We start from the raw sequence: 56,248 nt of genomic DNA, 5'->3' as shown, positions 1-56,248 counted from the left end.
GATAGATCAGGACTGTAGATGTGACAATCAATAAGAGAGAAAAGAGATATCCGTATTTCCAATTCAGTTCCGGCATCACTGAAAAGTTCATCCCCCATAAGGCACCCAGAGCTGTAATCGGCGTAAAAAGCGTCGTGAAAATGGTCAGTGCTTTTACAATTTCATTCCCCCTGTGTGAGGTAATGACTTCCTCTGAATGCAGCAGATTGTTAAGCTCCCCTTCAAATTCGCTGATGTATGTAAATCCCCTGTCAATTTTCAGTTGTGTCCGCTGATAATCCTTTTTCCCTTCATTTTGAGGTAAAAAGGTTTCTTTCAACGCCATTTCAATTTTTTTGGCGCTTAATATTAAATTTTTCCAAATCATCAGTTCATGGCGCAGGAGATGGACGCGGTTTAGAATGCTTTTGCTATTGTCGTCTTTAATTTGCCATCTGAGCTTTCTCAGCTTTACTTCAAATTCATCAACACCGATTAAATACGCATTCATTAGTTCGCCGAGAAGAATTAAAAACCCCTCTATCGCATTGTCCGCTCTTTCCATTTGCCGGACAACTTCTTTGCCTTTAATCTCTCTCAAAATCGAAAAGTCAAAATTGATTGTGAAAAAATATTGTCTGGTGATATAAAAGTGAAAAACAGTATGGTCTTTTTCTTCACCAAGCCCCTGATCATAAACAATCGACCCAAATACCGCTTCATTTTCCGTTTCAGTTGTATCTACTCGCAAAAAATTAACGTGATGGTTATTTTCAAACCACTTTTCACACTGAGGCCAGTGAGAAAAATGGATTAGATCTCTTGCCTTACTTCTTTCTTGAGGCCCCATTTGGTACCAAAACCAATCCTTTCCTGTATGTGCCTTCATGTCAAGATCCTCCAAACTTTTGTTCTTTATTCTTTAATTGCCCAATAACCGCGTCACTAAACCAGTCTGCCGCTTCAACACATGTTTTATGAGCATTTTCAGGTGGTATGGAATGTAGAAAGACATCGGAAAAGGGAGGTGCATGCCTTCCTTGGAGAAGGCAGTTGTTTTGGAATTTATCAATTTACTAGCAGTCGCTATTCTCATTTTGTTAACAGGATTTTTTGTTGCCGTAGAATTTTCAATCGTAAAAGTGCGGCGATCCAAAATTGATCAGCTTGTCGCAAAAGGAAAGAAAGGTTCTAAAGCGGCAAAGCATGTCATCACTCACCTTGATGAATATTTATCAGCCTGTCAGCTGGGCATCACAGTCGCAGCTTTAGGACTGGGATGGCTTGGGGAACCGACTGTGCAAACTCTGCTTCGACCGCTTTTTCATAAAGCAGGCTTAAATGAATCGCTTACCCACCTGCTTTCACTCGTCATCGCATTTTTAGTGGTTACGTATTTAAATGTCGTTATTGGGGAGCTGGCTCCAAAGAGTTTCGCCATTCAAAAAGCAGAAAGCATTACCTTGTTGTTCGCTAAACCGCTTATTTGGTTTTATAAGATCATGTTTCCATTCATTTGGCTGTTGAACCACTCTGCCCGATTGATTACAGGAGTGTTTGGACTGAAGCCGGCATCAGAGCACGAGCTGGCATATACAGAGGAAGAACTTCGGGTCCTATTGGCTGAAAGCTATAAAAGCGGCGAGATTAGAAAAAGTGAATTAAAGTACATGAATAATATCTTCACCTTTGATAAACGAATGGCAAAGGAAATTATGGTGCCGCGAAATGAAATGGTTAGTTTATCACTAGATGAAGACTCCATTTCAAATCTTCAGGAAACAGTCAAGCAAACAAAATATACACGGTACCCAGTTGTAAGAGAGGATAAAGATAACGTTATTGGCGTGATTAATATGAAAGAAGTGCTGTTTTCCATGCTGACGAAAGATTTTTCAATCAAGAAGCATCAAATTGAACCTTTCGTACAGCCCGTTATCCATGTCATTGAGACGATTCCTATTTATAAACTACTGCTGAAAATGCAAAAGGAACGCACTCATATGGCGATCCTCATCGATGAATATGGCGGGACGTCCGGTTTGGTCACTGTCGAAGATATTATCGAGGAAATTGTAGGAGAAATCCGTGATGAATTTGATGCGGATGAAGTGCCTCATATCCGCGAACTTGGAAAGGATCATTACTTGTTAAATGCAAAATTATTAATCAGCGATGTTAACAGCCTGCTTGGAACTGATTTATCAGACGCTGAAGTAGACACCTTGGGCGGCTGGTTTTTGACACAAAACATAGACGCTGAGCCTGAAAGTACCATAGAATATGATGGCTACTCTTTTAAGGTAAAAGACATCAACAGCCATCACATTTTATTTATAGAAGTAAAAAAAGCTGAATAGCCCGTGAAAGGCTGTTCAGCTGCTATCTTTCAAGATAAACATGGCAAAGGCATCAACACTCTTTTATTTTAAACCCTTTATTGGCCAGGGCTTTAGCAAGACTTTGCTCGGTTTTCACATTCGAAAAATCCAGACCCAGCTTCACGACAGTTTGGGCAATTTCCGGCCTGATTCCTGAAATAATCGTCTCAATGCCGAGCAATTTGGTGCTGTCAATCACTTTAAAAATTTGATAGGCTACCATGGTATCAACGATAGGAACGCCCGAAATATCTAAAAATAAATACGAGAGCTTTAACGCTGAGCACTGCTCCAGCACAGACTCCAAAATCGTCCTCGCTCTGTGCGTATCAATTTCACCGACAAGCGGAAGAATCCCAATTCCATCAGTAATCGGCATAATCGGCGCACTCAATTCATTAATCATTTCTTTTTGCGCGTTTAATTGTATCATGGTCACCTGGTGATATTCTTCCGTAAACACTTCGATGATCTCATCAATGTTTTGATTCAAGATCCGGCTCCACTCATAAAATTCCTGAATGCTGATGTCTTGAGAAGAAGCTTCGCTGAATTTATGAATCCATTCAAACATGATGTGCCTGAAAGTGTTAAACTGGCCGACACTTTGTGTAACCGTCACTTCATGAACGGCACGGTCTCTGGCGCATTGAAGAGACCACCGGTTGAGCTCATCCTCTACGTCTTCTTTTCTAAGGGATTTTGCTACGATGGTCACCAATAATTCATGCTGGTCTTTTAACTTTTGTTCTAGTTTTTGCTGATCTTTCGCTGAATACAGCCAGCTGCCTGTTGATGTACAAACTTTCAGCCATTGTTGCGTGATATCTTCTTTGTGCTCTGTTAAGTGCTGATCAAGAGCTATCATCTTAATGAGCTACCTCCTGTTTTTGAAAAATGTACGCTATATATGTATAACGCGTCTGCCTTTACACATACTATGTTTAGATTCAATGGGCTATAGCCAAGCGGTAAGGCAATGGACTTTGACTCCGTGATCGTTGGTTCGAATCCAGCTAGCCCAGTTTCTGAACAGGTGAAAAACCGAAGACAAGCTGATTCGAATAAATCAGCGGATCTTCGGTTTTTCATCATGCAGATTGATGAACCGTTTTCTTCTTCGATAACTTCAACAGTTCTCCCGGGTTATAACCAATCACCAGCTTTTTGTTGTCTACTAGAATCGGGCGTCGCAAAAGCTTCGGCTTCTCGATTAAAAGTTCCAGCACCTCATTTACCGTCATTTCTTCAATGTTTAAATTTAAATTTTTGAAAGTCTGGCTTCTTGTCGCCAAAATTTCATCAATTCCTTCTGTCGTTAACGATAAAATGTACTTTAATTCTTCTCTTGTCGGGGTTTCTCTGAATAAGTGCCGTTCGTTAAATTCAATTTGATGTGCTTTAAGCCAATGTTTTGTTTTTCGGCATGACGTGCAGCTTGGATATGAGTAAAAAGTTAATTGTTGTTCCATTCGTTTTTTCCTCCTCAGTTAACCATCTCTTTGTAGAATAACTACCCGGATCATTTTTCATTTAAACCATTTACAGAACTTTTTTCGGATTATTTTTTTAAAAACATTCATACAATAGAAAACACAATCAAAGGGACAAATTCCATTTGTATATTAATAATGAAAATGTTTACATTTCTAGGTGTGATCCATTATAATAACAGTCAGAGGGACTCTCGGGAGGGGATAAAAATGAATCGCATGTTCCGGGTGTTAGGATTTTGGACGGGAATTTTTGCAGTCATGTTTTATTTAGGTGATATGAAAGATGCTTCCCTTTTATTTTTTGGACAGACGATCTTATTTGTGTTTCTATCGTATTTGAACTTAACCGAACGCATGTATATTTATATTTTTGGCGCTTATTTAACAATTTTCTTCGCCGGCTTTACATATTACTCAATTTTTATTATGGTGCCCGGCGGCGGAGGCCATTAAATGCAGAAAGAGACAAACCTTATCGGTTTGTCTCTTTTTTTACAATGAAAACCCATTTAAAAACGGATTTTGGTCCTGCTCAGTCAGTACGTCTGTTTCAGGTCCATGGCCGCTTAACACCAGCGTGTGTTCCGGAAGTGTAAGCAGTTTTTCATGAATGGACGTCAGCAGCGTCTCTTGATTGCCGCCTATTAAATCCGTACGTCCTATACCGCCTTGGAACAAGACATCTCCGGAGATAACCAAGTCTGCATCTTTCACGTAGTAAGACACACTGCCTGGTGAATGTCCCGGCGTAAATAATGTTTCCAAATGAAACGGCCCGATATTCAACTCACCGTCGCCTTCAATTAGATGATCTGCAGGCTTAGCTGTTACTTCTATCCCTCGCAGCATGCCGGAGCCGTTTAAAGAAGCGTCCGTAAGCCAATTTTTTTCATTTTGATGCAGGTAAACAGGGATATCCCATTTTTCTCTCACTTCATCAAGCGCCCCAATATGGTCAAAATGGGCATGTGTAAGCAAAATGGCTAAAGGCGTCAGCCCTTTTTCTTTTATGTATTGATTGATTTTATGTCCCTCGCCGCCCGGATCAAAAATCAGGCATTGATCATCATTGATGAGAAAATATGCGTTCGCTTGAATCGGCCCTACTGGCATTCGTCTCCATTTCACTATTATCACCTCTTTCTTTTTTATGCTCTTATTATGAGGGTTTTTTAAAAAAGATTCAAACAATCGCAATGAAAACGCTATCGACAAACCTATAAAAAACAGGTAGAATAAAACTGGAAAGAATTGCAGGTTTTTCAATGTAAAGGGGGCTGTGTTATGTTACTTGTCGTGATTTTCGGCCTTGTCGCTCTTTTCGCTTTATGGGGAGTCTTGCGTTCTGTTAGAAATAAAAATATACTCGGGTTTTTATTAGCCGGTGCCACCTTATTTGTCTTTGGATGGTTTACCGTGATGACCGTAATAAACAGCGGGTATCCAACCGCACATTAAAACCTGTATCCGATCGGATACAGGTTTATTTTTATGGCTGTAAATGTTTATTGACACTTTCTATTTTGCTCTCAAGCGTCGTTTTTTTGTCACGCCTGTCATCGATACGGATATTCGTTGCCACTCTGTGCAATCCTTTTTGAAATGGCGCTTCGTGAATTGCCTGAATGACTGCAAAAAGGTCACTGAGTTCTCCCTCGATCAGCGTATTCATCGGTGTCAGCTGATATTTGATTTTCCCTTCTGCTTGATATCCTTCTAATATCTTTTGCACATCGGCTACGTAAGCACTGACACTGGGTGTTTCCGTACCGATTGGGATAATGGTTACATCTGCGATAGCCATCGTTATTCCATCTCCTTTTGATCAATGATGAGTTGCTTCGTTTCATGTGATTTCAATAAAATAATTTGCTCAAAATGAAAGCCGTATAACGCATATTTCCCGTTCGGAGATATTTGAATCGGCTCCATTTCCCGCAGAGACACAAGATCTTTTGTCTCTCCCGATGCTACATTGATTGCTGCGAGCTTATATGCATCGCCGCTTTGTTTGAATGTATAAAACAGGCTTCCTGCTTCATCATAGTCATACTCCATTGGAGCCAAACTTGTATATTTCGCTTGGAGCGGCCATTTCGCTGTAACAGGTGATGTTGATTGCGGCGTTTTAAACTGATACGTCCCTTTTCCTCCGGAAGCTGATTTGACAGTAAAACTCATTTGATGGAAAGAATCGAAGAATAGAACGTTATCCTCAAGCTTCTGTTCCGTCTTAGAAGCTGTATCGAACGTATATAAAGGCCCTGTTTTATCGTCTCTTCCCTCTTTTACATAATCAAATGTATTTTTGGATGTCCAATGAATGAACGGAACCTGTACTGGGCTTAAGAAAGATTCGTCTTTTTTAGCATTCACCTGATATGTATGGAAATCCCAGTTTTCATTGAATTCCGTCACCATCATTTGATAAGGATCATACTGATTCCAAGCAGCTTCAAGCTCATACGTTTCGTAATCTTTTTCGTAAAGCGTCTCTCCTTCTGCATTAAGCAAAACCACTGCCGTCTTTTGGCTATGTGTGATTTGCAGCAGAATCATCTGCTCCCTCGCATTGATTTGAACATCAACGATTTGACCATCCGTTTGATAGAGCTTTTTCGCTTTGCCTGTAAAGATGCGGTACGCAAAAAGCTCTGTTTTCGTCGGATTAGACGCAGTATATAATATTGTGCTGTTATTCAGCCAGCCTTCCACCCCATCCGCTTTTTCCGCGGAAAGCGGTATGATGTCTTTTTTCTCATCTTTTGCCGCCGATGCCTGTTTTTGCTGCTGATGAGATGGTTCGCATGCCGATAAACTAAACAGCAATACCGCCAGCAGAATAAAACAAACTGATCTCATCAGCATTCCCCTCCGATCATCTTTATTCTCTCATATTTGCTTCGGCAGAAAAAAGAAAAAGTTTCAGTTACTCATGAAAAAATAACGCCCTCCACAAGATACCGCTTGTGGCGTTATATATGTGTGAAAACTGCTGAAACGGCAAAGGATTTTGGCCTTTTCCAAGTTCCACCGTATACCCTTCCTTAAAATAATGGTGAATAAACCAGTCACGAAATCCAGCATAGCTATCTATATCCCTTACTCCCTTATAAATGTTCCCGCTTAACTCCTCAAAATCCTTTATGACGGCAGCAGATTCCTCAGGCTCAAGGCCTTTATAGCCCCAATAAATTTCTTCTCCTTGAGTATGAAGAGCCAGCAGTCTGTCAGGCGGATTCTCCGTGATCAGCCGGTACATCGCAATAGATTCCGGCTCCGTAAGCGGAGAGATTCCCGGAAAATCGCGGTAGCTGGGTGCTGTCGGTTTTCGGTATTTTTCAATTTCCCATAATGATGGAAATTGTTTATTTAAATCAACCCCGTTTATATTCGCCTTCCATTCATTAAAATTTGGACGATGTTCATTTAGCCTTTCGAGTTCATCTCTTCTGGCTCCCATGACTTCTGATCCGTTTAAAACAAGATCAACGCCATCCGGATTGACAAGAGGAACGAGGGATAAGGATGTGCTGTTAAACAGCTTTATGGGAGAAAAGCCAAAGAAAGGCGAATTGCAGCATAATGACATACAGTATTCCTTAAACCATTTTAGCAGGACAGACGTTGTAATCCACTCATTCGCATGAAATGACGCGTTCATATGGACCTTTTTTACGGCATGCTCCCCACCAGCCTTCAGCTCCCAGATAGGCCTGCCGAGTACAGAACGGCCAATTTCCCGGCATGAGACAAACGGAAAAACATCAATAATCTTCTTTATTTCCTTTTCAACAGCTGAATCATCATAGATTTTCTCTTGCTCAATCCAGCTATCTGAAAGTTTCAGCTGCCGAGGCTGTAAAAAGCGCTTTATGTCCTGAATGGTTTGAAGCTCTTTGCCGCTATGCTCCTCTATCACATAACCAGGGCAATACAATTGATGTTTTTGTGCGGAGCGATTTGCACTTTTAAGCAATTCCTCGTCTATCTTCAGTTCTTTCGCCACATTGGCCAAATTGTTCTTGATCTCAGGTTTCACAGTAATAAACGCCATCATCATCCCCCTTTTTTGTTACTATATGACAGCGTATTTAAAAAAAGAAAGCCTCCCGCTCACTTCAATGCGGGAGACATTGTGATTATGATGCCTGATCAAGCATTTGTTTTTCTTTCCGCTTTGACGAATTGTCCAGCCTTTTCTGGTCATAAAATCGCAACAAATCCCCATAAATGATTTCATCAGAAAGTGATAGCTCCTGTTTTGCTTTATCAGCAAATGCTTCACATTGTTTTGTCTCTTCTAACGGTTTTCCCGTCTCTTTGTCATAACACGCACCGTCTGTATAAACAACCTGATCTGTGATAAAGCTCCCGTCCCGGAGCACCGTGAAGTCCAGTTTTTCGTCTGAAAGCAGATCGTTGCCGAATTGAATTTGATCTTTCGTATCAATCCCTAAAAGATTCATCAGCGTCGGCCTGATATCAATCTGCCCGCCTACTGTTTCAATGGTTTGCGGCTTTTTATCAGTAATACCCGGAATATGAATGACCAGCGGCACTTTTTGGAGCTGTACCTCTTCAAATGGGGTTATTTCTTTTCCTAAAAACTGCCCCATCGCTTCATTATGGTTTTCTGATATACCATAATGGTCACCATATAATACAATAACAGAGTTGTCGTATAACCCGTCTTCCTTCAGCTTTTCGATAAACCGTTTCAGCGCCTCATCCTGATAACGCACTGTCGGAAAATATTTATTTAGCGTCTGGCTGCTTGAATCATATTCATCAATCAATTGGTCCTCTTCATCAAGATCAAACGGGAAGTGGTTCGTCAGTGTAATCAGCCTCGAGTAAAACGGCTGAGGCAGATTTTTCATCAGCTCTGAAGACTGCTCAAAAAATTCTTTATCCTTAAGTCCCCAGCCGACTGAATTTTCGTCAGTTACATCATACGAGTTAATATCAAAAAACGAATCATATCCAAATGAGTCGTACATTAAATCACGATTCCAAAAGCTCTTATTATTAGCGTGGAGCACCGCTGAATAGTATCCGCTGTTTTTCAAAATTTCAGGAGCGGCCATATATTGATTGCCCGCATTCGTAAAAAATACGGCACCTCGTCCAAGCGGATACAGTGAATTGTCCACGATAAATTCAGAATCCGAGGTTTTCCCCTGGCCTGTTTGGTGGTAAACATTATTAAAGTTGTAGCTCTGTTTTATAAAGTCATTCAGAAAAGGCGTGATTTCTTCTCCATTCAATTTTTCATTAATCACGAAGCTTTGCGTCGACTCTAAGGATACGAGAATGACGTTCCTTCCTTTTGCAGCGCCGAATAAGCGTTTGTTGGCATCCTTCACATTAGCGGTTACGTAGTTTTCAATCTCCGTCAGGCTGTTGCTGTCTGCCAACGCTCTCTGTGCGGATTGCTTTGACTGAAGAACGCCATCGTAAATATGAAAATTAAACAGGCTAATGTTTTTAACAAGCATTTCTCTGTCAAATGAGCGTGTCAATAGCTGAGGTCTTTCCGCCTCAGACAAGCCCAGGTTGAAGAAATAAACAGAAGCAACGAACAAAAAATAAGCCGCCCGTTCATTTTTCGTTGAGGGAATGTCCGATTGAAAAGCTTTTTGCCGGATGTGAAGCCATATTAAAACCGCAATATCTACAGCTAATAGGAGGTCTGTCGGCTCAAGAAGTGTTCCGATGCTGCTTCCGAGATCACCCATATTGCTCGTTTGAAAAAGAACAGGGATTGTTAAGAAATCATTGTAAAAACGGTAAAAAACCATATTTGCCAGCAATACAAACGTGACAAGACAGCTCATCGCGATAATGTAGCGATTTCTGTTTTTGCCTTTTAAAAACAGGCTGAGGCCAAAAATAAGCAACAAAAAACTCAATGGGTTGATAAACAGAATAAATTCCTGTGTTAGATTGTCGATTTTAATATGAAAACTGGTTTTGTAAACAGCATACGTTTTCAGCCACATCAATAAAATGGCAATCAGCATAAATGAAATCTTCGAAAAAAACGTTTTTCGCATTTCAACCTCCTATGCAGCACGCTCAAAAAAATCAGTCTATTCCCAACATTCTCATTAACACATCAAATTAAATCTTAACCTGAGCACAACAAAAAATCAATTTCATTTACACAATTTTAACAATTTTGATGTTTCAGCCATTCATTTTTAGCGATCCAAGCGCCTCCGATAACGCCGGCATCATTTCCAAGTGCTGCGATTGAAATATCAGCAGCTTGGGCTGCCCGCGGAAACGCGCATTTGCGGAATGTTTTCTCGACTTTTGATCTCAGCAGTTCTCCGGCTCTCGATACGCCGCCGCCAAGAACGATTTTGGATGGATTAAGCGAGCTTGCCAAATTTCCGAGCACCAAACCAAGATGCTTGGCTACATAATCAACCACCTCAAGGGCAATTTCATCATTTTCACCCGCCGCTTCAAACACATCCCGCGCTGACAATTGTTCGGTTGCTTTTAAACGTGTCGTCTTTTTAGCATTTGCTATTTTTTCTTTTGCAATTCTTACAATTCCGGTTGCTGACGCAATTGTTTCGATACAGCCCGTTTTGCCGCAGTTGCAGGGCGCTCCGCCTTCAGGGATGCTGCAAATATGGCCGATTTCTCCGCCGGCGCCATTTATACCATGTACAATTTCACCATTTGCAATGATGCCGCCGCCAACTCCTGTGCCAAGCGTCACGAGAATGACGTCTTTTGCGCCATCACCCGCTCCCTTCCACATTTCCCCGAGCGCAGCAATATTCGCGTCATTTTCTATAACAGCTGGGATGCCGGTTTCTGTCTCCAGATGGTTTTTCAAAGCATAATTTTTCCACCCTAGATTTACTGTTTCATAAACCACTCCTGCCGCCATATCTACAGGGCCTGGTGCACCCATTCCGATGTATTTGATGATGTGCTTCGGTTTTTGCAGCTCATCCAGCTTGCTGTCGATTGTTTTTGCAATTGTGACAGTAATCGTGTCGCCGGTTTTATCAGTCGGAACTTCCCACTTATGCTGAATTTCGCCATATTGATTAATAAAAGCGAGTTTAATCGTCGTTCCTCCCAGGTCAATGCCCGCAAACCATATCTCGTCCATTTTTATCACCTTAGCCTTTATAAAAATCTCTTCCGTTTTTTGTTTGTTCCAATTCTTTTCGAAGGACAGCTGCCGCTCTGGCCCACTGCTCCTTTTCAATCATGTGGTTCATGTATAATTCCTTTAATTCATCCAGCATAAACTCAATTTCAAGCTCTCTGTCTCCAAAATAAACAATGTGGCCAAACGTTTTTAACAGCTGCTGCACATCATAAAATGTATTCATTTTCCTCACCATTTCTTGAACTTAACTATCATAAGCGTATTCATAAGGAAGCGGTCAGTCAAGAAGAAAACGCTGACAAAAAAGCCAGCTTCCTTTCCATATTCCACCTCTATGATTCTTTATTGTTTTCAATTTGCCGCTGCAGCTCCTTGTAGCGCTGCTCCTTCGGCTTCAGTTTCACAGCCGTCTGGATGGCCTTTTCTGCTTGTGCAAGCTCATTTTTTTCCGCATACAATAACGCTAAATTGTAATAGGAAGCATGGTCTTTAGGTTCTTTTTTCACTGCTCGTTCCAAAAGGGAAACCGCCTGATCATATTCGCCGATTTGAATATCAGAAACAGCAAGAATTTTCAAAAGATCGGCAGAGGCATCTTTTTGCGCTGCTTCTCCGTTCAGCAATTCTGTTACTTCTTCATACTTTCCTTCCTGATACAGCTCGCTTGCCTGCTGAATCAGCGCTGACTCCTGGTGTGAAGGCGAATGCAATCCGTAATATAAAAATCCAACAGCCAAAGCAATCAGCAAAACCGCTGACAACAATCTTTTTCCAAAGGCTCCGGCTTTAGGCAACCCCAGTGCTGCTGCAGCGAAAAAGCCGCCAATCAAGCCGCCGATATGTCCTGAATTATCAATATTCGAAACCGCAAAACCAAAGCCCAGATTGATGATAATAATGACAATAATATTGGTTCCTATAGTTCTTAAAAACATTTTTCGATTAGACAAAGCAACATACAGTAATGCACCTAAGCATCCGAATATGGCTCCTGATGCCCCTGCCGAAGGATACGGGCTGAACACAAAACTCGCAATCGAACCCGTAATGCCAGCAGCCAGATAAATCAGCAAAAATCTCCCCGATCCATACATCCGCTCAACCGCTGTACCAACCGACCATAAAGCCAGCGTATTAAAAGCTAAATGCGCTATGCCGATGTGAAGCACGATCGGTGTCAGAAGCCGCCACCATTCTCCTTGTGCAATCAGGCTGTTTTCTTTTGCTCCAAAAGCCACCAGTGTCTCCGTATTAGTGCTGCCTCCGTTTATTTCGAGCAAGAAAAACATCAGGATCTGAAGCGCAATAAATAAATATGTAAAAGTCGGTTTTCCGTTTTGAAAAACCGCCGCTTCAGTTTTTCTCTGTTCTTCTTGTTTCAGCACTAGCGAAAGGAAGCGTTCTCGCGCCATTTGCGCGTTTTCAAACGAAGCGTGTTCCTCTGAACAATCTTCTGTACGAAATGATGGAAAAACCGCTTGAAGATCATCTCGAAGCATCGTTCCTCTAACGATCGCCGGCTCAACTGACACAGTTCCCTTCTCAAAAGTTTTTTTTGCAATCTCTTCCCAGTCATCAACAGGGGCTTCCGTTGAAAAAAACACATTCAGCAGCTTCATCCTTCGTCTGCCCAATTGATGTCTGACTCGTTCTACTCGTTCGGCCTGCTCTTCGATGTCTCTAACCATTTCTTGACGGAAATCAAGATCGTGCTTATAAAGACGAACTAGATCATGAGAGGACTTGTCCGGCGCTTCCAGCCATATTTCATCTGACTCACCGGCTTGTATGACGCCATACCCGCTATTCACCAGGTGCGCCGCAATTTTCCAATATGTATACTCCAGCAAAAACATGTTTACCGCTCCAATAGTTTTTTTTTCATTATAACAGCTGGCGCTCCGAAACGCCTACTGAAAGCAAAAAATCCCGTTTTTCACGGGATTTTAGAAAGCTTGCTGTATAAACTTATTGCGGATAAATGGAATTCTTAAAAACAAATGGATAAAAGACCGCCTGATTCCTGGCTGGCTGAGTACAGTATTCATAAGACGGTAGCGATTTTGATAAAACATGACGGCAGAAACCGCGAAAATGGCATATATCAAAAGTTTTTTCATGATATCCCTCCTGCCAATAGGGTTTGTTATTCTGCCTTATTTATTCTCGAATAAGGGACAGGAAAGTTATGAAAAACAAGAAATAATCCGATCCTCTGTTATCAGCTTATGTACCGGGATGTCATGCGGCAAACGGGGTACGTGCGCAAACAGCTGGCACTCCAAAAGCAAAGAGACTGTCTCCCCTTCATATTCACTTAAATAGCGATCATAATAGCCGCCTCCAAAGCCGACCCTAAACCCGTTAACATCAAAACAAACACCTGGAACGATCACCAAGTCAATTTGTGATGGGTTTACTTCTTTTGTTTTTTCAATTACCGGCTCGAGCAGTCCGGCGTAAACGGTTTCGAGCTGATCATCGGTCTTATATGTCCGAAATTGCATTTTCTTCGTGTCCGGATGGCATTTTGGGATGCAAACTTGTTTCCCTTCTTCCCAAGCCTGCTCAATGACAGGACGCGTCGGTATCTCTAATCCTCTGGAGATGGTGACCGCAATGGTGCCGGCATTTTGCCACTCCGGCAGAGAAAACAAGTACTTATACATACGTTCCGTTTTTTGAAGCAGATCTTCATTTGATAAAGCAGACAGTGCCTCCAGCGTCTTTTTTCTTAATTGTGATTTCATCTCTCATCCCCCTCGGAATAGAAAAAAAGCCAGAACCTTTTTCAAAGCTCTGGCTTTTTTCTTACACCTCAAACAGCAAAGCTGTTATTTTGTTTCACGGTGTAACGTAGATTTTTTATCACGTGGGCAATATTTTTTAAATTCAACGCGGTCTGGATTGTTGCGTTTGTTCTTTTTAGAAATATAGTTACGCTCACCACATTCAGTGCAAGCCAAAGTAATATTAACGCGCATTATTTTCCCTCCAAACTAAAATCATTTACTTATTCAGACTTATATATAATACCACTATAATGGACGGAATGCTAGGCTGTTTTTCAATGAATTGCTGAATTATTGAAGATACGCTCATAAAGCTGCAAATATGATGACATAATGAGTCGGGGGTGGTGGAGCTTGAACACTTGTTGTCTGCCAGCTTCTTTTATCCGGCGGGCTTTTTCCCGGTCTTTTAAAAAACTGTCCAGCAGATCAGCCGCTTCCTGTACGAGCGTAAAATCAGCGATGATTGCCGTTTTGTCATGAACCGCATAATCACAAAAACCACCTGACCGAGAAACGACAGTCAGCACACCTTGTTCCATGCTTTCTTGCGCGGCAAGCCCAAACGGTTCATAAGAACTAGGGAAAACAGCCATTTCACAGTGAGACAGTAACGTTCTGATATCTTTCCTATTTAGAAACGGCAGAAACATGACGCGATCCTTCAGGTTATATGCCGCAGCCAATTTCTCATAGCAGGACAGAGACGGCCCCTCCCCAGCCAGCACTAGATAGAGGTCAGGCTGACGCTGCTTCAAGATGGCAAACACCTTTAACAGCTGCGATAATCCTTTTTCCGGAACAAACCTTCCATATGAAAAGAGGAATCTTCTATTCATGCTTCTCGGGATTTTCCCCTTCTCTTTCTCCATAGATGCAGGACTCGGGATAGCGGTTATTTTCTTATGTGCCGCCTTATCAAGAGACCGCTTCATAAATGTGCTTAATACGATCAATGCATCAGCGGATTCTATAAGGAGCCGTTCGGTCATGAGCCTGTATGGGTGTGGGGCTTCTCGGCACACCTTCTTCCTTTCGCTTTCAAGACCGTGGATTGTCGCAGCAAGCGGAAGGCCAAGCCGTTGTTTCAAATACTGGGCGGCAGGGGCAGTTGTGTCATCATGGGCATGAATCAGATCAAAGCGTTTATTGTGTGATAACACATGGCGAACCATTGTAAAGTTAGCATCAGCTATGTAATCTTCAAACTTCGCATACGAAAACAGCTGCCCGCTCGGAGTACAAACCGTAATGTTGATATGAGGGTTTAAATAGGAAATGAGGCGGTTTAAATGGACACCGAGCCCGCTTTTCGGCTCATCGGGATGTTCGGGTGAAAGCATGAGAATGTTCACCGTTCTTTTTCCCCTCTCCCATAACAGGTGTATGCAGAAAATTGCGCCTCCCACCTGGTGTGCGCTTCTTCAATCTGAAAACTGTTTATATGACGAATCCCATTTTCATCAAGATAGATGTCGTCTGTACCGGCAAGCTTGAGAGAGACATTCATTGAATTCACAATTCTGTATTCAGCCCGATATACAGCATCACCAGCCGCCTGTCTAATCGTCCATTCTCCTTTATCATACGTTGTGCGTTTTGTCCTGACAGCTTCAATGTCTTTTCTTTTGATGACAATGCGCAATTCTTTTATCATATCCTGCGTTTTTTCGAAAAGGACCGCTTCAGCCAGCCGCATTGTTTCTTCCGAGATTTCCCAGCTTACGGTCAAGGTGTGAGCGTTTTGAATGATTATGTCGAATGTGTCCCTAAAAAAGGAAAGCTTATGTCGTATATTATAGGGAAATGGGTGTTTATCCATGGACTCCTAACATTCTCCTTTCCAATCGTTCACTTCGTGTTCCTATTAAACCATTACATAAAGAAGAAGCAAAGAAAGATTTCTCGACAAAATCTCGTTTTTTTCGCGAATTCCTTTAGAAACTATTGGTTTTATGGTATAAAAAAGAAGGATAAAAAAAGAATAGAAGGTGATGAAACGTGGAAATTGCTATTATTGCGTTGTTTATCGTCAGTATAGCGCTAATTGCATTCTCATATTCTCAAAGAGACCCGATGAAAGATGTAGAACAGGAGCTCGAAACACTGCAGCTTTCTGCGATGCAGGAAATTTACAAGCTCAAAAAGAAAATGACAGTGCTTGAGGAAGAATTACTGGAAACAAACCTTGTCATTCGCAAATCAAAGCAGAGCGACATCAATCAAAAAATCGCTAAACAAATACTTTCTAAATATAATAACGGTATGTCAGCTGAAGCGATTGCTAAAGCTGAGCATGTATCAGTGGAAGACGTGAATACGATTATCAAAGATAATGAGAAGGTGCTCGTATGACAAAACGGGGCATTCAGGCATTTGCTGGCGGCATCATTTTAGCGACAGCCGTTCTTGCAGCTGTTTTTTATCTGACTGACGAAGATCAGGCCGCTGCTGTAAAAGATAATAAAACAGTAACTGAACAAGACGTGAACAATTACCTTGATTCTAAAAAAATGGTTTCTGTGAACCGTGATGAATATCAAAAACTTCTTGATTCAAAAGAGAAATCGTTGACCGATGACAGCAGCTCAGACACGAAAACAGACAAAGTCAAAACGTACAAGCTCAAAATTAAAGATGGCATGAGCACTGCGGATGTATCTGCTATTCTTGAAAAAGAGGGCATTATCTCTTCGGCTCAAGACTTTAATGACTATGTCATTGATGCCGGCTATCACAAAGAAATTCGTGCCGGCGAGTTTAAAGTAAAATCAGACATGAGTTTCAAAAAGATCGTAAAAACGTTAACACGATAAAAAAACAGGCTGACTCAGCCTGTTTTTTTCATCCAAACTTTCCTGAAATGTAATCGAGCGTTCTTTGGTCCTTCGGGTTAGAGAACATTTTATTCGTATTGTCGCATTCAACAAGCTCGCCCATGTAGAAAAAGGCGGTTTGATCAGAAACCCTTGCTGCCTGCTGCATGTTATGCGTGACAATGACAATTGTATATTTATTTTTCAGCTCTAGAATGAGTTCTTCAATTTTTCTCGTTGAGATTGGATCTAGTGCAGATGTCGGTTCATCCATCAGCAAAATATCAGGATTGGTCGCAAGTGCTCTGGCGATGCAAAGACGCTGCTGCTGGCCCCCTGACAGCGAAAGAGCGGACGTATGCAATCGATCCTTCACCTCATCCCATAACGCCACGTCTTTTAATGACTTTTCCACAATTTCCTGAAGCTTCTTCTTATTTTTGGTGCCGTGGACTCTCGGTCCGTAAGCCACATTATCAAAAATAGATTGCGGAAACGGGTTCCCTTTTTGGAATACCATGCCGATATTTTTCCGTAAATCCACGATGTCCACTTTATCCTTTAAAATATTGCTGCCATTATAGTTCAGCTCACCTGCAAGCTTTACATTTGGCGTCATTTGAATCATTAAATTCAATGTCTTGATAAAGGTCGATTTCCCGCATCCGGATGGACCGATAATCGCCGTAACCTCATTTTCATAAATGCTCAAATTGATATTTTTTAAAGCATGATGCTGTCCATACCATAAGTTCATTCCATTGACTTGATAGACTTCCTGTTTCATTACAGCTTCGGTAGCAATACTCATTGCCGCCCTCCTATCCGAATTTCCCGTTAATATAATCCTCTGTCTTTTGCTTTTTCGGACTCGTGAAAATCTGTTCGGTCTGTCCGTATTCTACAAGCTCGCCGTTTAAAAAGAATGCCGTCCGGTCAGAAACCCGCAGAGCCTGCTGCATATTGTGCGTGACAATAATAATTGAGTATTCTCTTTTCAATCCTGTAATTAATTCCTCTATTTTCGCATTTGAAATCGGATCAAGCGCTGAAGCTGGTTCATCAAGCAGAAGAACAGCCGGCTTCATCGCAAGCGTTCTCGCGATGCATAAACGCTGCTGCTGGCCGCCGGATAACGAGAGTGCGGATGAATGTAAACGATCCTTCACCTCAGCCCAGAGGGCCGCTTTTGTTAAACTTTCTTCCACAATTTCATCTAAAACAGCTTTATTCCGCTCTCCGGCATATTTCAATGCATGTGTGATATTCGCATAGATCGATTTCGGAAATGGATTTGGTTTTTGAAAAACCATTCCGATTTCTCTTCTCAAGCTGACAACGTTAATATTGCCGCCCAATATATTTAATCCTTCATAAAGGATTTCACCTTCCGCTCTTGCAGATGGAATTAAATCGTTCATTCGGTTAATATTTCTCAAAAAAGTAGATTTTCCGCATCCCGACGGCCCAATTAAAGCAGTCACCGCATTTTTTTCAATATCCATGTTTACATGATGAACGGCTTGTTTATTTCCGTAAAAAATAGACAGATCTTTGACCTCAAGCACGTGATTCTGCTTCGGAACAATAACAGCTCGCTCAGGTTTTTCTTTTACCATTTGTTCAGACATGTTTTTCGCCTCTTTCTGTTCTAATTTGCCGTAAGCTTTTTGTAGATCATCGTGCCAAGCCATCTCGCCGCGAGATTAAACACAAGAACAGAAATCACCAGCACGGCAGAACCACCGTTGGCAATCGCTTCAGCATCCGGAATCATTCCTTGTGTATTGACGTTCCAAATGTGGACCGCAAGTGTTTCAGCGGGCCTGAAAATATTAAGCGGTGATGTTTCCGAAAACGGGTTCCACTCCGTAAAATTAAGACGCGGTGTTGTCAGGCCTGCCGTAAATAATAATGCGGCCGCTTCCCCGAACACCCTTCCTGACGCTAAAATTGCTCCTGTGATGATAGAAGGAATCGCACTTGGAATTAAAACTGTTTTTACGGTATGCCAGCGTGATACACCTAAAGCGAGAGAGGCTTCCTTCAGATCTTTAGGGACTGAACGGATCGCGTCTTCTGTCACACGCACCATGACAGGAAGGTTAAAAACAGTTAACGCAAGCGCCCCGCCTATGATCGTATATCCCCAGCCTGTTAAGTTGACAAACATCAATAATCCAAACATCCCAATGACAATAGACGGAAGAGATGAAAGCACCTCTATACATGTTCTGATGAAGTCAGTTACTTTGTTATTAGGCGCGTATTCAGCCATGAAGACTCCGCCGCCCACACCGAGCGGGATTGTAATCAGCATTGTAATAAACAAAATATAAAAGGAGTTAAACAGCTGATCTCGTATGCCTCCTCCAGCTGCAATGGCGCTCGATTTTGTTGTAATAAATTGCAAACTGAGCTGAGAAACACCGTTTATAATAATATAGGAAAACAAACCTACTAAAATGGCAGCGATAATGGCTGCACACAAACCAAACATTCCGGTCGCCAGTTTATCTGTTATTTTGCGGTTCATTACACTTTCCTCCTAGATGACAAGTAGCGAATAAGCAGGATGAATAAGAATGACATCACCAGAAGCACAAGCCCCATTGACCACAGCGTATTGTTTTCAACACTTCCGTATGTGGTGTGGCCCATATTCAGCGTGATGATCGTTGTCAGCGTTCCCGCAGTGTCAAACAGGCTTTCCGGCAATACTCTTGTATTTCCAATGACCATCTGAACAGCCAAAGCTTCACCGAACGCCCGAGCCATGCCTAACACAACAGCTGTCATCAATGTTGGAAAAGCTGCAGGCACAAGTACTTTTCTGATTGTCTGCCATCTTGTCGCACCGAGCGCGTAAGAACCCTCTCGTAAACTCTTCGGAAGAGAAGCCATTGCATCAGCAGAAATCGATGTGATCGTCGGCAGAATCATGACGGAAAGGACAATCGTTCCCGCCAATAAACTGTGCCCTGTTCCGCTCGATTTGAACTGGGCGATAAACGGCACCAATACTGTAAGACCTATGAATCCATAAACAACAGATGGAATACCGACTAAAAGCTCAATCACCGGCTGCAGCACTTTCTTTCCCCAATTCGGGGCAATCTCTGTCATAAAAATCGCACCTGCAATGCCAAGCGGCGCAGCGATTAGAGCAGAAAGAATCGTTACTGCAAATGAGCCAAAAATAAATGGCAGCACTCCGTATTTCGGATCACTATCTGTAGGATTCCAATTTAAGCTCGTTAAGAATTCAATTGGGCTTACACCATTTACAAGAAAAGATTGCAGCCCCTTCACGCCGAGGAAAATGGTGATCGCAACAGATGCCGCAATCATAATCAGCGCACATGCTGTCACAATCATTCTTCCCCGAACTTCATCCAATTGCCGATTTTGCCTTGAGCTGATTAAACGCTCGCTCACAGACATATTTTCTCTATTGTTTATCATTGTTTTACACTCCTATGAATGTGTTAAGAGGAGAAACGGTTGTCCCCGCACTCCTCTTTTTATTAAGATCAGCTTTGCTTCCCGTTGGCATCGCGTGTCACTTTCATATCAGTAACCGGAATGTAGCCTTGGTCAGTAACAATGCTTTTTTGAATGTCTTCACTCTTTAGATAATCAAGAAATTCTTTAGCTAAACCTGTCGCTTCACCTTTTGTATAAGAATGCTGATAAGCCCAGATCGGATACTCGCCAGTTGCTACATTTTTCGCTTCAGGTTTAACACCGTCAATAGATAGAGGAGTTACTTTGTCATCTGTTAAATATGAGAATGCAAGATATCCAATCGCTCCCGGAGTATCAGCAATGATTTTTTTCACCGTGTTGGAGGAATCTTCAGTAATGCCTTCTGCAGGCTCCGCTCCGTCAAGCGCATATTTCACAAATGTAGCACGTGTGCCGGAAGAATCAGGACGGTTTACAAGTGTAATCTTTTGGTCTTTGCCGCCGAGCTCTTTCCAGTTTTTGATTTTGCCAGTGAAGATTTTTTTCAATTCATCTTTTGAAATATCCTTTACACCAGCATCAGGGTTTACAGCTGCTGCCATACCAACTACAGCGACTTGATGATCGACAAGCGCTTTTGCATCGATGCCTTCTTTTTCTTCAGCAAAAACGTCTGAATTCCCGATCTGAACAGCTCCTTCAGAGACTTGAGAAAGCCCTGTTCCAGAACCGCCAGCTTGTACCTGTATATCAGCATCAGGGTTTTCTTCCATAAATTTTTCCGCGGCTGCAAGTACTAGTGGCTGCATGGCCGATGAACCAGAAATGGTTAAAGAACCTGATGCCTTTTCTTCTCCTTTTGCAGAATCGCTATTCGATTTTTTACTTTCTCCTGCATTTCCGCATGCAGCTGCAATCATCATAAAAGCAGCCATCAGAAGCATAAGCACCAATTTGTTTTTTTTCATTTCCTGAATTCCCCCTGCGTATAATGTGTAATTTGTCCTACACGTATAGAGTAAAGGTTCTATGTAAAAAGGGTTTGAACCGAATGTTAAGGTTTTGTAAATCAGTGCGTTTTTTTGTATAAAAAAAACGCCCACATCATGTGAGCGTTTCTTTTTAGTTATCAGAAGACGTTGTGTTTTCTGCATTTTCTTCGATTTTGTTTTTATTCTTTTGCTGAGTATCTTCTTTGTCCTGCTTCGATTTCAGCTCAAAATATTTATCCATTACTTCCCTGCCGATTTCGTTTGTAATGGTATATTTAGCGCTGTAATCAATATAAGCCCAAGGGACTACTACAGAGATCGCAATCTCAGGATTATCAGCCGGTGCATAGGCAACAAGTGTCGTATTATAAGTCGATGTTCCTGTTTTTGATTTATCAGGTCCATCATAGAACGATTGTGCTGTTCCTGTTTTACCGGCAGGCTGATAGGACGCTGAAGCAAATTGACTGGCAGCTGTCCCTTTTGTCATCACCCGTCTGAATCCGGCCTGAACCTCTTTAATATATTCACTCTTCATGTCGATTTTATTCAGCACTTCCGGCTGAACGGATTGTACGACAGCACCGATCCCTCTTTTAGCATCAGGTTCTCTGACTTCCTTTACAAGCTGAGGCTTTAAGCGATATCCGCCGTTTGCAATCGTTGATACGTATTGCGCGAGTTCCAGCGGTGTATACGTGTCGTATTGGCCGATCGCATAGTCAAGCAAGAATCCCGTCAATCTGTCTGTTCCTTTATAGCCTGTCATTTCATTCGGAAGATCAATTCCAGTTTTGACACCCAGTCCAAATTGGCTGAAGTAATTACGGAACGTATCAAAGGCCGTCGTATCAATCGGTAAAGCCTGGTGCGGTTTATACTCACCTTTTCCGAGCGCGATCGCAGTTTTAAACATAAATACGTTGGAAGACTGCTCTAAGGCTCTTTGAATATTGACCGGTCCTAAGTTAGTCCATGACTTTTTACCGCGTTTATCCTGACTGCCGATATACAATGGTTCATCCTGAAAAACTGTATTCAGATTGATAGCTCCGGTTTGAAGGCCTGTCAAGACTGTTGCGCCTTTGACTGCTGAACCCATGGCGTAAGATGACGTCATTGTACCTAAAGCGTAATCATCAATTTTATATTTCCCATTTTCTTGTTTAATCTGCTTGCCCGCCATTGAAAGCACTTCACCGTTTCTTGGGTCCATCATCACAACGAATGCCCGGTCTAACAATTGCGTGCTTGGTCTTGCTTTAGCAGATTTGAGGTTCTTCTCAATGATTTTTTCCACTTCTTTTTGCAAATCAATGTCAATCGTAAGCACGAGATCTTTACCGGCTTTGCCTTCAGATACCGTTTTTGTTCCCGTGACATTGCCGTTTGAATCTGTGATATTTTCGACTTTGGCTTTTTGGCCCTGCAGAAGGCTTTCATATTGGTATTCCAAATAGCTTTTTCCGACCCTGTCATTACGGCTGTAGCCAAGCGACAGGTAATGCTCGAGCAAGTTGGAAGGCAATCCTTCATTAGAGCTGGAAACACTTCCGAGCACTGAGCGAAGAAGGTTTTTATACGGATACTCACGTTCCCAATCGGACGTGACATCAACACCTGGCAGTTCGTCTAAATGTTCACTTACCACTGCCATTTCCTTCGCTGATACATCTTCGTTTTTGATATATTGAGGGGTCAATGCATAGCCCGAATCCATCTGTCTTTTGATAGCGAGGATCTGCATATCTTTATCCGTCAATTCATTCAACTGCTTATCAGTAATCCGTTTTAGCTGAAGCTGGTATAAATCGTCATCGGATATTTTTTTGTCTTCAACCTGCTGTCTTTCTTTAGAGCTAATGAGCTTTTTTGCTTCTTTCGGTCTAGTCAAAATCCAATAATCTTTTTTATCCCGTTCTGTTACTTTTTTTGTATCGACTTTGATCATGTCAGACAGCTTTTTTGCGATCTTTAAGCGCTGTTCTTGCGTGGTCGATTTAGATCTCGTGTATGTGATTGCATTTAAAGCCTTATTTGTCACAATGGCATTAAAGTTTCGATCATAAATTTTCCCGCGTGGTACCGCTGAGCTGACTTCACTTTGTTCCTGCTTATTCGCTTGGTTTTTGTAATCATCGCCTTGCACGATCTGCTTGATGCCCAGTTCCACAATAATCCAGGTAAATATAACAAAGGCAGCTAAAAATAAAATATTCAGCCGGATCGGAAGCGACTTCTTTTTCTCTTTATGATTTTGCTTTTTTGGTTTATTTCTCCTCATAACATCACCTTTTCTATTTACAGAAAGAAAAGACACTCAAGTAAGAGTGCCAGTTTTCATTTTAAAGGTTTTTTCGACTTTTTTCTACAGATAACCCCTTTTTGGCAAAAAAATTATCTCTCGCCTTTTAACAGGGTCGGTTCTGTTACCCGTTTTTGGCCGTCTTCTTCCATGGTTTCATTTTCCCCTTCTTTCTCCTTAAAACGGATATCCTTGACAAAGTAATAAATCAAAGGATGTCCTATACCCAATATCGCAAGTGACAAAGGAATTCCCACATCCTCTTTCAGAAGGGCCACAATCAGGAGAAAGCACAAAATGGAAACAATTCTGCCGGCGTTCAAGAACATTTCTCTAAGCACGATATATTCAATTCTTGCTTTTCTGGCATGCCTCGCGCGCCCTATCACATCATATGTAAGTGATACATATGGCACAAGCAACAGAGGATAGCCGATGGCAATAAAAACGCCGTACGTTAATAATGTCGAAAAGCTCATATGGAACAGAATCAAAAACAGCGCGCCATACAAAATAAGTCCGCCCAGCAAAATCGATTTTTTTCTCGCCTTTTTCTTAATCAGCCTGGATGCAAAGTAGTAGGCAAAGAAGGAAACAGCTGAATTGACAAGACCGAATGTACCGAGAGCAAGCTCGCTGTTTGTCTCAATAAATACAAACACACTGATTAAAAAGACAAAAATCCCTTCTCTCAAACCCTGAAAAAAATGCGCATTCGTGATTCTCCGCCAATTCATATTGCTATGGCGCTCTCCAAATACTTTGCTCAGCATAAAACGGCCCTTTGATTCTCTCCGTTTTAAGAAAAAGCTCATCACGACAGCCAGGGCAAATAAACTGAGGGAGAGACTGAAAATCACTGTATAACCCGTATTATTTTCAAGCCTTGAGATCACGAATCCGGCTACAATCGGGCCGATCATTCCTGCAGAGGAAGACAGAATGCCCATAAACCCGTTGAAAAAGTCTCGTGTATCCGGCTCTGTTATTTCAAAGGTCAGCACGTTAAACGCTAGCCAATAAAAGCCATAGCCAACTCCGAGCACCGCGCCGATTAGCACGAGGCGGCTGGCCGCCGTTTCTCCGGCTAAAAGCACACTTAAATAAAAGGCAGCTAAAAAAATGACGCCGAACCTTAAAATGAATACCCTGTCTATTTTTTTGGCTAACCGTCCAGCCAAATAAAAGGTTATCGGCTGCATTGTCACAATGGATAAATTATATATCGCCAAATCAATAAATTTCCCTGACTGCTTCCAAAGATACACATTAACAAATGTATTGGACAGTGCAATTCCCAGCGAGTAAAGCCCGCCAATGGTCAGCAGAAAGAGTAACCCTTTGTTTACGTCTACATCGCCTATCACTTTTTTTAGTTTGCTCATTACTGACTCCCCTTTACTATCCCTTAGTCTGTCTCACTCAAACCGAGATATGTAAAAAGAAGACATAAAAAAACAAGGTCCCATAATGAGGACCTTGTTTGTGCCATTATTTTGCTTCGCTGTATAGACGAGCCACTTCGTCCCAGTTTACAACATTCCAGAAAGCTGAAATGTAATCAGGACGGCGGTTTTGATAGTTAAGGTAGTAAGCATGCTCCCAAACGTCAAGACCTAAGATAGGCGTTTTGCCTTCTGAAAGCGGAGAATCTTGGTTTGGCGTGCTTGTGATTTCAAGTTTACCGTTGTTCACAACAAGCCATGCCCAGCCAGAACCGAAGCGTCCAGCTGCTGCTGCTGCGAATTGCTCTTTGAATTTGTCAAAGCTTCCAAATACACTGTTAATCTCTTCAGCAAGCGCGCCAGTCGGTTCGCCTCCGCCGTTTGGAGATAAAAGTGTCCAGAATAATTTGTGGTTCGCGTGTCCGCCGCCGTTGTTGCGGACTGCAGTGCGGATGTTTTCAGGAACAGAATCAAGATCTGCAACAAGCTCTTCAACTGATTTGTTGGCAAGAGCAGTGTTTCCTTCAACCGCTTTGTTTAAATTTGTCACGTATGTGTTGTGGTGTTTCGTATGGTGAATAGTCATAGTTTCCTTGTCGATATGCGGTTCTAAAGCATCGTACGCATAAGGTAATTCTGGAAGTTCGTAAGCCATGATAATTCCTCCTTAGTATATATGTACTGAAATGCCGCTTCACAGCGAGCCTTTCTTCATTCAATGTAACAAAAGAATGCTTTGTAATCAATGAAAAAGCTCACGATTTGGCTCATTTCAGCGGACATATTTCACTTTAACCGATAATCTGCCCCATTAAACCTGCCGCCAGCATTTCTTATAGGACCGTCCATAAAAAGTATCCGATCATCAAAAGCTGTATGATGCCCTTGGCAATAACCCCTGTTAAAAAACCAATGAGTGAGCCGAGGCCAATTTTAAACGCTGACTTTAAGTCCTTCTGATGGACGATAAGTTCTGCGCAAACAGCCCCGATAAACGGACCCAATATGATCCCTGCAACCGGAATGACAAAAGGCCCGATTAATAAACCGATCGTGCTTCCCCATATGGCAGCTTTGCTTCCTCCGAACCTTTTTACTCCAAGCAGATTCGACACGTAATCTGCTGCGAATAATACTGCGGCAAAAACTGCCTCAACAAGCCAGAACATATAAGAATACGGACTGAATGAAAATAAAAATCCGTACAATACAAATCCGGCAACAATAAATACTACGCTTGGAATAACAGGATACACCAGCCCGATAAAGGCAATGATAAAAACCGCTGCAATTAACAGCCAATACAACATATCCATAGCTTCCATCCTCCCATTTTACTCTGTCTTCTTCATGTCTTCCTTGTATTCACACGCATGCAACGATACAATAAGCAACATATATTAGTTTAGCTAGGAAGTGAAGATAGTGAATGTGTTTCAGCTTTTCATTAAAAGTACATACTCTCCCCGTGATATTGCAAAAACAAGATTTCAAGGAATCGGAAAAGCGATTCTTTATGTATTTTTGCTCTCTGTCCTGTTTGCAATCCCTACCGCTTATTATGTAAGTACAGGGACCGTAAAATCAATGAACGGCTTTAAAACTGTTTTAAACAAAGATTTCCCTGATTTCACAATTTCAAACGGCAAACTTCAAACGAATGAGAAAAAAGCCACGGAATCTCAAGCAAATGGTTTCGTTATCGTGTTCGATCCGACAGACTCCTATGGCACTGAACAAATTGAAGCAAAGCAAAACGCGATCGGCATCCTTCAGAACAAATTTGTTTTGGCCATTGACGGACAGGCCCAAGAAATGTCTTACTCAATGATGCCGTCAGAGTTACAGAAAAAAGATGTCATTGCAGGGTTAAACCAAAATAAAGCGATGATTGTAACTGTTCTCTCAGCTCTTATTTTTCTCGTAACAGCAGCGGGAAAATTTATTGAAGTATCGTTTTTAGCGCTTATCGGGTTAATCATTAAGAATTCGCAGAAAAAACATTTATCCTATCATCAGCTCTGGAAGCTTTCTGCTTATTCCATCACCCTTTCAACTGTATTCTTTACAATCATGCGGGCATTAGAAGCAACCGTACCAAGTGAATTTTTGCTGAACTGGTTTGTCAATTTTGTCATCCTGTTTCTCGTTTTAAAAGAGATTCCGTCCAAAAAAGCTGCTGTATAAACCGAGGCTGCATTCGCAGTCTCTTTTCTTTTGTCATGAATCGAAATGGACAAGCATACTATGATATAAAATTTCGTATGCGGGAGGAAAAGCGATGAAGCGTCTCACCTTAGTATGCAGCATTGTTTTTATACTTTTTATTCTTTTTTATGACCTTAAAATTGGAACCCTACCCATTCAGGACCTCCCTGTCTATGAAGCATCAGCAAAAACGGCTGCACAAGAACCGGCTTATAAAACGGTGAAGGTAAAACCGGGTGATACGGTTATGTCGATAGTCGGATCAGCAGGTTCTCCGGATGACATTGTAAAGGATTTTGAAGCACTGAATCCAAATGTGAAAGCCAATGCCATTCAAGCGGGAACAGCGTATAAATTCCCGGTCTACCCTTAATTTAACGTTAATTTCTTGTCAGTTCGGCGAAGACACTGTTACAATGTAATTTGTAAAATAAATTCACATAAACCATACTAGAATTGTTATATCTAGAAGCGGCAACTACAATTAAGGAGCGATTGCAAGTGAGTGAAATCACACATCGTACAAAAACGCGTCCCGTCAAAGTGGGACCTTTAACAATAGGCGGCAACAATGAAGTTGTCATCCAAAGCATGACAACAACGAAAACACATGATGTAGAAGCAACGGTTGCGGAAATTAACCGTTTGGCTGAAGCCGGATGCCAAATCGTTCGGGTAGCATGTCCGGATGAACGGGCAGCAAACGCCATTGCGGATATTAAAAAGCGCATTTCCATTCCTCTCGTTGTTGACATACATTTCGATTATAAACTTGCGTTGAAAGCCATTGAAGGCGGCGCAGATAAAATCCGAATCAACCCCGGCAACATCGGCCGGCGCGAAAAAGTTGAAGCGGTTGTTAAAGCGGCCAAAGACAAAGGCATTCCGATCAGAATCGGAGTAAACGCCGGTTCATTGGAAAAACGCATTTTAGAAAAATACGGTTATCCGACTGCCGATGGAATGGTAGAAAGCGCACTTCATCACATTAAAATTCTTGAGGATCTTGATTTTCACGATATTATTGTCAGCATGAAGGCCTCTGACGTGAACCTTGCAATCGAGGCTTATGAAAAAGCGGCGAAAGCGTTTGACTACCCGCTTCACCTCGGGATCACCGAGTCAGGAACACTGTTTGCCGGCACAGTAAAGAGCGCAGCAGGACTCGGCGCCATTTTAAGCAAAGGCATCGGGAACACCATGCGCATTTCACTAAGCGCAGACCCTGTAGAAGAGGTAAAAGTAGCAAGGGAGCTTCTGAAATCTTTCGGCTTAGCCTCCAATGCTGCCACGCTCATCTCATGCCCGACTTGCGGCCGTATTGAAATTGATCTAATCAGCATTGCCAATGAAGTGGAAGAGTATATTTCTAAGATAAAAGCGCCGATTAAAGTTGCTGTTCTCGGCTGCGCTGTAAACGGACCTGGTGAAGCGAGAGAAGCTGATATCGGAATCGCCGGCGCACGCGGTGAAGGACTGCTGTTCCGGAAAGGGAAAATTGTCCGTAAGGTTCCAGAGGAAACGATGGTAGAAGAACTCAAAAAAGAAATTGACATTCTTGCTGAGGAACACTACGCAAAACTTGAAGCTGAAAAAGCAAAATTAAAAGAAGAAACACAAAAAGCTTGACGGGAACCCGTCAAGCTTTTTTGTGTTAGAAAAATGGAATAATAAATATTCCAAGCACTAATGAAACGACACCGATACCCATTGCCCAGGCGCCAAGGCCTTGAGCACCTCTTCTTCTTGCGATATAGCCGACAATAATACCGGCAGCTCCCAATAAAACAGGCAGTACAAACAATGAAATAATAGACAAGGCTAAAGCGATATATCCTATTCCCCGTCCTTCATTGACATTGCCGCCGCTGCGATCATTGTCTTGGTCATTGCTGCGGTCAGCAGCACGATAAGGCTCTGCGATTTCAGCAGCTGTTTCCTCAAAAAAACCGTCATTGTCACGGGTAATATTTGTCCCTTCAGATCCATGATCAACATAGTAACTGTTGTTATCACGCTTTTCGTAATCGTTTGCCACCTTCAATTCCCCCTTCTGTTTTATTAAAGGAGCTTTTATAGTTTGATCCATTTTGCCTGATTCATGTTTGCTAAACTTTTCTGTTAATGTCAATTGTTTATGTTACACTTGAAGGGATGAAACTGAAGGAGTGTGGGCATGTTACGCTTAGGAATAGATATTGACGGCACAATCACGGCTCAGGATACATTCGTCCCTTATTTGAACCGTTCGTTTAATCTTTCCATTTCATTAAACGATATGACGGATTATGATTTAACAAAGCTGTTAAACATTACCCAGGAAGAATTTTGGGATTGGATGAATCAAAATGAAGCGATCATATATAAGGAAGCATTGCTTGCACAGCATGCGAAACAGTCACTTGATCTTCTCAAAGAGGAGCACAAGCTTATTTATATTACAGCGAGACGGACTCATTTAACTGATATTACCTATGAATGGTTTGACAGACAAAACATTCATTATGACCACATCGAACTCGTTGGCGGTCATCACAAAGTTGAAGCGGTCAAGAATCATAACATCGACCTGTTTTTTGAGGATCATCACGGTAACGCCATGATGATTGCGAAAGAAGCCGGGATACCGGTGATTTTGTTCAATTCCCCTTATAATCAGCTTCCGATTGATTCAAACATCATCAGAGTAAACAACTGGCTAGAAGCCGTTCAATGGATGAACAACAACAAGCATCACTTAATACGCGTCAATAACTGAAAAAGGAGCCCAAACCGGGCCCCTTTTTCATATATACGCATTTTACGCAGTAGTGTTGTCTTGGTTTTCCGCTGTACAATCAGGGCATGTGCCGTAAATCTCAAATTTATGTCCGCTGACCTGATAGCCATCCAAATCATCACAAAGCTTGTCCATCGGACATGATTCAATTTCCTTTGTTTTGCCGCAGGCAAGACAAATAAAATGATGGTGGTGATGGGTGAATGAACACTTAAATCGGAAGAGCTTTTCACCGGACAGCTCAGTTGTTTCCAAAATCCCAAGTTCTTCATATAAAGAAAGATTTCTGTAGATTGTATCAAAGCTTAAGCCTGGATAATCATCATTCAGTGCAGACAGTACGTTTTTAGCGGTAAGATATCTGTCTGAATCAGCAAAAAGCTGCAGCATATCCTCCCGTTTGTTTGTATATTTATATCCGTTTTCTTTTAGTAGGTTCAGCGCTTCTTGTACGTTCATGAAGGGTCCCCCTTTTCGCTTTGCTTAAGAACGTATCACATGTATGAAAAAGAAAATGGCAGCTGTCTGTCCAGCAAGCCATTTTCTTTACTGCAGATAAAATTATACCCATAAAATGAATAAAAGTAAATGAAAGCCTAGTGGATTGCGTTTTTGAATTTTCCGCCTCTCGTTTCATGAGTATTCATAATTGTTATGAATGCATTTTGATCAACTTCAAACACGATCGATTTGAGCTTTGTCACTTCCAGCCTTGTGACAACCGCGTAAATTACGTCTTTTTCTTCGTCCGTATATCCGCCTTTCCCCTTCAGCTTCGTTGTGCCCCGACCGAGACGGTGCAAAATCGCGTCGGAAATCTCATCATACTGCTCAGACACAATAATGACAGCTTTTGTTTCATCAAGCCCTTGGATCACGGCATCAATCGTTTTCATCGCAATATAATAAGTCATGAATGAGTACATCGCTTGCTCAGGACCGAACACAAAAACTGCCCAAATGAAAATGAACACATTGATGAACATAACGAACTCACCTACAGAAAACGGGAGTTTTTTGGTCAGCAAAATACCGAGAATTTCTGTACCATCCATTGAACCTCCATTTCGAATAACAAGCCCGACGCCAAAGCCGAGTAAAAGACCTCCGAACACAGTAGCCAAAATAGGCTGGGTTGTAATGGCTTCTACATGGTGAAGTGAGGATTCAATAACGGCAAGCCCGACAATCCCTATAAACGTAGAGACTAGAAAGGTCTTACCGATATATTTATATCCGAAGATCATAAAAGGAATATTTAATATGACAACGAAAAAAGCGAAATTCAGAAAGGGGTTTGACATAAAGAGGTGGTCTAAAATAAGAGATACACCGATAATCCCGCCATCAATAAAATCATTGGGGATTAAAAATAATTCAATACTTACAGCCGCAGATGCAGCTCCTACCAGAATCATAAAGACCCTGAAAATAAAATGGGTAAATGTTTCTTTCTTATGTTGTTTTGTTGGGGTCATAAAATCTCCTTTCCTGCAATAACTATTTTAAATACATTATAAATCTATTTTACCATTAAACACTGACACATTTTACTGATTTGCCCATACATTAAGTCTGGAGGTGGAATGACCGATGATTTTATTTCAAAGAATTATTTTGCAGCGGCTTAATCAGGCTACTGCTGATGATTTGCTGAAGTACTCAAAACAATACGGAATCAGCTTAACAAGATCGCAGGCCGTTGAAGTAGCGAACCTGTTATACGGGAAAAATGTAAACATCTTTAATGAGAGTGAACGAATGCGGCTGCTGAAACAAGTAGAGACGATTACATCGAAAGAAACAGCTCAAACAGTTAATGAACTATTCAAACAATTTACAAGCTAAAAAATGGGGGTGTTATCCCCCATTTTTTATTGCTGTAAAATCTTTTCAAGCAATGTATCATCAAATTGTTTTTCTTTCAGCATTTCAATCTCAAAACGGTATGGCGGTTTTTTGTTCTTTTTATCTTCACCGACGTATGGTGTTTCAAGAATTTTTGGAATGTCTTTTAACTGCTCATGGTGAACAACATATTGCAGTGCGTCAAAACCTATTTCACCAAAGCCAATATTTTCATGGCGGTCTTTTCTCGCACCTTTGACATTTTTGCTGTCATTGATATGAAGCACTTTAATACGGTCAATGCCAATGATTTTATCGAACTCATTTAGCACTCCGTCAAAGTCTTCGACAATGTTATACCCGGCATCATGTGTATGGCACGTGTCAAAGCACACTGACAGCTGCTCATTGTGTGTAACGCCTTCGATAATCTGCGCAAGCTCCTCAAAGCTTCTGCCGCATTCTGATCCTTTTCCAGCCATTGTTTCTAATGCAATCTGGACATTTTGATTCGGATCAATCACTTCATTTAAGCCTTCAATAATTTTTTTGATGCCGGCTTCAGCTCCTGCCCCTACGTGAGCGCCAGGATGAAGGACAATTTGCTTCGCTCCGATGGCCGCTGTCCGTTCAATTTCTGAACGAAGAAAATCAACACCCAGCTCAAAAGTGGACGGATTTGTCGTGTTGCCAATATTAATAATATAAGGCGCGTGTACGATAATCTCGTCAATGCCGTTTTCTTGCATATGTGCCCGGCCTGCTTCTATATTTAAGTCTTCAATTTTCTTTCGGCGCGTATTTTGCGGTGCGCCTGTATAGATCATAAACGTATTCGCCCCATAAGAGACTGCTTCCTGGCTTGCAGCCAGAAGCATATGTTTTCCGCTCATAGAGACGTGTGAGCCTATTCTCAGCAACAGGTTCCCCTACTTTCTTTTCTTAGATTGGTTTCTTCTCTGTTTTTTCTTGATTTTCTCCATCTCATAGCTCATTTTCTTTTTATACCCAGGCTTAACCTTCTTCGGCTTTTTCACGAGACGATGAGCAATTTCATCCGCTTCATTCGGCGTTTTTTTACGTTTTTTGCGGCGCTGACGGTCATCGCCTTTTTTCCATTCGCCCTTTTCAAGCTCTAAGTACTCAAATTCGATGCCCATTTTTTCAAGTCTTACTAATGCATCCTCATCAGTAAGCTCATAAATGGTCATCGCTTGTCCTGATGAGCCGGCACGAGCCGTTCTGCCCACACGGTGAACATAGAAATCGAGATCATCCGGCAGCTCATAGTTGATAACATGGCTGACACCTTTAATATCAATACCTCTTGCGGCAAGGTCAGTTGCAATGATATATGTGAATTCCAAATCATTGATCTGCTTCATGACTTTTTTCCGCTCACGTGGTGTTAATCCGCCGTGCAGCAAGCCGATTTTCATGCCTTTGCCAGTCAGATACTGGGCAATATGGTCAGCCGTATTTTTCGTGTTGGCAAACACAATCCCCAGGTATGGATTCAGATGCGACATGATGTCAAAAAGGAGCTTGTCCTTGTCACGATGTTTCGAAGGAATGAGGATATGCTCGATTTTCGCAGCAGTCACCTGTTTTGGCTCCACATGGGCGTATTTCGGATTTTCCATGTATTTCTTCAAGAATGGTTTCAGCTTTTCCGGTATGGTCGCTGAGAACACAAGCATTTGCAGATCCTCAGGCATGCGGGAACCGATGTAATCTACATCTGCAAGGAATCCCATGTCCAGCATTAAATCCGCTTCATCAATAACAAGAGATTCCGCTTTATGAACACTTAACGCCTGTTCTTTGATTAAGTCAGCAATCCGTCCAGGTGTACCGACAACAAGATGCGGCTGTATTTTCAATTTATCAATTGATTTTTGTTTATCAGTGCCTCCGATAAAACATTTCGAGCGAATCTGACTTCCTTCTTCACCCTGCGTGATTTTAAGCGCTTCCTGATAAATCTGGTTGGCAAGCTCTCTTGTCGGAGCCGTAATGACTACCTGAACGACATCCTTAGCAGGATCGATTTTGTTTAATAAAGGCAGTAAATAAGCGTGAGTCTTTCCAGTACCCGTCTGAGACTGGCCGATGACGCTTTCTTTTTTTAACACTGCAGGAATCAGCCTTTTCTGGATATCAGTCGGTTCGTAAAAACCAAGGCGATGTACTGCATCTATAATAAATGGTTTCAATTCATAAAGTTCAAATTTCGTTTCTTTCATTTTTCCCAGCTCCTTAAAGCGGCACATTATGTGTCCATCATCACATTATACCCGATTTTGCTTAAAAACACCACGTTTGCAAGGCGTTTGTTTTATTCAGTTATGTAAAGCAAATACCGCAGCCCATGCATATTCTAATAGCAGAGAGAGCTGAAAGGAGGTACAAGTATGTTTTCACCGCAGCAGCCAATGAGAAATTACCCACAGCCCGGACCGCCCCGCCCCATGCCAAATCAGCGAATGATGGGCAGAAGACCGCCTAATATGCGAGGACCTTCATTTGGAGCACAGCAGCAAGGTTTTCAGCAAGCCGGACAATTTCTTCCTCAGGCAAATGCCGGAGCGAGAAATGGTGCAGGTGCAGGTGCAGGCGGAGGCTTAAAAGGAATGCTGTCAAGGTTCCTCCCCGGCGGAGGAGGCGCTGGCAGCGCCGGGGTTCCCGGAATTCCAGGAGCAGGTGCAGCAGCGAGCGGAGGTGCTGGCCTGCAAGGCATTCAAAATATTGCCAATCCTGCATCATTATCCAGTATGCTTGGAAATGTGCAAAAAGTACTCGGCATGGCGCAGCAAGTCACCCCTATGATCCAGCAGTACGGCCCATTAGTCCGCAATCTGCCAGCAATGATGAAGCTGTACAGCCAATTAAGTAAAAGTGATGATACTGAGACAGAGGCCAATGAGGAAAGTGAAAAACAATCCGTTTCAGAAGAATCATCAGAAAAAGAAAAAGAGACTGAAACAAAAACCTCAGATGGGAACAAAAAATCAAAACCAAAAAGTTCTTCTCTCCCAAAAAAATCTAAAACAACTGACAATAAAGAACAAGAATCAAAAACATCTGCCCCGAAGAAAAAGGAAGCTGCCTCTCCTGCTCCGAAAAGAACATCAGGCAGTTCAAAACCGAGATTATATATTTAACATTCTTTGATATCTGAAGTGAGATTGGCTATAATGAGATCAGAAGAATGCAAGAATAGAGCCGTTTGATTACGGCTTTTTATATTGCCTTTACTCACTTCAGTATTGGAGGACAACCGAAAATGGACGTAATTAAAATTTCACCGCGCGGCTATTGCTATGGTGTTGTTGATGCTATGGTCATTGCCAAAAATGCGTCACTAGATAAAAGCTTGCCAAGACCCATCTATATACTCGGGATGATTGTTCATAATAAACACGTCACTGATGCGTTTGAAGAGGAAGGGATTTTTACATTGGACGGCTCTAACCGTCTGGACATCTTAAAGCAGGTTGACAAAGGAACTGTCATTTTCACTGCGCACGGTGTTTCTCCCGAAGTCAGAAGAATCGCAGAAGAAAAAGGGTTAGTCGCAATTGATGCTACATGTCCGGATGTGACAAAAACTCATAATCTAATCTTAGAGATGAAAGAAAAAGGATATCACGTGATCTATATCGGCAAAAAAGGGCATCCAGAGCCTGAGGGAGCCGTTGGCGTAGCGCCGGAGATCGTTCACTTAGTTGAAACAGAAGAAGATGTAAAGAACCTTGATATCCAATCTGAGAAGTTAATCGTGACGAATCAAACAACAATGTCTCAATGGGATGTTCACGACATTATGGAGCTTGTCAAAGAAAAATATCCTCATGTCGAATATCACCAAGAGATTTGCCTCGCTACTCAAGTGCGGCAGGAAGCTGTATCAGAGCAGGCAAAAAAAGCGGACTTAACAATCGTTGTCGGAGACCCGAAAAGCAACAATTCAAATAGGCTTGCTCAAGTGTCAGAGGAAATAGCCGGGACAAAAGCATACCGGATCGGCGACTTAAGCGAATTGAAGCTCGAATGGCTGAAAGGCGTTAATACCGTTGCAGTTACAGCGGGAGCTTCAACACCGACGCCGATCACAAAAGAAGTCATTCGCTTTTTAGAGCAGTTTGATCACGAAGATCCATCAACTTGGACAACTGAACATAATATACCGCTCAAAAAAATACTTCCAAAAGTAAAAGCAAAAAACTGAGGCTGTAAAAGCCTCAGTTTTTTTATAGAAATGTAAATGGATTTGTATCTGTTTCAGAAACAAAGATATTCACGCCAAACTTTTTATCATTACACATTGATGTAAGTTTTCTCGTGACGCCTTCTTTCATGATTTTTTCCGCGTAATGGCCCGGATCAACCACATTTAGGCCAAGCATCATCGCATCATGGGCCACATGGAAGTATAAATCTCCTGTGACGTAAACATCGGCTCCCTTTCGTTTTGCATGATGAATATACTTGTTTCCATCTCCGCCAAGAACAGCTACTTTTTTCACCATGCTGTCAGCATCCCCAACCATTCTGACACCATTGACGTCAAGCTTGTCTTTCACAAATAAAGCGAATTCCTTGAGCGTCATCTCATTTTTAAGGGTTCCGACACGGCCGAGCCCTTTTTCGGCGGGAGTCTGTTCGACAGGATAGATATCGTAAGCGACTTCTTCATATGGATGGCTTTTTATCATTGCATTGATAACAGCCTTTTCGACGCTTTTAGGAAATACAGTCTCAAGCCTTACTTCATGAACAAGCTCAAGCTCTCCCACTTCACCGATAAAAGGCTTAGCTCCGTCCAATGGCTTAAAGCTGCCGATTCCTTCAGATGAAAACGCGCAATGGCTGTATTCACCGATATGGCCGGCCCCCGCATTTCCGAGCGCGGCTCTGACCTGCTCTTCATATTCCTTCGGCACGTAAACTGCCAGCTTTTTCAGAGGATCCGTATAAGTAGGTGCCAGCACTTCCGTCTCACTCAGCTCTAATGCTTCAGCAAGCAAATCATTCACACCGCCGTCCGCAACGTCTAAATTTGTATGAGCTGCATAAACAGCAATATCATGCTTCAAACACTTTTCAATTAACCTTCCGGCAGGCTGATCTGTTGAAATATGCTTTAGCGGCCGGAAAATTGGTGGATGGTGTGCAATAATCAAGTCAACCTCTTTTTCAATCGCTTCATCGATAACGCTCTCTAACACATCAAGTGTAACCATCACATTTTTAATTGGTTTGTTTAAGGTGCCGATTTGCAGGCCGATTTTATCTCCTTCAACCGCATAGGCTTTCGGGGAAAATTGTTCAAACAGCTGGATGATCTGCTGCCCATTTACACTTTTAGCCATGATCGATTACCTCCTTTAACAGCTCCATTCGATCGGCGAGCTCCTTTAATTTTTGTTTGTTTTGCTCTGTATCCGCCGCTTGGCTGATCTGTTCATAAATGCTTTGAGTGTGCTGAAGCTCTTGTGTCCACTTTTTCAAAAAGACAGCATTTTTTTCTTTTGCCAAGAAAGGGCCAACGAGCATCCCGGCTGATAAAGAAATACCGTCATAAGCCGCATCCCTGTCTCCCGCTTCTGCCACCAGCACCTCATAGCACTTTCCGTCCTCTTCAAGGATTACCTCATCTATCAGCGCATATCTTTCTTTATAAAGCCACTCCCTGATATGAACAGCATGAATATTCGGCTGTAAAATGAGCCGTTCCTTCCCCGTTAATTTGTCTTTGCCCGCTTCTAAAATGTGAGCGATCAAAGCCCCGCCCATTCCGGCAATCGTAATGGCATCAGCTTCACCTTTTTTAATCACTTCCAGTCCGTCTCCCTGCCTTACAGAAATGTGCGAGTTTAAGCCTGATTTTTCAACCTGCCGCTTTGCAGACAAAAATGGGCCGTCTGTTATTTCTCCGGCAATCGCCCCGCTGGCTTTATGATTCAGCACCGCATAACAAGGAAGGTAGGCGTGGTCAGAGCCGATATCGGCCATCACCGCTCCATTCGGTATGTACTCCGCTACTGTTTGCAATCGTTTAGATAATTTTAATTCGTTCACTTGTCATCACAACTTTTCTCAATCATTTTTTCCTTTACTATCATATAAAAAATCAGCCCGGAATCCAAGCTGAAGCAAATGATTTTGAAATTATTTCTTTTGATGCGGGTCTGCACGCAGCAGTCAAAAATAAAAGGCTGTCGAGAACATCTCGGCGGCCTGTGAATGTATAAAGAGAAAAATAGTTCTTTTATTTAATTTTTGACACCCACTCTGCCATATCATCCAGCTTATCGGCCGGAACAAGACCGGAAGGCATTCCATTACCGCCTTTTTCGATCTTTGTTTTAATTTCAGCGACATCTTTCTTATCCCCTACACCTTTTAAGCTAGGACCCGAAACACCTTCATAATTTTCACCGTGGCATGCGATGCAGTTTGCCTTGTAAATTTCTTCTGGTGAAGCGTTTGCATCTTTCTTTTCAGCAGATTTGCTTTCTCCTCCGCTCGCAATCTCCCGAGAGTCATCAAGTCCTTTTACTGATAAAAAGAAAGTTAGACCAATTCCTAAAACAGCGATCAGCAAAAATGGAATAAGCGGGTTCCATTTCATTTCCCTTCCCCCTTTTTGATCCTTCCCCCTATGTAAACACTTCTAATTCTAACTTATTTTTACAAAAAGTAAATGGATTGCTATACAAAAGTTTTTTATTCACACTTTATACAAAATTGAATAGAAACATGCCTAAATCTCTAATATCCTTTTTATTCTATTGTATAATGTATTGTATACGCTTACAATAGAAAATATGGAATTAGATTTTGAAATTTTTCACCACAATGTTCATTTGCAAATGACATCATTTTTCAGTAAAATAAAGGCATATTATCCATATATCTTTTTAAAAAAAGAAGAACGGATCTTCAAGACCCGTTCCATCTTATTCAAGGAAATCTTTCAAACGTTTACTTCTGCTAGGATGTCTTAGTTTCCGCAACGCTTTGGCTTCGATTTGTCGAATACGCTCTCTCGTTACTCCAAATACTTTGCCGACCTCTTCTAATGTTCTTGTACGGCCGTCATCAAGACCGAATCGAAGACGCAATACATTTTCTTCACGATCAGTTAACGTATCAAGCACATCTTCCAGCTGCTCTTTCAATAGCTCGTATGCGGCGTGGTCAGAAGGTGAAGTTGCTTCTTGGTCTTCAATGAAATCACCAAGGTGCGAGTCATCCTCTTCACCGATCGGTGTTTCCAGAGATACCGGCTCTTGAGCAATCTTTAAGATTTCGCGTACTTTTTCAGGCGTTAAATCCATATCTTCCGCAATTTCTTCAGGTGTTGGTTCTCTGCCTAAGTCTTGCAGTAATTGACGCTGCACACGGATTAATTTATTAATGGTTTCAACCATATGAACGGGAATCCGGATCGTTCTCGCCTGATCGGCAATGGCGCGTGTAATCGCCTGTCTGATCCACCACGTAGCATACGTACTGAATTTATAACCTTTGCGATAATCAAATTTTTCAACGGCTTTCATCAGGCCCATGTTTCCTTCCTGGATCAGATCAAGGAACAGCATACCGCGTCCGACATACCGTTTTGCGATACTGACAACAAGCCGCAGGTTCGCTTCAGCCAATCTGCGTTTAGATTCTTCGTCACCTTCTTCAATCTTTTGAGCGTAGGCGATTTCTTCTTTTGCAGAAAGAAGGTTAACCCGACCGATTTCCTTTAAATACATACGAACTGGGTCATTGATTTTAACGCCAGGCGGTACACTTAGGTCATTAAGGTCAAATTCTTCTTCGGCTTTGGCAAGCTGCTGAATATTAGGATCTTCTGTTTCTTCATTCTCACTAATTAATTCAACACCTTGTTCACCTAAAAATTCATAATACTCATCCATTTGGTCTGATTCAATTTCAAAGCTGGACATACGCTCAGCAATTTCTTCATATGTCAAAACGCCACGTTTTTTACCAGACTCTGTTAATTGCTCTTTTACTTGGTCGAATGTTAATTCTGTCTCGTGGGTTTGTTTATCAGCCATTATGGATCCCTCCTTCCAAAGCTTGCAACGAATTCTATAAGCGGTATGATTCTTATTCGGTCCATTCAGGCGTTTTCTATGTGAACTGCCTTTAACAATGTGCGAATAATGAAATGACAATTCATGATGAGGTTAAGCGATCTATTTGCTCCTCCGCAAGGAATCATTGCCAATAAATGCTCCTCATCAGTTCTCCAGTTATTTTAAAGATCGGTTCAATGTAACGATTTCTTGAGCCAAAGAAGCAGCTCTTAAAAAATCTTTTTGCCTTTCTGCTTCGGCTCTTTCCGCCTCTTTTTCTTTTATCATTGACCAATTTCTTTGATTCAACACTTTTTTTACATAATCTGATAACTCGGCTTCGCTAAGCTCTTGATTAACCTGAAGCATTAATATATCGGACAAGAGCTGGCTTATATGATCATCCGTCACCCTGGCCATCAGATGCTGAGGCGTCAGCTCGGCTCCCTCTTCATAAAAAGCATAAAGATAAGCGGCTAATGCCCGGTGCTCATCAATATTAAATTGAAACCCTACCCGGTCAATCACTTTTTTGATGACGCTCCGATCTCGAAGCATGTGAGCGAGTAACAGCCTTTCTGCATTTTCATACGCCGGACGCAAACGTTTTTGCCTTGCTTTTGTCGTCAGATGCGCTCGCCGCGTTTTAGTTTCACCGCTATTGTCAGCAGGTTTGTTTTGCTTGCTGAAAACAGACAGCTGCTCAGTTAAAGACTCCTGTGAAAGCGAAAACTCTGAAGCAAGCTGCTTTACATAGACTTCCTGCTCTAGAGACCCTGAAAGCGTGCTGATTTCTTTCAGTACGTCTTTAATGTAAGCTAGGCGGTCGCCTTCATCGGACAGGTTCTTTCCTTTTCGGAAATATTGCATTTTGAACGCCATTACGGTGACACTTGCGTCAATAATGTCGTTTTTAAATTTTTCCCCGCCGAATTTTTTGATGTAATCATCAGGGTCCAATCCGTCAGGAATCATTGCAACTCTGACTTTGCAGCCTTTTTTTTGCAGAAGCTCCGAAGCTTTTAAGGTGGCTTCATAACCGGCTTTATCAGAGTCATAGCAAAGAATGATTTCTTCGACGTTTCTTCTCAGGATCTTGACATGATCATCTGTAAGAGACGTTCCCATCGTGGCTATGCTTTCCTTTACATCCGAGCTTACGGCCGATATGACATCAGCAAACCCTTCAAATAAGACTGCTCTTTCCTGCTTTCTGATATGAAGGCGGGCCTTATAAAAATTGTAAAGCAGTTTGCTTTTATGAAAGAGCGGGGTTTCAGGACTGTTCATATACTTAGGCTGCTGGCTGCCAAGAGCCCTGCCTGAGAAAGCAACAACAGCCCCGTGATGATCATGGATCGGAAACATGACACGGTTTCTGAAGCGGTCGAAATATCCGCTTCCGTCTTCGCGTCTGATCAGGAGACCCGCTTTTTCCATTTGCGCCTCACTAAATCCCCTCTTTACAAGGAATTTCGTGATAAAGTCCCAAGAATCAAGAGCATAGCCAATCTGAAATTCATTAATCAGCTCTTTCGTAAAGCCCCTAGAAAGCAGATAATCCAGTGCCTCTTGACCTTCTTTTGTATTTATTAACAAATGATGGTAAAATTTCTTCAGGAGCTCATGTGCCTCAGCCATTTTTTGTTCTCCAGAAGACTCTGGCCGGGCTCCGGAATGGACTGTTATATCATCTGGAAAATCAATTTGGTATTTGTCAGCAAGGTGAGAAACCGACTCGGCAAAAGAATAGCCTTCCATCTGCCTTAAAAAAGAGAAAACATTGCCGCCCGCTCCGCAGCCAAAGCAATGAAAAATCTGTTTGTCGGGCGATACGGAAAACGAAGGTGTGCTTTCTCCATGAAAAGGACAGAGTCCAAAGTAGTTTCGGCCTTGCTTCTTTAATTGAACATAATCACCTATGACTTCAACGATATCTGCCGACTTTTGCACCTGATCCACAATTTCATCTGGTATCCGATTTCCCATCTTATAACACTCCGTCGTACATTATTCGATGCTTTAGTGCAAAATCCCTTCATCGTTCGACAGGATTTTTTGCAGCAGTGTAATAAATCGTTCTCGATCTTCTTTATTCAATTTTTTAGGCCCTTTGGCATATACGCCTTTTCTTCTTTGTTTGCCGGAAAAATGACGGCCCTCTAGGGCAAAATCAATCGTGTCTTCCTTGTAAAGACGACCTCTTTCCGACATAACAGAGACATTTCTGTTCAACAGCAGAGATGCTAATCCGATGTCCTGCGTCACAACAATATCTCCCGGTTTCACGTGATTTGCGATATATAAATCAGCAGCTTCTTTATGAGGATCAACATACTTCCATTTTTCTTCATTGCTTCTGGAAAGCTGATAATGTTCAAATGAAGCGACAAAAAGAACTTGAACTTCATACTCGGATGCTGTTTGTAAAATTTCATCTTTTACCGGACAAGCATCAGCATCGACAAAAATCGTCTTTTCTTGTTCATTAAGAAGAGTAATTCTCCATCCCTCCATTAAACTCCTGCATAAAAGCAAGCAAAATCGCACATCCTTTATTATTGTGGATGTATATGAATTTGTCGAAAAATTTCCGGGAGAAATTCTTGACATCTTACCCATAATAGTTTATTCGTATCACACGATCCTTAAACCTAAAATTAATCATTTTATCACAATTTTTTATTATAATACAAACTTCACAAAGATGCTATTGTTTTTCATTATTCCCTTTTGGCACAGCCAAAAACCCAGGATAGAGCGTCCTGAGTTATATGTTTTTTGTTTTGAGATGATGGATAATATTTGCTGTTTCCTCAACCGCTTTATTTGAAACATCAACAACCTGGCAGCCGATCCGATCCACAATCTTTTCGAAATACTCGAGTTCCTCTTTGATTCTGTTGATATTTGCATAAATCGCTTTATCATTAAGCCCGAGTGATTTTAAACGTTCTTTTCTGATATGATTCAGTTTATCAGGGCTAATCTTTAAACCGATGCATTTTTTCGGATCAACGTTAAAGAGTTCTTCCGGCGGATCAACCTCCGGTACAATCGGAACATTGGCAACCTTCAGGCGTTTGTGTGCGAGATATTGAGACAGCGGTGTTTTAGACGTTCTTGACACGCCGATCAAAACGATATCAGCTTTTAAAATCCCTCTTGGATCACGTCCATCATCGTATTTAACTGCAAACTCGATGGCCTCCACTTTTTTGAAATAATCTTCATCAAGCTGGCGCACCCGCCCCGGTTCGTATTTCGCTGTTAAACCGTAGGCTGTTTCCATTTTATCAATCAACGGGCCGATAATATCATAATATAAAACATTTGCTTTTTCCGCTTCGGCTATCAAATATTCTCTGATTTCCGGCACCACGAGTGTAAAACAGATAATGCCGCCGTCTGCCTTTGCAAGTGAAATCACTTCATTGATAGTGCCTATATCTTCAACATAAGGAATTCTTCTTACATGAGTATCATCCGCCGATCCGTTAAATTGGCTGAGTGCTGCTTTTACTACCAATTCAGCCGTTTCACCGACGGAATCCGATACAACATAGATGATGCGGTTATTCATATTATCCCCCCGTTAGTTTGCAATCTTATAGGATTTCATTTTCAGATAAACTGACAAGTATTTTGGTCATATTTGTTTTTGTCACTCTGCCGATCACTTCAAAGCCTTTATCGGTGTCTTTGATGACAGGCAGTGCATCAATTTGTTTTTCTATTAAGTGCTTTGCAATGTCCATCACATAATCCTCGCGTCTGCACACCGTAATGTTCGGCATCCTTGTCATAATGATGTGAACAGGGACCGATGTAAGCTCCTGCTGGCCAATGCTCGCTCTGAGCAAGTCTTTTCGTGAAAGCACCCCGACTAAAACAGCATCGCGGTCCACCACAAACAGAGTACCTACATCTTCTAAAAACATGGTGCAAATCGCATCGTACACAGAAACGTTTTCGTGAATCACTACGGGGATAGATTGAAAGTCTTTCACCTGAAGCTTTTTGAGTTTATCCGCCAAAAGCTGTGTGCCGGTTTTTCCCGTATAGAAATAACCGACTCTCGGGCGCGCCTCGAGGAATCCTGACATGGTGAGTATGGCTAAATCCGGGCGCAATGTCGCCCTGGTTAGGTTCAGCTTTTCTGCAATATGCTCCCCTGTAATCGGCCCGTTTTCTTTTACAATCTGCAAAATATGTTCTTGCCGTTTATTTAGTTCGATCGTACTCACCACCTTTTCACTTCATAGCTATGTAAAGAAATAATAATCCATATTATAACGTAAATATCTTGTAATCAAACAAAAAACTTATAAATGGGGAAAAGACGATTACCGATCACACAGCAACCGCCTTTTCTCTCTTTATTTTACAATAAGGGCATTCATATTCGCAAAGGACTTGATCTCATCCGCCAAGCTTACCATTTGCGCTAAACGATTTGCCTTTAATGACTCATTATCCGCTATAACCATTGTATGATCGAAGTAAGCATCGATCGGTTCTTTTAAGGCTGCAAGTGAAGCAAGCGCCGCCTCATAATCTTTGTTGCTGAAGTTTTCCTGCAGATTTTGCTTCGCTGTTTGGTAGGCATCAAACAGTTTTGCTTCGTATTCATTTTCAAAAAGATCAGGCTGAATGTCTCCGCGGACTCCTTTTTTGCTGATAGAGATCACTCGGCCTAACGCTTCGGCTGTTTCCTTAAAACCAGGTGCACCAAGCTTTTGCTCCAGTACTTGTGCTTTATGCAGCGCAGAGTACGGCTCAAGCTCAGAGCTTTCCAGCACGGCGTCAATGACATCATGTCTGATTTGTTCAGCATTCAAGACATATTTCAAGCGCTGAGTGAAGAAATCCAGCAGTTCAATTTCTTTATCGGTTTGTACGAAAGTTAGCAGCTCTTCAAATGAAATTCCCCAGTTGCGGTCAAGAAGAATCGCAACAATACCGCTAGCTTGGCGGCGCAGTCCGTAAGGGTCCTGGGAACCGGTCGGAATTACGCCGATAGAGAAGAATGAAGCGATTGTGTCAAGCTTATCCGCCATTGCCACAACAGCTCCGGTGAAAGTAGAAGGCGTTTCTCCGCCCGCTGATCTAGGCATATAATGTTCATTAACTGCCGCCGCCACAGCTTCATCTTCGCCAAGCATTCTCGCATACTTTTCGCCCATAATTCCTTGAAGTTCAGGGAATTCATATATCATATGCGTCACAAGGTCGAATTTAGAAATTTCAGCAGCCCGCTTCACATGTTTTAATGTATCTTCATCAGCCTGAAGACGAACGGCAAGTTTCTCTGCGATTGATGTGACTCTTCTAACCTTATCAGCAAGAGAACCAAGCTCTTCATGGAAAACGATATTTTCAAGCTTCTTCACATTTGCATCAATGTTTAGTTTCTGATCTTCCTTGTAGAAGAATGACGCATCAGATAAACGTGCGCGCAGCACTTTTTCATTGCCTCGGGCCACATTTTCAATCGCGTGGCTGTTGCCGTTTCGGACTGTGATAAAGTGAGGCAGCAGGTCACCGTTTTTGTCTTTGACAGGGAAGTAGCGCTGATGCTCTTTCATTGTTGTGACAAGCACTTCTTCAGGAATTGACAGAAACTCGGATTCAAATGAACCGTAAAGAGCTGTCGGGTATTCTACTAAATGATTCACTTCATCAAGAAGGTCTTCGTCAACTGGAATGCTCCAATCGTTTTCAGCAGCCATTGCTTCCAGCTGAGATTGAATCATTTGCTTTCGGACGCTAGGATCAGCAATAACATGCCGTTCTTTCAGCTGCTCTTCATAAGCTGAAGGTGATTCAATTGACACTTCATGTCCGAGGAAACGATGTCCCTGTGTTGTCCGTCCAGACTCAACGTTTGTGATCGAAAATGGAATGACATCCTGTCCAAATAATGCGACAATCCATTTGATCGGTCGGATATAACGCAAATCTTCATTTCCCCAGCGCATGTTTTTCGGGAAATGCAAGCTTGTAATTAAACCGCTCAGTTCCGGCAGAAGCGACTTCGTTTCTTGGCCGGCTTGGAATTTTTGCACGAATACATACTCTATGCCTTTTACTTCTTTGATGTACAGGTCTTCCACATTTGCGCCTTGGCCTTTTGAAAAGCCGATTGCCGCTTTTGTCCAGTTCCCGTCCGCATCAAGGGCAATTTTTTTCGCAGGCCCTTTTGCTTCTTCTTTTATATCATCCTGCTTTTCTGCGACATCCTTAACGAACACAGCAAGACGTCTCGGTGTATTGAAGAGTTTCACTTCACCGTGAGTAATATTTTTTTCTTTAAGCCAGCCTGTCAGCTTGTCGCCAAGCTGAACCATGCTTTCATTCAAAAAGCGCGCCGGCATTTCCTCTAATCCGATCTCTAAAAGTAAATCCTGTTTACTCATGAGAAGAACCCTCCCCTTTAAGCATTGGGAACCCTAGTTTTTCTCGTTCCTCATAATAGGTTTTTGCTACTTTTCTAGCTAAATTCCGCACTCTTGCGATATAGCCCGTCCGCTCGGTAACAGAGATCGCACCTTTGGCATCAAGCAGGTTGAAAGTGTGCGAGCATTTCAGCACATAGTCATATGCTGGATGAACAAGTCCGTTGTCCATTTGCTTGATCGCTTCTTTTTCATATGTGCTGAACAATTGGAACAGCATATCGACGTCTGATGTTTCAAACGTATAAACAGAATGCTCATATTCAGCCATCATGAATAAATCTTTTACTGTAAACCCTGACGTCCATTCCAAGTCAAACACGTTTTCTTTATCCTGGATATAAGACGCGAGACGCTCAATTCCATACGTAATCTCTACAGAAACGGGTTTACACTCTAATCCCCCGACCTGCTGGAAATACGTAAATTGTGTTATTTCCATTCCGTCAAGCCAAACTTCCCAGCCTAGACCCGCGCAGCCTAAAGACGGATTCTCCCAGTTGTCTTCAACAAAGCGAATATCGTGCTCAAGCGGATCAATTCCAAGAGCACGCAAGGAATCCAAATACAGCTCTTGAATGTTATCAGGAGACGGTTTAATAATGACCTGGAACTGATGATGCTGATACAGTCTGTTCGGGTTCTCCCCGTAGCGGCCGTCTGCAGGACGTCTGGAAGGCTCTACATAAGCCACTTTCCACGGCTCAGGGCCGATACTGCGCAAAAATGTATACGGGCTCATCGTGCCGGCTCCTTTTTCTACATCGTAAGCCTGCATAAGCACACAGCCCTGACTGGACCAATGCTTTTGCAAGGTTAGAATCATGTCTTGAATATTCATTTCAAGCACCTCCACTTTTCTTTCATAAGTTGACTGCGGCAGCAACCAAAAAACTCCCGTCTCTATGCTTGCCAGCCGCAAACATAGGGACGAGAGTTCTCCCGCGGTTCCACCCTAGTTGCTGAGAACAAAATCCCAGCCTCTTTTTTTAAAATTGCTCAAGAATGCCTTTCGTTGCGTGCTCATCCTTAGCTTACACCGCCCTAAGGTCGCTTTCATGAGGTAAACGCAAGTACTTCTTTCTCTCACTGCAACATATTTTATAATAAATGATCATATAAAAAGATGGACCAAATGTCAACTTTTGTTTTCACCCATAAGATGTTTCATGCTTTCCATTTGATCTAAAAAGCGCTTTGATTTTAAATACAATCCCGAATATTCTTCGTAATATAAATCAATCACTTGCTTTAATTCAGCTTTTGTTTCCTCTTTTAAGGACACATTGCCGAGTCTCGACAGATCAAAATAGTAAAAGAGCCTTAACAGCCTTGCCGTTTGCGGTTTAATCGGTATCCTGTAAGGATCTTTTTCAAAACAGCGGTGGCATATAAAACCATTATCACGAACAGAGAAATGAAAGGTTCCGTCTTGGCTTTTACAATGTACACAATGATTCAGCTCAGGATACAGGCCCATGACACCGAGCATCTTCATTTGAACAATGAAGGTGATAACATCCGGATCTGTTCCTTCATTCAACTGTTTTAATGATTCTAATATGAATTCAAATAAATAAGGATTTGGCTTTTTTTCTTCTGTGCCTCTGTCGACTAACTCAGCAACATAGGCAGCATATGCTGTTAAAAACAAGTCTTCCCTGATGCCTCTCATGCTGAGGATCATTTCCCCCTGCTGAAGCGTTCCGAGGCCCGATGTTTTTTGCATTAAGAAAGAACCATACAAAAAGGGCTGGCTGACTGCTGATAAACGGCTGTTCGGTTTTTTGGCGCCTCGTGCCATAACACCTATTTTTCCGTGTTCTCTTGTCAGTAATGTTACGATTTTATTCGTCTCTCCGTAATCATTTGTGCGAAGAACGATCCCTTCACATTTTGTCAGCATTTCCGCACCTTCCTCAAGCAGGAGCGGCCAAGAGGTTTATAAAATTGGATAATCAAATCGGGCTAGCTCATCTTCTAGTTCTTCGGGTCTTTCCATGTTCTCTTTTTCCAGTTCTTTAAAAAGAAGATACGTATCAACATTTCCTGTTTGAGAAAATACGTTCCAGGTAAAATTCAACACAAGAAACCCACCTTTCTGTAGTTAAACTAGCTTACCTAAACTCCAAATTCTTACCTTTATCTTGACCAGATGTCCTCCATTTCATGTTAAACAAAATTTGCTAATGTATCCCTGTTCCTGTGAGATAATGACACACACGGGAAGAGATTAATATTCGTCCTCTTTAAAGCCAAAATCGCGAAGCTGGGACATTTTATTACGCCAGTCTTTCTGCACTTTCACCCACAATTCAAGGTAGACACGGGAGCCCAACAGTGCTTCAATATCCGCTCTCGCTCTTTTTCCAACCTCTTTTAGAAGGCTTCCTTTTTTACCGATCACGATGCCTTTCTGGGAATCCCGCTCGACCACAATCGTTGCCGCTACGTGCACAGAACCGTTGTCCTGCCCTTTGATGGATTCGATGGCCACCGCAATGCTGTGCGGGATTTCTTCTCTCGTCAAATGCAGCACCTTTTCCCTGATTAATTCAGAAATGATAAATCGTTCAGGGTGGTCAGTTACCTGGTCACTCGGATAGAATTGCGGCCCTTCCGGCAAATACGCTTCGATCTGCGCGAGCAAGGTTTCGATGTTATTTCCTTCTAAAGCAGAAATCGGAACAATTTCCTTAAAAGGATAACGTTTGCGGTATTCGTCAATTAGCAGAAGCAATTGGTCGGGATGAATTTTATCAATTTTGTTTACGATTAAGAATACAGGCGTAGACATCGTCTGCAATTTCTCAATGATGAATTCGTCGCCCTTCCCGTAGCCTTCCTCAGCATTGATCATAAACAAGATCAAATCGACTTCTTTTAATGTATTTTGCGCCACTTTCATCATAAAGTCCCCAAGTTTATGCTTAGGTTTATGAATCCCTGGTGTGTCAATAAAAATGGTTTGTGATGTGCCTGTCGTCAGTACTCCTTGCACCTTGTTTCTCGTCGTTTGGGGCTTATCGCTCATGATCGCGATTTTTTGTCCAATGACTCTGTTCAAAAATGTAGATTTTCCTACGTTTGGTCTTCCAATAATGGATACAAATCCTGATTTAAAGCTTTCGTTCGTCATGTAAATCCTCCGATGAAAATGCGCCTGGCAATAATTCTTCCACAGTCATTTCTTTTATTTGTCCTTGTAAATTAGTCAGTACGACAATAACGTCTTTTGTGCAAAGCTCAGAAATCACCTGTCGGCAGGCTCCGCACGGAGATACTGGTCCAGGGGTGTCAGCCGCAACGGCCAGCATCTGAAACTCTGTATCCCCTTCAGAAACAGCTTTAAATAAAGCGGTACGCTCGGCGCAATTGCACATGCTGTATGCCGCGTTCTCAATATTGCAGCCTCTGTACACTTTTCCATCCTTGGTAAGAAGAGCGGCTCCTACTTGGAATTTGGAATACGGCGCATATGCCATATCACGCGCTTTTAAAGCTTCTGTTATTAATTCTTGTCTGTTCATGTGTACATTCCTCTCTTACCTATAATGGTACCGCTATCACTTTATATTTTACATAATCGCGCGCTTTTTTTCACGCCCATTTCTAAAAATGTAAAATAAATGTAAGAATTTTCAGCCATTACAGCTTTGGCAAAAAAATAAGTAAACCAATGATACACGAAATCACGGCAAAAACGCAAACAGCCCCGGCGGCAGCGTCCTTGGCCGCTTTAGCAAGAGGGTGATGTTTGTCAGTTATTAAATCAACCGTATGTTCAATGGCTGTATTTAAAAGTTCAAGCGAAAACATACCACCTATCAAAAGGAATATAATCATCCACTCAATAATGCTGAGCTCTACAAGGAAGCCGCAAATGAGAACAGCGCAGGCGGCTGCGGCATGAAATTGGAAATTCCGCTCCGTCCGCGCTGTTTCCCATATGCCCCGGCCTGCATGCACGAAGCTTTTGAAGAATCGATTCAGCTCATTTCTATGATCTTTTGAGTCCATAAGCGTCCAGCAATTCCTTTTGCTTAGTAAACATCTCCTCTTCTTCCTCTTTCGTCATATGGTCATATCCTAAAAGGTGCAGAAATCCGTGTACAGCTAGAAATCCGAGCTCTCTTTTAAAAGAATGATTATACTCCTCTGCCTGCTCTCTTGTGCGATCGGCACTGATGATAATATCACCTAAAACCGGAGGCATTTCGGCGCCCACGATTTCGATCTCGCCTTCTCCCTCTTCTTCAAGAGCAAATGAGATGACATCTGTCGGAGCATCCTTTCCCCGGTATTCTTTGTTAATCTGATGTATGTCATCATTGGAAACAATCGTGACAGAAACTTCAGCCTGATCCTGAACGCCTTCACGCTCAGCGGCAAATTGAAGCAGATTTTCTACTTCTTTGAGCATCTCTTCTGAGACGCTTCCCGTTTCATCAACGATATCAATCAGTAAACTCATCTATTTCACCTTCTTAGTAGCCTCCGGATATTCAATCCGGGAGTGGAAAATTCCTTTTAATGTTGCACAGAGCGTTTTTGCGATTGTATCCAGCTCTTTAAATGTCAAATCGCATTCACTGAACTGTCCGTCCTGAAGCTTATCGGATATAATACCCCGGACAAGCTTTTCAATTCGTTCAGGATTTGGATTGTGCATGGATCTGACGGCCGCTTCAACACTGTCGGCCACTGATATAATTGCGGCTTCCTTTGACTGCGGCTTCGGTCCCGGATAACGGAACTCTTCCTCTGTAATCTGGTCGCCTTTTTCCTTCGCTTTATAGTAAAAAAACTTTAAAAGCGAGGTTCCATGATGCTGCTCAGCAATATCGACAAGCTCTTTCGGAAATTTATAGCTTCTCAGCATATTCGCACCGTCTGTCGTATGCGAGATAATAATATTTTTGCTCAACTGAGGTGACAGCTTGTCATGCGGATTGTCAATATTCATTTGGTTTTCAATAAAATATTGCGGGCGCTTTGTTTTTCCGAGATCGTGATAATATGCGCCGACTCTTGCAAGCAAACCATTAGCCCCAACCGCTTCACAGGCTGCCTCTGATAAATTGGCAACCATTACACTGTGATGATATGTACCTGGTGTTTCCGTCAGTATTTTGCGCAATAGCGGATGGTTAGGATTAGACAGCTCGAGCAGCCTCATGGTGGATAAAATGCCAAAGCCCGTCTCAAAAAACGGCATCAGACCGATGATCAATACAGATGAAGCAAACCCCGACACAACCCCCATGAGCATTAACGTGCCGATTTCAAGACCCGACAGCGCAGTGTTCTGGATCAATAATAAGGATAGAACGACAACCATATTAATAAACGCCACGAAAAGTCCGGTCTGCAAAATCTTTGATCTTGCATTGTGTTTTCCTAAAAATAATACACCTGAAATGCCGCTGATCAAATAATAAATCCCTATGACATAATTGAATGTTCCTGTCACACCCTGATTAAACATCATACTTCCGCAAATCGCAAGAATGATACTTCCCAAAATGGCAATGCGTTCATTCATCAGCAGTTTGATTAAGATGGCGCCGGCCGCAATGGGGACCAGATAGCCGATATTATTATACTCCATCTTCTGAAACAAACTGACAACCTCCATGATCACAAGCAAAAGTGTTGTGATTATGGAGAATAACAGAATGGATTGGTTTTTAAACTTCAGATTTTGTTTCTGTTTTTCAAAATAATATACAAGTGTTGCAATGAAAAGTCCGATCATAATCAATAGCCCGCTGATCGGTTTAAAGAGATTTGAGTTATTTAATAACCCGGTCAGCTCAAGTTTCCTGTACACTTCCCGATCAATGAGGTCATTTTCTTCCACGAGCACTTGCCCCTGTTTGATTTGAACCTGCTGGACATTATCTGAGGCTTCCTGCCGTTTTGCCTCTGTTGCTTTCGGATCGAAGACGTAATTCGGAATAATAGCAAAACGCCCGATTTCTGTCGCGGCTCCCAAGTATTTAGAAGGAATAGAATTGCTTTTTAGCTCTTTTTCTACCTTATCCTTTGCATCAGATAGTTTATCCGATGGGATTTCACTGCTCATGACCGTATTTACTGCGGTAATGACCGTATCTCTGACAAAAGAAAAGTCTTCACTGTCTGCTTTCAGCAATGTCTTGATGGAATCCTCCGATATAGAATCATTCACATCTGATGTCAATTTGTCCTTTACAGATTTGACCATTGATTTTTCCGATGGTGATTTACTGCCTTCTTCCGATGATTTTTTCACTTCACTAATACTGTCGAATATTGATGACACAAGGTCAATCCGATTGTCTGTATATTCTTTTTTTAATGTATATTGATCTTCAACCGCGTCCTCAGCGGCTTGCTTTTTTTCCTCTGTGGCTTTTTGATCTTCTACGGTTGCCGGAGCGTAAATGGTCTTGTCGCTGACTGAAAACAGGTCTAAATCAAGTGTTTCCGGCTTAACATGTACAAAAAGCAAAGCAAACATAATGGCAGCCAGCAGAAGATACAGCAGTACATGCATGGAGCGGGCATTTTTAAAACTGCTCCATTTTTTCGAGCTGCTTTTGGTCTTAGCCTTCTTTTTCAACACAAGAACCTCCTCTTGAAACATCAAGCCCATAAGCAATCATAAAAATGACCCGATAACGCGCGATCGGGTCATTCAGCATTAATTTTGCTTATCGTATGCTTCAATAATTTTCGCAACAAGCGGATGTCTGACCACGTCTGTCTGGTCTAGCTCAATCATAGAAATGCCGTCTATTCCTTTCAGCATCTCCTTCGCTACTGCAAGTCCCGATTTGACGCCTTTCGGCAGATCAATTTGGCTGACGTCACCTGTAATGATCATTTTAGAGCCAAAACCCAGTCTCGTCAAAAACATTTTCATTTGAGCAGGCGTGGTATTCTGTGCTTCATCAAGTATAACATAAGCATCATCGAGCGTCCGCCCCCTCATATATGCGAGCGGAGCAATTTCAATGATGCCTCTTTCCATCAGACGTTCTGTATGATCTGCCCCAAGCACATCATGGAGAGCGTCATACAGCGGGCGCAAATAAGGATCTACTTTTTCTTTTAGGTCACCTGGGAGAAAACCAAGGCTTTCACCGGCTTCCACGGCAGGTCTTGTTAAAATGATTTTTTTGATATGTCCGTTTTTTAAAGCATGGACTGCTTTTACGACAGCCAGGTACGTTTTCCCGGTTCCCGCCGGACCAATGCCGAATACAAGGTCATTCCGCTTCATAGCGGCCACGTATTCCCGCTGTCCCATTGTTTTTACACGGATTGATTTGCCTTTTGCGTTTTTTGTAATTTCTTCTTCATACATGCTTTCAAAGTATTCAAGTTCATTCTTCTTTGCCATTTTGATGGCGTAAATCACATCACGTTCAGAGATCTCTATCCCCTTGCGAATTAAAGCGAGGAGCGATCCCAGCAGCCTGTCTGCAATCTGAAACGATTCATCATCGCCTGAAACATAAATCGTCTCGCCGCGCGTAATGATATTTAAATTCAGATCTTTCTCCATCAATTTCAAAAAAGAATCTTGGTTCCCGAAGAGTGAAAGCGCCTCGTCCGGGTTTTTCAGTTTTTGATTCATCGCAAGTAAATGTTCTGTCATTCTTCAGTCTCCCTGACAATAGGTGTGGTTTGAACGATATCTTCTATAACTTGGTAGAGAATAATCAACTTTACTTTACCATTCTCAACAGTCTGGTGCAAAACTTTTTCACTTTTCACCTCGCCGTTTTCGCCTATTTTATCCTCTACATCCTGTTTACCCAATTTAATGCCTTCTTGAACTGCTTCTTCTTTTGTATATTTTCGCAAAGCCTCTTCACTTTCTCTCGTTTGCTCTTTGACATAGGATACAGGGAGCTTAAATCCGAGAAAATGAAGCGAATGCTTTTCTTGTTCTGTTTTTGGATGCTTCAATTCCTCTTTTTTAAACGTCATCCCCCAGATCGGGATTGCCAAAGAACCAAAAGAAAGCTTGTGCTTTGTCCTTACTTTGCCCGTATAGACGTTAAATAATGTTTCAAGCGGGACTGTCACTTCTGATCTATACCAGGTTTCTCCATAAATTTCTGCTTTTGAGGCGACTTCCTGCTGATGGTCTTCGCTGCCGATCAGTCCCGAAACAAGCAGCTGTCCCTTTTCAACATGATCGTGTATGGCGGCCATGGGCTGTCCTTTTTGCACAAACATTCTCGTAATGGTTGCTTTCTTTTTGGCGACAATATTGCGCGGGCTAACATATTTTTCTTTTTCGGGCTCATTTTTCTCCACAACTTTCATATGAATGGTCGTCCCCTTCAGATCAACTCCGACCCAAGTGATATTGTCTATTCCATTGGTTAATGATTTCTGTATTTTTTCGGGCGACATCATTAAAAACTGCAGACGGCCCTTTTTGACGCCGATTTCATTAAGATGCTGCCTCATTTGATGTTCTGTTTCAGGCTTAGCGCCTGTCACATCAATTTTCCACACCATATTGGACAGCAAAAACAAAAGAATGAAAAAAATCGCAAAACCGATCGTAAACCCTATATTCAGCTTTGATTTCAGCAACAGGAAGGGAAATCCCTTCCGATTGATAAATCGGGCTTTACATTTAAATTTACTTCTTACCCGCCGAAAGGCATGTACATCCTGAAGCTGTATATATAACGATACGGCTTCTTTCTTTTTTTTGACATGAAAGACCGGAATCCCCTGTCTTGTGCATTCATTAAGGAGCCGCTCAATCCCTCTTCCCGTCAATTCAAGCTGGACCTTACCCGAAAAAAAAGACAGCCATTTATTTTTCACAACATTTCCCCCTCGGCTTTATGACTCAACATATCGAACGACATCAATCGTACCCTCCAAAAGTATCTCTTCCGGAAGAATCGCCTTGATGACAAAATTTTTACCAGATATGATGCACTGGCCCTGCTTCAGCATCAGCCGCACTTCATTCTCACTGAAAAGCAAAAGGCCTCTGTGGTTTTCTATGTAGATATGAAGTCTGCCAACCATTGTAATCCTCGGCAGATCCATCATAACGTCCGGGGGAATTTCCAATGCTCTTGTCAGCCAAGCTTTCATACGATTCTTTCTTTGCCCCATACAAAAAGAACCCCCTTTCATCTCATATGTATGATTTGAAAGGAGGTTCTAACACTTTAATTTTTACGGGCCGGGCGCATCGTACGGTGAGGTTTTTTCGCCCGTGGAGGTCCGAACACCTCTCCTAGAACGATCCCCTGTACGACGGTGTCTTTATTCACCTGAAGCATTTTTTGTTTTGTGTATACTGTTTTTTGTTTGGCAGCAGCAAGATCTCGTTCCAGCCCTTTCAGGTTTCTTGCTGTTTCCCTGCGTCTTTCTTCCGCTTCCCGTCTTGCCTGTTCCATACGGTTAGGGATAGGTGCAGGGGCATCTTCTTTTGACTGCTTCTTTTGAGGAGAAGCAGATTGCACGTGTTGAGGTTTTTTTCTTTTTTGGCTGTTTTGCTTTTCTTCTTTGCTCTTTTTGCCGAAAATCGCAGAAATGATTCCGATGATCGCTGCAATAATAAGCGGATTGGTCAGTAAATCTTCCATCAGCGTTCTCCCTTCTTAGAGAGATTATGATTTGCGGTCTTCATCCGAAGGGTCTTTCGTCAGCTTGCCGAATGAATCACGCATTTCTGTGTCAGCATCGATGTTCTTGATATTCATGTAATCCATGACGCCAATATTCCCTTCACGCAAAGCTTCTGCCATCGCAAGCGGCACTTCCGCCTCGGCTTCTACTACTTTCGCGCGCATTTCTTCTACGCGGGCACGCATTTCCTGTTCTTGAGCGACAGCCATCGCACGTCGTTCTTCCGCTTTTGCCTGCGCGATGTTTTTATCAGCCTCGGCCTGATCGGTTTGTAAAATTGCCCCGATGTTTTTGCCGATATCTACATCTGCAATATCAATTGAGAGAATTTCAAACGCAGTTCCTGAGTCCAATCCTTTTCCAAGGACTGTCTGA

The 56,248-nt window shown here is 42.1% G+C and carries 64 protein-coding genes, 1 tRNA gene and 1 other annotated feature (2 of these 66 only partly in view); of the genes, 13 read left to right on the top strand and 52 right to left on the bottom strand.

Annotation, left to right across the window (positions count from 1 at the left end):
- On the bottom strand, positions 1 to 868 hold the 5' portion of the coding sequence (corA, locus tag BGM23_RS09710; RefSeq protein WP_004399136.1) for a magnesium transporter CorA. Its footprint begins 86 nt before the window's first position; 868 of the gene's 954 nt are visible here — the first part of the coding sequence; the start codon lies at positions 866 to 868; the stop codon falls past the left edge of the window.
- A 142-nt stretch (positions 869 to 1,010) separates the two neighbouring features.
- Between corA and BGM23_RS09705 the strand changes: the two genes are divergently transcribed.
- Positions 1,011 to 2,339 (top strand): hemolysin family protein, encoded by a 1,329-nt coding sequence (locus tag BGM23_RS09705; RefSeq protein WP_029726716.1) that lies wholly within the window; start codon positions 1,011 to 1,013, stop codon positions 2,337 to 2,339.
- Positions 2,340 to 2,391: 52 nt separating this feature from the next.
- Here the strand turns inward: BGM23_RS09705 and rsbRD are convergent, their stop codons facing one another.
- Positions 2,392 to 3,228 carry an RsbT co-antagonist protein RsbRD gene (gene rsbRD, locus BGM23_RS09700; protein WP_003230149.1) on the bottom strand — a complete coding sequence of 279 codons (837 nt, stop codon included), beginning with the start codon at positions 3,226 to 3,228 and terminating at the stop codon, positions 2,392 to 2,394.
- An 86-nt stretch (positions 3,229 to 3,314) separates the two neighbouring features.
- Here rsbRD and BGM23_RS09695 point away from each other — a divergent pair.
- A tRNA-Gln gene (locus BGM23_RS09695) sits at positions 3,315 to 3,385 on the top strand.
- Between the two features lie 66 nt (positions 3,386 to 3,451).
- Here BGM23_RS09695 and mgsR read toward each other — a convergent pair.
- A complete protein-coding gene (mgsR, locus tag BGM23_RS09690; RefSeq protein ID WP_003230147.1) occupies positions 3,452 to 3,832 on the bottom strand; it encodes a transcriptional regulator MgsR in 381 nt (126 codons plus the stop codon).
- Between the two features lie 231 nt (positions 3,833 to 4,063).
- Here mgsR and BGM23_RS09685 point away from each other — a divergent pair, with 231 nt between their 5' ends.
- Positions 4,064 to 4,309: a DUF2626 domain-containing protein gene (locus BGM23_RS09685; protein ID WP_003226300.1), complete on the top strand. Its 246-nt coding sequence runs from the start codon at positions 4,064 to 4,066 to the stop codon at positions 4,307 to 4,309.
- 39 nt (positions 4,310 to 4,348) lie between these two features.
- On the opposite strand, the gene BGM23_RS09680 is transcribed toward BGM23_RS09685, so the two are convergent.
- The gene (locus tag BGM23_RS09680; RefSeq protein WP_029726715.1) at positions 4,349 to 4,984 is read right to left on the bottom strand and encodes an MBL fold metallo-hydrolase; all 636 of its coding nucleotides are present in this window, start codon (positions 4,982 to 4,984) and stop codon (positions 4,349 to 4,351) included.
- Positions 4,985 to 5,140: 156 nt separating this feature from the next.
- Here BGM23_RS09680 and BGM23_RS09675 point away from each other — a divergent pair, with 156 nt between their 5' ends.
- A complete protein-coding gene (locus BGM23_RS09675) occupies positions 5,141 to 5,314 on the top strand; it encodes a DUF2759 domain-containing protein (RefSeq protein WP_003230141.1) in 174 nt (57 codons plus the stop codon).
- 31 nt (positions 5,315 to 5,345) lie between these two features.
- Here the strand turns inward: BGM23_RS09675 and BGM23_RS09670 are convergent, their stop codons facing one another.
- The 12 genes from BGM23_RS09670 to BGM23_RS09615 form a co-directional block, all read right to left on the bottom strand.
- Entirely contained in the window at positions 5,346 to 5,660 is a 315-nt protein-coding gene (locus tag BGM23_RS09670) for an MTH1187 family thiamine-binding protein (RefSeq protein ID WP_003230139.1), read from the bottom strand.
- Between the two features lie 2 nt (positions 5,661 to 5,662).
- The gene (locus tag BGM23_RS09665; RefSeq protein ID WP_015251709.1) at positions 5,663 to 6,724 is read right to left on the bottom strand and encodes a YqgU-like beta propeller domain-containing protein; all 1,062 of its coding nucleotides are present in this window, start codon (positions 6,722 to 6,724) and stop codon (positions 5,663 to 5,665) included.
- Positions 6,725 to 6,785: 61 nt separating this feature from the next.
- Positions 6,786 to 7,916 (bottom strand): M14 family metallopeptidase, encoded by a 1,131-nt coding sequence (locus BGM23_RS09660; RefSeq protein ID WP_015251708.1) that lies wholly within the window; start codon positions 7,914 to 7,916, stop codon positions 6,786 to 6,788.
- 82 nt (positions 7,917 to 7,998) lie between these two features.
- Positions 7,999 to 9,915, bottom strand: a complete 1,917-nt coding sequence (locus BGM23_RS09655; RefSeq protein WP_015251707.1) for an LTA synthase family protein — start codon at positions 9,913 to 9,915, stop codon at positions 7,999 to 8,001.
- 116 nt (positions 9,916 to 10,031) lie between these two features.
- Positions 10,032 to 10,997, bottom strand: a complete 966-nt coding sequence (glcK, locus tag BGM23_RS09650) for a glucose kinase GlcK (protein WP_003230132.1) — start codon at positions 10,995 to 10,997, stop codon at positions 10,032 to 10,034.
- Between the two features lie 10 nt (positions 10,998 to 11,007).
- Positions 11,008 to 11,223 (bottom strand): YqgQ family protein, encoded by a 216-nt coding sequence (locus BGM23_RS09645; RefSeq protein WP_004399107.1) that lies wholly within the window; start codon positions 11,221 to 11,223, stop codon positions 11,008 to 11,010.
- A gap of 109 nt (positions 11,224 to 11,332) precedes the next feature.
- Positions 11,333 to 12,856: a rhomboid protease YqgP gene (yqgP, locus tag BGM23_RS09640; RefSeq protein WP_003230128.1), complete on the bottom strand. Its 1,524-nt coding sequence runs from the start codon at positions 12,854 to 12,856 to the stop codon at positions 11,333 to 11,335.
- Between the two features lie 90 nt (positions 12,857 to 12,946).
- Positions 12,947 to 13,120 (bottom strand): hypothetical protein, encoded by a 174-nt coding sequence (locus BGM23_RS09635; RefSeq protein ID WP_003230126.1) that lies wholly within the window; start codon positions 13,118 to 13,120, stop codon positions 12,947 to 12,949.
- A 66-nt stretch (positions 13,121 to 13,186) separates the two neighbouring features.
- Complete coding sequence (locus BGM23_RS09630; protein WP_029726712.1) at positions 13,187 to 13,750, bottom strand: 5-formyltetrahydrofolate cyclo-ligase; 564 nt, start codon at positions 13,748 to 13,750, stop codon at positions 13,187 to 13,189.
- An 84-nt stretch (positions 13,751 to 13,834) separates the two neighbouring features.
- Positions 13,835 to 13,984, bottom strand: a complete 150-nt coding sequence (rpmG, locus tag BGM23_RS09625) for a 50S ribosomal protein L33 (RefSeq protein WP_003153056.1) — start codon at positions 13,982 to 13,984, stop codon at positions 13,835 to 13,837.
- 83 nt (positions 13,985 to 14,067) lie between these two features.
- Complete coding sequence (locus tag BGM23_RS09620) at positions 14,068 to 15,147, bottom strand: glycosyltransferase family 4 protein (protein ID WP_029726711.1); 1,080 nt, start codon at positions 15,145 to 15,147, stop codon at positions 14,068 to 14,070.
- Positions 15,144 to 15,614 carry a hypothetical protein gene (locus BGM23_RS09615; protein WP_009967744.1) on the bottom strand — a complete coding sequence of 157 codons (471 nt, stop codon included), beginning with the start codon at positions 15,612 to 15,614 and terminating at the stop codon, positions 15,144 to 15,146. The genes BGM23_RS09620 and BGM23_RS09615 overlap by 4 nt, the downstream gene beginning before the upstream one ends.
- 179 nt (positions 15,615 to 15,793) lie before the next feature.
- Here BGM23_RS09615 and BGM23_RS09610 point away from each other — a divergent pair, with 179 nt between their 5' ends.
- Both BGM23_RS09610 and BGM23_RS09605 read left to right on the top strand, forming a co-directional pair.
- Positions 15,794 to 16,147: a hypothetical protein gene (locus BGM23_RS09610; RefSeq protein WP_014477348.1), complete on the top strand. Its 354-nt coding sequence runs from the start codon at positions 15,794 to 15,796 to the stop codon at positions 16,145 to 16,147.
- On the top strand, positions 16,144 to 16,608 hold the full coding sequence (locus BGM23_RS09605) for an endolytic transglycosylase MltG (RefSeq protein WP_014480272.1): 465 nt from the start codon (positions 16,144 to 16,146) through the stop codon (positions 16,606 to 16,608). Before BGM23_RS09610 ends, BGM23_RS09605 begins: the two co-directional genes overlap by 4 nt.
- A gap of 28 nt (positions 16,609 to 16,636) precedes the next feature.
- On the opposite strand, the gene pstB (BGM23_RS09600) is transcribed toward BGM23_RS09605, so the two are convergent.
- The 9 genes from pstB (BGM23_RS09600) to BGM23_RS09560 form a co-directional block, all read right to left on the bottom strand.
- Positions 16,637 to 17,419, bottom strand: a complete 783-nt coding sequence (gene pstB, locus BGM23_RS09600) for a phosphate ABC transporter ATP-binding protein PstB (protein WP_014480273.1) — start codon at positions 17,417 to 17,419, stop codon at positions 16,637 to 16,639.
- Between the two features lie 10 nt (positions 17,420 to 17,429).
- The gene (gene pstB, locus BGM23_RS09595) at positions 17,430 to 18,239 is read right to left on the bottom strand and encodes a phosphate ABC transporter ATP-binding protein PstB (RefSeq protein ID WP_046663603.1); all 810 of its coding nucleotides are present in this window, start codon (positions 18,237 to 18,239) and stop codon (positions 17,430 to 17,432) included.
- A gap of 20 nt (positions 18,240 to 18,259) precedes the next feature.
- Positions 18,260 to 19,144, bottom strand: a complete 885-nt coding sequence (pstA, locus tag BGM23_RS09590) for a phosphate ABC transporter permease PstA (RefSeq protein ID WP_029317900.1) — start codon at positions 19,142 to 19,144, stop codon at positions 18,260 to 18,262.
- Positions 19,144 to 20,073 carry a phosphate ABC transporter permease subunit PstC gene (gene pstC, locus BGM23_RS09585; RefSeq protein ID WP_014477352.1) on the bottom strand — a complete coding sequence of 310 codons (930 nt, stop codon included), beginning with the start codon at positions 20,071 to 20,073 and terminating at the stop codon, positions 19,144 to 19,146. The genes pstA and pstC overlap by 1 nt, the downstream gene beginning before the upstream one ends.
- Before the next feature lie 68 nt (positions 20,074 to 20,141).
- Positions 20,142 to 21,044, bottom strand: a complete 903-nt coding sequence (locus BGM23_RS09580) for a phosphate ABC transporter substrate-binding protein (RefSeq protein ID WP_029726710.1) — start codon at positions 21,042 to 21,044, stop codon at positions 20,142 to 20,144.
- Between the two features lie 154 nt (positions 21,045 to 21,198).
- Complete coding sequence (gene pbpA, locus BGM23_RS09575) at positions 21,199 to 23,352, bottom strand: penicillin-binding protein 2A (protein WP_024571924.1); 2,154 nt, start codon at positions 23,350 to 23,352, stop codon at positions 21,199 to 21,201.
- A gap of 113 nt (positions 23,353 to 23,465) precedes the next feature.
- A complete protein-coding gene (locus BGM23_RS09570) occupies positions 23,466 to 24,758 on the bottom strand; it encodes an MFS transporter (RefSeq protein WP_003230095.1) in 1,293 nt (430 codons plus the stop codon).
- Between the two features lie 106 nt (positions 24,759 to 24,864).
- Positions 24,865 to 25,473 carry a superoxide dismutase SodA gene (gene sodA / locus BGM23_RS09565; protein WP_004398583.1) on the bottom strand — a complete coding sequence of 203 codons (609 nt, stop codon included), beginning with the start codon at positions 25,471 to 25,473 and terminating at the stop codon, positions 24,865 to 24,867.
- Between the two features lie 178 nt (positions 25,474 to 25,651).
- Positions 25,652 to 26,134, bottom strand: a complete 483-nt coding sequence (locus BGM23_RS09560; protein WP_004398518.1) for a DUF456 domain-containing protein — start codon at positions 26,132 to 26,134, stop codon at positions 25,652 to 25,654.
- A 109-nt stretch (positions 26,135 to 26,243) separates the two neighbouring features.
- On the opposite strand from BGM23_RS09560, the gene BGM23_RS09555 reads away from it, so the two are divergent.
- The 3 genes from BGM23_RS09555 to ispG all read left to right on the top strand — a co-directional run bounded on the left by BGM23_RS09555 (position 26,244) and on the right by ispG (position 28,655).
- Positions 26,244 to 27,005 (top strand): DUF1189 domain-containing protein, encoded by a 762-nt coding sequence (locus BGM23_RS09555; protein ID WP_029726709.1) that lies wholly within the window; start codon positions 26,244 to 26,246, stop codon positions 27,003 to 27,005.
- 94 nt (positions 27,006 to 27,099) lie between these two features.
- Entirely contained in the window at positions 27,100 to 27,399 is a 300-nt protein-coding gene (locus BGM23_RS09550) for a LysM peptidoglycan-binding domain-containing protein (protein WP_046663606.1), read from the top strand.
- 122 nt (positions 27,400 to 27,521) lie between these two features.
- The gene (ispG, locus tag BGM23_RS09545; protein WP_010886567.1) at positions 27,522 to 28,655 is read left to right on the top strand and encodes a flavodoxin-dependent (E)-4-hydroxy-3-methylbut-2-enyl-diphosphate synthase; all 1,134 of its coding nucleotides are present in this window, start codon (positions 27,522 to 27,524) and stop codon (positions 28,653 to 28,655) included.
- Positions 28,656 to 28,680: 25 nt separating this feature from the next.
- Here ispG and BGM23_RS09540 read toward each other — a convergent pair whose 3' ends face one another.
- Positions 28,681 to 29,070 (bottom strand): DUF308 domain-containing protein, encoded by a 390-nt coding sequence (locus BGM23_RS09540; protein WP_010886568.1) that lies wholly within the window; start codon positions 29,068 to 29,070, stop codon positions 28,681 to 28,683.
- 132 nt (positions 29,071 to 29,202) lie between these two features.
- Here BGM23_RS09540 and BGM23_RS09535 point away from each other — a divergent pair, with 132 nt between their 5' ends.
- A complete protein-coding gene (locus BGM23_RS09535) occupies positions 29,203 to 29,784 on the top strand; it encodes a nucleotidase (RefSeq protein WP_003246215.1) in 582 nt (193 codons plus the stop codon).
- Between the two features lie 42 nt (positions 29,785 to 29,826).
- Here the strand turns inward: BGM23_RS09535 and zur are convergent, their stop codons facing one another.
- On the bottom strand, positions 29,827 to 30,264 hold the full coding sequence (gene zur, locus BGM23_RS09530; RefSeq protein WP_003230079.1) for a zinc uptake transcriptional repressor Zur: 438 nt from the start codon (positions 30,262 to 30,264) through the stop codon (positions 29,827 to 29,829).
- Between the two features lie 137 nt (positions 30,265 to 30,401).
- Positions 30,402 to 31,283: a YitT family protein gene (locus tag BGM23_RS09525; RefSeq protein ID WP_003230077.1), complete on the bottom strand. Its 882-nt coding sequence runs from the start codon at positions 31,281 to 31,283 to the stop codon at positions 30,402 to 30,404.
- Positions 31,284 to 31,398: 115 nt separating this feature from the next.
- On the opposite strand from BGM23_RS09525, the gene BGM23_RS09520 reads away from it, so the two are divergent.
- A complete protein-coding gene (locus BGM23_RS09520) occupies positions 31,399 to 31,653 on the top strand; it encodes a DUF2624 domain-containing protein (RefSeq protein ID WP_003230076.1) in 255 nt (84 codons plus the stop codon).
- Positions 31,654 to 31,679: 26 nt separating this feature from the next.
- On the opposite strand, the gene BGM23_RS09515 is transcribed toward BGM23_RS09520, so the two are convergent.
- Positions 31,680 to 32,573, bottom strand: coding sequence for a deoxyribonuclease IV (locus BGM23_RS09515; RefSeq protein WP_009967756.1), 894 nt, complete (start codon positions 32,571 to 32,573; stop codon positions 31,680 to 31,682).
- A 9-nt stretch (positions 32,574 to 32,582) separates the two neighbouring features.
- A complete protein-coding gene (gene cshB / locus BGM23_RS09510; protein WP_004399101.1) occupies positions 32,583 to 33,899 on the bottom strand; it encodes a DEAD-box ATP-dependent RNA helicase CshB in 1,317 nt (438 codons plus the stop codon).
- A 168-nt stretch (positions 33,900 to 34,067) separates the two neighbouring features.
- On the opposite strand from cshB, the gene BGM23_RS09505 reads away from it, so the two are divergent.
- Both BGM23_RS09505 and BGM23_RS09500 read left to right on the top strand, forming a co-directional pair.
- Positions 34,068 to 34,817: a YqfQ family protein gene (locus tag BGM23_RS09505; protein WP_029726708.1), complete on the top strand. Its 750-nt coding sequence runs from the start codon at positions 34,068 to 34,070 to the stop codon at positions 34,815 to 34,817.
- Between the two features lie 122 nt (positions 34,818 to 34,939).
- The gene (locus tag BGM23_RS09500) at positions 34,940 to 35,884 is read left to right on the top strand and encodes a 4-hydroxy-3-methylbut-2-enyl diphosphate reductase (protein ID WP_003246170.1); all 945 of its coding nucleotides are present in this window, start codon (positions 34,940 to 34,942) and stop codon (positions 35,882 to 35,884) included.
- Between the two features lie 22 nt (positions 35,885 to 35,906).
- Here the strand turns inward: BGM23_RS09500 and BGM23_RS09495 are convergent, their stop codons facing one another.
- From BGM23_RS09495 to floA, 22 genes are all read right to left on the bottom strand, one after another.
- The gene (locus BGM23_RS09495) at positions 35,907 to 37,028 is read right to left on the bottom strand and encodes a Nif3-like dinuclear metal center hexameric protein (protein ID WP_029726707.1); all 1,122 of its coding nucleotides are present in this window, start codon (positions 37,026 to 37,028) and stop codon (positions 35,907 to 35,909) included.
- Positions 37,021 to 37,671 (bottom strand): tRNA (adenine(22)-N(1))-methyltransferase TrmK, encoded by a 651-nt coding sequence (gene trmK / locus BGM23_RS09490; RefSeq protein WP_003246178.1) that lies wholly within the window; start codon positions 37,669 to 37,671, stop codon positions 37,021 to 37,023. The genes BGM23_RS09495 and trmK overlap by 8 nt, the downstream gene beginning before the upstream one ends.
- Positions 37,672 to 37,927: 256 nt before the next feature.
- The gene (cccA, locus tag BGM23_RS09485) at positions 37,928 to 38,290 is read right to left on the bottom strand and encodes a cytochrome c550 (protein WP_003230068.1); all 363 of its coding nucleotides are present in this window, start codon (positions 38,288 to 38,290) and stop codon (positions 37,928 to 37,930) included.
- Positions 38,291 to 38,618: 328 nt separating this feature from the next.
- A complete protein-coding gene (rpoD, locus tag BGM23_RS09480) occupies positions 38,619 to 39,734 on the bottom strand; it encodes an RNA polymerase sigma factor RpoD (RefSeq protein WP_003226225.1) in 1,116 nt (371 codons plus the stop codon).
- A gap of 198 nt (positions 39,735 to 39,932) precedes the next feature.
- Positions 39,933 to 41,744 (bottom strand): DNA primase, encoded by a 1,812-nt coding sequence (gene dnaG / locus BGM23_RS09475; RefSeq protein ID WP_003230066.1) that lies wholly within the window; start codon positions 41,742 to 41,744, stop codon positions 39,933 to 39,935.
- Between the two features lie 33 nt (positions 41,745 to 41,777).
- Positions 41,778 to 42,272 carry a YaiI/YqxD family protein gene (locus BGM23_RS09470; protein ID WP_003230065.1) on the bottom strand — a complete coding sequence of 165 codons (495 nt, stop codon included), beginning with the start codon at positions 42,270 to 42,272 and terminating at the stop codon, positions 41,778 to 41,780.
- 253 nt (positions 42,273 to 42,525) lie between these two features.
- Positions 42,526 to 43,338, bottom strand: a complete 813-nt coding sequence (locus BGM23_RS09465; RefSeq protein ID WP_003230064.1) for a pyruvate, water dikinase regulatory protein — start codon at positions 43,336 to 43,338, stop codon at positions 42,526 to 42,528.
- Positions 43,339 to 43,363: 25 nt separating this feature from the next.
- Complete coding sequence (ccpN, locus tag BGM23_RS09460) at positions 43,364 to 44,002, bottom strand: transcriptional regulator CcpN (RefSeq protein ID WP_003237058.1); 639 nt, start codon at positions 44,000 to 44,002, stop codon at positions 43,364 to 43,366.
- A gap of 132 nt (positions 44,003 to 44,134) precedes the next feature.
- Positions 44,135 to 46,174: a glycine--tRNA ligase subunit beta gene (glyS, locus tag BGM23_RS09455; RefSeq protein ID WP_029726706.1), complete on the bottom strand. Its 2,040-nt coding sequence runs from the start codon at positions 46,172 to 46,174 to the stop codon at positions 44,135 to 44,137.
- Positions 46,167 to 47,054, bottom strand: a complete 888-nt coding sequence (gene glyQ, locus BGM23_RS09450) for a glycine--tRNA ligase subunit alpha (protein WP_003226213.1) — start codon at positions 47,052 to 47,054, stop codon at positions 46,167 to 46,169. Before glyQ ends, glyS begins: the two co-directional genes overlap by 8 nt.
- Before the next feature lie 82 nt (positions 47,055 to 47,136).
- Positions 47,137 to 47,312: a binding site (T-box leader), on the bottom strand.
- Between the two features lie 39 nt (positions 47,313 to 47,351).
- Entirely contained in the window at positions 47,352 to 48,119 is a 768-nt protein-coding gene (recO, locus tag BGM23_RS09445; RefSeq protein WP_003230055.1) for a DNA repair protein RecO, read from the bottom strand.
- A gap of 36 nt (positions 48,120 to 48,155) precedes the next feature.
- Complete coding sequence (locus tag BGM23_RS09440; protein WP_003230053.1) at positions 48,156 to 48,299, bottom strand: YqzL family protein; 144 nt, start codon at positions 48,297 to 48,299, stop codon at positions 48,156 to 48,158.
- A 147-nt stretch (positions 48,300 to 48,446) separates the two neighbouring features.
- Positions 48,447 to 49,352, bottom strand: a complete 906-nt coding sequence (gene era, locus BGM23_RS09435; protein ID WP_003230051.1) for a GTPase Era — start codon at positions 49,350 to 49,352, stop codon at positions 48,447 to 48,449.
- Complete coding sequence (locus BGM23_RS09430) at positions 49,333 to 49,743, bottom strand: cytidine deaminase (protein ID WP_003230049.1); 411 nt, start codon at positions 49,741 to 49,743, stop codon at positions 49,333 to 49,335. Before BGM23_RS09430 ends, era begins: the two co-directional genes overlap by 20 nt.
- A gap of 118 nt (positions 49,744 to 49,861) precedes the next feature.
- Positions 49,862 to 50,233 carry a diacylglycerol kinase family protein gene (locus BGM23_RS09425; RefSeq protein WP_004398824.1) on the bottom strand — a complete coding sequence of 124 codons (372 nt, stop codon included), beginning with the start codon at positions 50,231 to 50,233 and terminating at the stop codon, positions 49,862 to 49,864.
- Positions 50,214 to 50,687: an rRNA maturation RNase YbeY gene (ybeY, locus tag BGM23_RS09420; protein ID WP_003230039.1), complete on the bottom strand. Its 474-nt coding sequence runs from the start codon at positions 50,685 to 50,687 to the stop codon at positions 50,214 to 50,216. Before ybeY ends, BGM23_RS09425 begins: the two co-directional genes overlap by 20 nt.
- A complete protein-coding gene (pgpH, locus tag BGM23_RS09415) occupies positions 50,688 to 52,823 on the bottom strand; it encodes a cyclic-di-AMP phosphodiesterase PgpH (RefSeq protein WP_010886570.1) in 2,136 nt (711 codons plus the stop codon).
- Between the two features lie 78 nt (positions 52,824 to 52,901).
- Positions 52,902 to 53,861, bottom strand: a complete 960-nt coding sequence (locus tag BGM23_RS09405) for a PhoH family protein (protein WP_003230035.1) — start codon at positions 53,859 to 53,861, stop codon at positions 52,902 to 52,904.
- On the bottom strand, positions 53,858 to 55,054 hold the full coding sequence (gene yqfD, locus BGM23_RS09400) for a sporulation protein YqfD (RefSeq protein ID WP_003230033.1): 1,197 nt from the start codon (positions 55,052 to 55,054) through the stop codon (positions 53,858 to 53,860). Before yqfD ends, BGM23_RS09405 begins: the two co-directional genes overlap by 4 nt.
- Before the next feature lie 18 nt (positions 55,055 to 55,072).
- Positions 55,073 to 55,354 (bottom strand): sporulation protein YqfC, encoded by a 282-nt coding sequence (yqfC, locus tag BGM23_RS09395; RefSeq protein ID WP_003226191.1) that lies wholly within the window; start codon positions 55,352 to 55,354, stop codon positions 55,073 to 55,075.
- A gap of 56 nt (positions 55,355 to 55,410) precedes the next feature.
- Positions 55,411 to 55,830, bottom strand: a complete 420-nt coding sequence (locus BGM23_RS09390) for a hypothetical protein (RefSeq protein ID WP_003230029.1) — start codon at positions 55,828 to 55,830, stop codon at positions 55,411 to 55,413.
- Positions 55,831 to 55,854: 24 nt separating this feature from the next.
- Positions 55,855 to 56,248, bottom strand: partial view of a flotillin-like protein FloA gene (gene floA / locus BGM23_RS09385; protein ID WP_029726705.1) — the 3' portion only. It continues 602 nt past the right edge of the window; the window shows 394 of its 996 coding nt (coding positions 603-996); the start codon falls outside the window, past its right edge; it ends in the stop codon at positions 55,855 to 55,857.

This window comes from Bacillus sp. FJAT-14266, assembly GCF_001719225.1.
Lineage (GTDB): Bacteria > Bacillota > Bacilli > Bacillales > Bacillaceae > Bacillus > Bacillus subtilis.
The sequence above is the reverse complement of the archived record's forward strand: the minus strand, read 5'-3'. Positions and strand labels throughout refer to the sequence as shown.

Coding starts and splice junctions, on each gene's coding strand:
- BGM23_RS09580 (WP_029726710.1), bottom strand. CDS start 21,044: ATGAAAAAAAACAAATTGGTGCTTATGCTTCTGATGGCTGCTTTTATG.
- BGM23_RS09405 (WP_003230035.1), bottom strand. CDS start 53,861: ATGACAGAACATTTACTTGCGATGAATCAAAAACTGAAAAACCCGGAC.
- BGM23_RS09615 (WP_009967744.1), bottom strand. CDS start 15,614: ATGGATAAACACCCATTTCCCTATAATATACGACATAAGCTTTCCTTT.
- BGM23_RS09525 (WP_003230077.1), bottom strand. CDS start 31,283: ATGACCCCAACAAAACAACATAAGAAAGAAACATTTACCCATTTTATT.
- pstC (WP_014477352.1), bottom strand. CDS start 20,073: ATGATAAACAATAGAGAAAATATGTCTGTGAGCGAGCGTTTAATCAGC.
- BGM23_RS09495 (WP_029726707.1), bottom strand. CDS start 37,028: ATGGCTAAAAGTGTAAATGGGCAGCAGATCATCCAGCTGTTTGAACAA.
- glcK (WP_003230132.1), bottom strand. CDS start 10,997: ATGGACGAGATATGGTTTGCGGGCATTGACCTGGGAGGAACGACGATT.
- recO (WP_003230055.1), bottom strand. CDS start 48,119: ATGCTGACAAAATGTGAAGGGATCGTTCTTCGCACAAATGATTACGGA.
- BGM23_RS09675 (WP_003230141.1), top strand. CDS start 5,141: ATGTTACTTGTCGTGATTTTCGGCCTTGTCGCTCTTTTCGCTTTATGG.
- BGM23_RS09630 (WP_029726712.1), bottom strand. CDS start 13,750: ATGAAATCACAATTAAGAAAAAAGACGCTGGAGGCACTGTCTGCTTTA.
- BGM23_RS09645 (WP_004399107.1), bottom strand. CDS start 11,223: ATGAATACATTTTATGATGTGCAGCAGCTGTTAAAAACGTTTGGCCAC.
- cccA (WP_003230068.1), bottom strand. CDS start 38,290: ATGAAATGGAACCCGCTTATTCCATTTTTGCTGATCGCTGTTTTAGGA.
- BGM23_RS09655 (WP_015251707.1), bottom strand. CDS start 9,915: ATGCGAAAAACGTTTTTTTCGAAGATTTCATTTATGCTGATTGCCATT.
- mgsR (WP_003230147.1), bottom strand. CDS start 3,832: ATGGAACAACAATTAACTTTTTACTCATATCCAAGCTGCACGTCATGC.
- rpmG (WP_003153056.1), bottom strand. CDS start 13,984: ATGCGCGTTAATATTACTTTGGCTTGCACTGAATGTGGTGAGCGTAAC.
- BGM23_RS09635 (WP_003230126.1), bottom strand. CDS start 13,120: ATGAAAAAACTTTTGATATATGCCATTTTCGCGGTTTCTGCCGTCATG.
- yqfC (WP_003226191.1), bottom strand. CDS start 55,354: ATGGGGCAAAGAAAGAATCGTATGAAAGCTTGGCTGACAAGAGCATTG.
- yqgP (WP_003230128.1), bottom strand. CDS start 12,856: ATGTTTTTGCTGGAGTATACATATTGGAAAATTGCGGCGCACCTGGTG.
- glyQ (WP_003226213.1), bottom strand. CDS start 47,054: ATGAATATTCAAGACATGATTCTAACCTTGCAAAAGCATTGGTCCAGT.
- BGM23_RS09390 (WP_003230029.1), bottom strand. CDS start 55,830: ATGGAAGATTTACTGACCAATCCGCTTATTATTGCAGCGATCATCGGA.
- pstB (WP_014480273.1), bottom strand. CDS start 17,419: ATGAGTATTGCTACCGAAGCTGTAATGAAACAGGAAGTCTATCAAGTC.
- zur (WP_003230079.1), bottom strand. CDS start 30,264: ATGAACGTACAAGAAGCGCTGAACCTACTAAAAGAAAACGGATATAAA.
- trmK (WP_003246178.1), bottom strand. CDS start 37,671: ATGGCCGATATCGGCTCTGACCACGCCTACCTTCCTTGTTATGCGGTG.
- pstA (WP_029317900.1), bottom strand. CDS start 19,144: ATGAACCGCAAAATAACAGATAAACTGGCGACCGGAATGTTTGGTTTG.
- BGM23_RS09670 (WP_003230139.1), bottom strand. CDS start 5,660: ATGGCTATCGCAGATGTAACCATTATCCCAATCGGTACGGAAACACCC.
- BGM23_RS09430 (WP_003230049.1), bottom strand. CDS start 49,743: ATGAACAGACAAGAATTAATAACAGAAGCTTTAAAAGCGCGTGATATG.
- cshB (WP_004399101.1), bottom strand. CDS start 33,899: ATGAAAGAAACGAAATTTGAACTTTATGAATTGAAACCATTTATTATA.
- BGM23_RS09535 (WP_003246215.1), top strand. CDS start 29,203: ATGTTACGCTTAGGAATAGATATTGACGGCACAATCACGGCTCAGGAT.
- BGM23_RS09470 (WP_003230065.1), bottom strand. CDS start 42,272: ATGGAGGGATGGAGAATTACTCTTCTTAATGAACAAGAAAAGACGATT.
- BGM23_RS09705 (WP_029726716.1), top strand. CDS start 1,011: ATGCCTTCCTTGGAGAAGGCAGTTGTTTTGGAATTTATCAATTTACTA.
- BGM23_RS09550 (WP_046663606.1), top strand. CDS start 27,100: ATGAAGCGTCTCACCTTAGTATGCAGCATTGTTTTTATACTTTTTATT.
- BGM23_RS09425 (WP_004398824.1), bottom strand. CDS start 50,233: ATGGACTCAAAAGATCATAGAAATGAGCTGAATCGATTCTTCAAAAGC.
- BGM23_RS09685 (WP_003226300.1), top strand. CDS start 4,064: ATGAATCGCATGTTCCGGGTGTTAGGATTTTGGACGGGAATTTTTGCA.
- BGM23_RS09505 (WP_029726708.1), top strand. CDS start 34,068: ATGTTTTCACCGCAGCAGCCAATGAGAAATTACCCACAGCCCGGACCG.
- BGM23_RS09520 (WP_003230076.1), top strand. CDS start 31,399: ATGATTTTATTTCAAAGAATTATTTTGCAGCGGCTTAATCAGGCTACT.
- ybeY (WP_003230039.1), bottom strand. CDS start 50,687: ATGAGTTTACTGATTGATATCGTTGATGAAACGGGAAGCGTCTCAGAA.
- BGM23_RS09605 (WP_014480272.1), top strand. CDS start 16,144: ATGACAAAACGGGGCATTCAGGCATTTGCTGGCGGCATCATTTTAGCG.
- pbpA (WP_024571924.1), bottom strand. CDS start 23,352: ATGAGGAGAAATAAACCAAAAAAGCAAAATCATAAAGAGAAAAAGAAG.
- dnaG (WP_003230066.1), bottom strand. CDS start 41,744: ATGGGAAATCGGATACCAGATGAAATTGTGGATCAGGTGCAAAAGTCG.
- glyS (WP_029726706.1), bottom strand. CDS start 46,174: ATGAGTAAACAGGATTTACTTTTAGAGATCGGATTAGAGGAAATGCCG.
- pstB (WP_046663603.1), bottom strand. CDS start 18,239: ATGTCTGAACAAATGGTAAAAGAAAAACCTGAGCGAGCTGTTATTGTT.
- sodA (WP_004398583.1), bottom strand. CDS start 25,473: ATGGCTTACGAACTTCCAGAATTACCTTATGCGTACGATGCTTTAGAA.
- BGM23_RS09665 (WP_015251709.1), bottom strand. CDS start 6,724: ATGCTGATGAGATCAGTTTGTTTTATTCTGCTGGCGGTATTGCTGTTT.
- era (WP_003230051.1), bottom strand. CDS start 49,352: ATGACGAACGAAAGCTTTAAATCAGGATTTGTATCCATTATTGGAAGA.
- rpoD (WP_003226225.1), bottom strand. CDS start 39,734: ATGGCTGATAAACAAACCCACGAGACAGAATTAACATTCGACCAAGTA.
- BGM23_RS09660 (WP_015251708.1), bottom strand. CDS start 7,916: ATGATGGCGTTTATTACTGTGAAACCTGAGATCAAGAACAATTTGGCC.
- BGM23_RS09570 (WP_003230095.1), bottom strand. CDS start 24,758: ATGAGCAAACTAAAAAAAGTGATAGGCGATGTAGACGTAAACAAAGGG.
- BGM23_RS09560 (WP_004398518.1), bottom strand. CDS start 26,134: ATGGATATGTTGTATTGGCTGTTAATTGCAGCGGTTTTTATCATTGCC.
- BGM23_RS09500 (WP_003246170.1), top strand. CDS start 34,940: ATGGACGTAATTAAAATTTCACCGCGCGGCTATTGCTATGGTGTTGTT.
- rsbRD (WP_003230149.1), bottom strand. CDS start 3,228: ATGATAGCTCTTGATCAGCACTTAACAGAGCACAAAGAAGATATCACG.
- BGM23_RS09465 (WP_003230064.1), bottom strand. CDS start 43,338: ATGAATAACCGCATCATCTATGTTGTATCGGATTCCGTCGGTGAAACG.